Here is a 54,151-nt window from a genome sequence, read left to right on the forward strand (position 1 = left end):
GGGTGGAGGGGCGTGGGGGAGGACATGGATGGGACCTTGTTGCTTGGGGCCCATCATACGGCGGTGCGATCCGTCGGGCCATCGTGTGTTTCGCAGGTCGCGCCGTGGCGTTGAGCAAATCTCTGATATGCGGTCGAGCGCTGTTCGGCCGCTCCGACGCTTCTCCCACCCTCCGCGGCATTCCGGGGCCGCGCAGCGGAGCCCGGAATTCAGAACCTTTGATCGGTCAGGATAGAGCGGAACGGTTCGGCTTTCTTCTGAACAACCTGTGCTTCTGGATTCCGGGCTCCGCTGCGCGGCCCCGGAATGACGCGGAGGGTGTAGGCACCGTGGATGAGAGCGACCGTGGTTAATGCGCCAGCGCCTCCGCCTTGGCACGCCCACCGAGATACGCCGCCCGGATGTCGTCGTTGGCCCACAGCGCCTGCGGCTCACCGCTGAGCACCAGCTGACCGGTCTCCAGCACGTAGCCGCGATCGGCGACCGAGAGGCCCATGCGGGCGTTCTGCTCGACGAGGAGCACGGTGGTGCCGCGCCGGCGCACCTCGGCGATGATCGCGAACACCGCCTGCACGATCACCGGGGCGAGGCCGAGGGACGGCTCGTCGAGGAGCAGGATGCGGGGCTTCGCCATCAGCCCGCGGGCGAGCGCGACCATCTGGAGCTGGCCGCCCGAGAGCGTCCAGCCGAGGGCGTCGCCGAAGCGGCGGATGTCGGGGAAGAGCTCGAACATGCCCTCCGCCTCGTCGCGGATCTGGCGGCTCGTGAGCCCCTTCCGGTTCGAGGCGCCGAGCATGATGTTCTCGCGCACCGTGAGGCCCGGGAAGACCCGGCGCCCCTCCGGCACGTGCGCCACCCCGCGGCGCACGATCTCCTCGGGCTTCAACCCCAGGAGCGACTGACCCTCGAACAGCACCTCGCCGCCGGCCGGCTTCACCAGCCCCGAGATGGTCTTGAGCGTGGTCGACTTGCCGGCGCCGTTGGAGCCGAGCAGGGTGACGACCTCGCCGGCCTCGACCGAGAACGAGATGCCGCGCACGGCCTCGATCTCGCCGTAGCGTACGGTCAGGTCGCGGATTTCCAGGAGTGCCATGCGTCTCTCCTGCTCACGCCGAGGCAAGGTCGGTCTTGAGGCCGACATTCGGCCCCTCGGTCGCTTCCTGGCCGAGATAGGCCTCGATCACGGCGGGCTCGCGCAAAACCGTGGCGGTGACCCCGTCGGCGATGCGCCGGCCGAAATTCAGCACCGTGATGTGGCTCGCCACGTCGCTCACCAGTGTCATGTCGTGGTCGATGATCAGGATGGTCAGGCCCTTGGCGGCCATCCGGCGCAGGAGCACGGTCAGCGCGTTCTTCTCGGACGAGTTGAGGCCCGCCGCCGGCTCGTCGAGGAGGAGCAGCACCGGGTTGCCGGCGAGCGCCCGGGCGATCTCGACCAGGCGCTGGTGGCCGTAGGAGAAGGACGAGATCGGCTCGTCGGCCCGGGATTCCAGCCCGACGAAGGCGAGGGCGGCCCGCGCCCGCGCTTCGAGCGAGGCGCGGTCGTGGGCGACGATGCCGTTGCCCGGCCGCTCGGCGCCGATCACCACGTTTTCCAGTGCGCTCATCGAGCGGAACAGGCGGATGTTCTGGAACGTCCGCCCGAGCCCGGCCGCCGCGCGCTGATGCGGCGCGAAGCGGGTGATGTCCTGGCCGTTGAGGCGCACCTTTCCGCCGGTCGGGGTGTAGAGGCCCGACAGCACGTTGAGGGTCGTGGTCTTGCCCGATCCGTTCGGGCCGATCAGGGCGTGGATGCCGCCGCGGGTGACCGTGAAGCTCACCTCGTCCACGGCCTTCAGGCCGCCGAAATGCTTCGACAGACCCTCGACCTCGAGCACCGGCGCGGCGGAGGCCGTACCTTGCGTCAGCGTCAGCTCCTGGGCCCGGGGCGGGACGGGTTTCCGCGGCCGCAGGCGCTTCACCTGGTCGCCGAGGAAGCCCCAGATGCCTTCCGGCATGAACACCACGATCAGGATGACGGCCAGCCCGTAGATCGCGAGGTAGAGGCCCGGGATCTCCTTCAGGAAGCGCAGCCATTCGGGGATCAGGATCAGCAGCCCGGTGCCGATCACCGCGCCGACCGGGGAGCCGACGCCGCCGAGGAGCGCCATGGTGAGGAACACCACGGACTCGGCGAAGGAGAACTGGTCCGGGCTGATATAGGTGAAGCTGCCGGCAAACAGCCCGCCGCCGAGGCCCGCCAGCAGGGCGCCGATGGCGAAGGCCGCTACCTTGGTGCGGTAGATGTCGATGCCGGTGACGCCTGCCGCCAGCTCGTTGTCGCGCACCGCCCGCATGGCGCGGCCGAGGCGGGTCTTGGGCATCCGCCAGACCGCGTAGGCGACCGCCGCCAGCACGAAGACGCAGAGCGCGAGGTAGCTCTGGCCGTCGGCGAACAGCCCGGGGCGCTTGATGTTCGGCACGCCGTCCGGCCCGTGGGTGACCGGGATCCAGTTGATCATGATCAGCGTCAGGATCTGCTGGAACGAGATCGTCACCATGGCGAGGTAGTGGCCGCCCAGCCGCAAGGTCGAGGCGCCGAGGACCGCGCCGAGGATCAGCGCGAGCACGAGGCCGATCGGCAGGCAGAGCCAGAAGCTGATGCCGAGATCGACGGTGCCGAGGCCGACCGCGTAGGCGCCGATGCCGAAGAACGCGGCCTGGGCGAGGTTGATCTGCCCGCACAGGCCCAGCACGACAGTGAGCCCGATGACCGCGATGGCGTAGGTCGCGGCCTGCATCAGGATGTTGAGCACGTAGCCGCTGAACGGCGTCGTGGCGGCGAGGAACACCGCGACCGCGACGAGGGCGACGTAGGCGAGGGTGCCGAGGGGGAAGCGGCGGGCGGGAGCGTCGGACACCGGGTCCGCCGCGACGGGGCGAGGGGAGCCGGTCATGCTTTCTCCGCGATGCGTTCGCCGAAGATGCCCTGCGGGCGGAAGGCCAGGAAGGCGACGAGGACGATGAAGGCGAAGGCGTCCTTGTAGGGCACCGAGACGTAGGCTGCCCCGAAGGTCTCGATGATGCCGAGCGCGAGACCACCGATGATCGCGCCCGTCACGTCGCCGAAGCCGCCGATGATGGTGGCGGCGAAGGCCTTGAGCGCGATGGTGGCGCCCATCTGGATCGACACGAACAGCACGGGCGCCACCAGGATGCCGGCGATGCCGCCGAGCACCGCGCTGTAGACGAAGGTCAGCATGATCATCCCGGCGACCGGGATGCCGAGCAGCGCCGCCATCTCCTTGTCCTGCGAGGTCGCCTGCAGCTTCTTGCCGATCAGCGTGTGCTCGAAGAACCAGTACTGGAACGCCACCAGCACCGCGGTCACGGCGATGATCAGCAGGTACTGGGTGTCGAGGAAGACCGGGCCGATCAGGAACCCTTGGGTCTCGAAGACCGGCGGCAGCACCTGCGGCTGCGGCCCGTAGAGCGCGAGCGTGGTGTTGGCGAGGAAGATCGAGGCACCGATGGTCGAGATGATCACCGGCAGATAGGTGCGATGACGCAGGGGATAATAGACGCCGAGGTTGAACAAAGCCCCGAGCAGCGCCATGCCGCCGATGGCGAGCAGGAACGACAGCCAGTACGGCCATTCGAGATCGACGGCGAAGACCACCATCAGGAAGGCGGCCACCATCGAGAACTCGCCCTGGGCGAAGTTCACCACGTTGGTGGCGCGGAAGATCAGCACGAAGCCGAGCGCGACGAGCGCGTAGACGGCGCCGATGCCGATCCCGGTGAACAGAAGCTGGAGGATGAGGTCCATGCGGGCCCGCCCCGGAACGGATGAGAAAGGTCGTGCTGCCGGTCGAACGGCGGCCGAGACGGCGGCGGGACGGCGCATTGCCGTCCCGCGTAAAACTGTCCGAAGATCAGGCCTTGTAGAAGTCGATGCGCTTGTCGAAGACGATGTTGCCCTTGTCGTTGCGCACCACGTTGTAGCCGTGCAGGCCGTCGCCGTTCTGGTCGAAGTTGTAGGTGCCCTCCGCCCCCTCATGGCCGCGGATGGCGAGCAGGGCCTCGCGAATCGCCTTCGGGTCGGTCTTGCCGGCGGCGTTGATGGCCTTCGCCAGCACCGTCACGGCGTCGAAGGTCCAGGACGACTGGTTGTCGGGGGCGAGCTTCATCACCGCCCGGTAGGCCTTGCCGAAGTTGCGCGCCGCGTCGCTCGACTCTTCGGCGTAATCCGCCACCCCGTAGGTGTTGTAGAGCGAGGGACCGGCGAGCTTGAGCGCCGTGACGTTGACGATCGAGGCCGAGCCGACCCACGGCGCCTGCACGCCGAGCTGGCGCAGCTGGCGGGCGAAGATGCCGAGGTCGTTCTCGAAGGTGAAGTACGAGCCGATCACGTCGGCACCCGACTGGCGGATCGCCAGCACCACCGGCGTGAAGTCCTGGCTCTGGTTGGTGTAGCCCTGGTCGAGCGCCACCGTGGCGCCGGCCTTGCCCAGGGCCTCGGTCAGCGCCTTGGCGCCGCTGGTGCCGAAGGCGTCGGTCGAGTGGATGATCGCCCACTTCTTCTTGGCCAGCGTGCTCACGCCGTACTCGGCGATGACCCGGGCCGAGAAGCTGTCGTTTGGGCGGAAGCGGAACAGCCAGGGGTTGCCGAGCTGGGTCAGCACCGGATCGGTGCCGCCGAAGGCGACGGGCTTGGCCGTCTTGAGGATGTCCGGCGCCATGGCGTGGTTCTGGGTCGAGCGGATCGAGCCGAGGAACGCCACGAGGTCGGGCTGCGAGGCGAGCTTGGAGAAGGCCAGCACCGCGCCCGGATTGGTGGTCTGGTCGTCCTCGGTGACGAGCTCCATCGGCTTGCCGAGGACGCCGCCGGCCTTGTTGACGGCCTCGAGGGCGATCTTGGCGCCGTTGAGGGCGAAGCGGCCGGCGTCCGCCCCGGGCCCGGTCACCGGCAGCACCATGCCGATGCGGATCGTGCCGCCCGCTTGAGCGCTCGCTGGTCGGATGATCGACGGGGCGACGAGGCCCGTAGCCGCGACCGTGGCCGCACTCTTCAGGAAAACGCGGCGCGTCGTCCTCATCGGCATGTTCCTCCCGTGGGAAAATGGCCGGTGCTGCGAGGCCCGGCCTTGGGGCGGATGAGACACCGGCAGCGCTGCCATGTCCACCCCTTGTCCAGCCCCCTCGGATTAAAAATGCCCGGGCAGATCTGCGCCGGACGCCCTCGACCGCGGGCGCCGCCGCGGCCATTCTCCGCCCGCCAGAACGCGGCCGCCCGGCGGTCGCCAGAACCAAGAAACCGGGAGGATTGTTGATGCAGATCTCAGCCAGCGGCCTGACCACCTACGTGCGGGACATCTTCTTGCGCGAGGGCTGCTCCGAGGCCGAGGCCGAGCGGATCGGCCGCTACCTCGTCGCCGCCAACCTGACCGGGCACGACAGCCATGGGGTGATCCGGGTGCCGCGCTACGTCGCCTGGCTGCAGGAGGGCGAGGTCGAGGCCGACCGCACGCCGGAGGTGGTGAGCGACGGCCCGGCCTTCGCCCTCGTCGACGCCCATTACGGCTTCGGCCAGACTGCCGGACCCTTCGCCACCGAGCTCGGCATCCGGAAAGCCAGAGAGAACGGCGTCGCCATCGTCGCCCTGCGGCATGCCGGCCATCTCGGCCGCATCGGCGAGTGGGCCGAGCAGGCCGCCGCCGCCGGCCTCGTCTCGGTGCATTTCGTCAACGTGGCGGGGAGCCTCCTCGTCGCGCCCTTCGGCTCGGTCGACCGACGCTTCTCGACCGCGCCCTTCGCGGCGGGTTTCCCGGTCCAGGGCGCCGAGCCGGTGATCCTCGACTTCGCCACCTCCGCGGTCGCCGAGGGCAAGGTGCTGGTCGCCTCGCAGGGCGGCAAGGCGCTGCCCGAGGGCGTGCTGATCGAGCCCGACGGGCGGCTCTCCGCCGATCCCGCGACCCTCTACGGCCCCCTCGACGGGCCGGAGCGCGACAATCTCAAGGGCGCTGGCGCGATCCGCGCCTTCGGCGAGCACAAGGGTTCGGGGCTCGCGCTGATGTGCGAGCTGCTCGCCGGGGCGCTCACGGGATCCGGCACCGCGGGGCCGGGCGCGCGGCGGTTCTGCAACGGCATGCTGTCGCTCTACATGACGCCGGAGGCCTTCGGCTCCGAGGACGCGATGGTGCGCGAGACCCGCGCCTATCTCGACTTCTTCAAGAGCGCCCGGCCGGTGCCCGGCGGCGAGGTGCTGCTGCCGGGTGAGCCGGAGCGGCGGACGCGGGCGAAGCGCCTGGCCGAGGGCGTGCCGCTGTCCGATCCGGTGTGGGAGACGCTGCTCGCGGCCGGACGGCCGCATGGGCTGGATGGGGAGGCGTATCGGAGCTGACAAGTGGAGTTCAACGCGACTCGACTTGGTCGACACGTCCTATTCTGACATCCTTTGCGTCATCCCGGGGCTCGCCGAAGGCGAGAACCCGGGATCCATAACCGCTGACGGTCCAGGAGAAGCAGATCAGCGTCCCGCTTCGTTCTTCAGCATCGGCGGTTATGGATCCCGGGTTCCGCTGCGCGGCCCCGGGATGACTCGGAGGATGAGGGCAGCGTCGCTGATCCCTCGTGCAGCGGTAACGATCCGATGGCGAAATTCAGTCTGAGTCGAGCACTCCTGCATCGTCCGTGGATCGACGAAGCCAAACTGGACGCGACCACGGAGGAGGAGATCCGGGGCTATCAGATGGAGGACGGCTTCGATCCGGACGCGGAGCCGACCGCCGTGCAGACCACACCGGGCCCGCAGAACGAATCGCAGGCTGGCCTCAGCTCGTATCGCCTCAATGCCCAGAAAACCACGAGACACGGCGCTCCGCTTCCGTACAATCCCCCCGTCCGGCGCGAAGACCGGACGGGAGGAGACGAGTGATGAACCGACGTGACGTCCTCGCGGGCGCCGCCGCCCTCACGGCGACCACGGTCGCGGCGCGGGCCGACAGGCTGCCCCTCGGCGACCTGCCGGGCACCCGCTATCCCGACCCGCGGGTCGAGGCGCTGGACAAGCGCTTCCGCTACAAGGTCGGCAACGCCGCCATCGAGCGCATCGCCACCGGCTTCCGCTGGGCCGAAGGCCCGGTCTACTTCCGCGACGGCGGCTACCTCCTGTGGAGCGACATCCCCAACAACCGGATCATGCGCTGGCTCGAGAACGGCCATGTCAGCGTATTCCGGGCGAACTCGAACTACTCGAACGGCAACACCCGCGACCGCCAGGGCCGGCTCATCACCTGCGAGCACGACACCCGCCGGGTGACGCGCACCGAACCGGACGGCAAGATCACGGTGCTGATCGACAAGTTCGACGGCAAGCCGCTCAACGCGCCGAACGACGCGGTGGTGGCCTCCGACAACGCGGTCTGGTTCACCGATCCGGGCTACGGCATCGACGGGTTCTACGAGGGTCACAAGGACAAGGCCGAGCTGCCGACCCGAGTCTACCGGCTCGATCCGTCGACCGGCCAGGCCAAGGTAGTGGCCGAAGGCATCGACCGGCCGAACGGGCTGGCCTTCTCGCCCGACGAGAAGATCCTCTACGTGGTCGATTCCGGCGCGACCCATGGCGGGCGGGCGAACATCCGCGCCTTCAATGTCGAGGGCGACAAGCTCACCGGCGACCGGGTCTTCGCGGAAGGGTTCTCGCCGGGCTTCACCGACGGGGTGCGCACCGACGTCGACGGCAACGTCTGGTGCTCGATGGGCTGGGCCGATCCGAAGGAGGACGGCGTGCGCTGCTACACGCCGTCGGGCGACCTGATCGGCAAGATCCACCTGCCGGAGACCTGCGCCAATCTCTGCTTCGGCGGACCGAAGAAGAACCGGCTGTTCATGGCCGCGAGTACGTCGATCTACGCCGTGTATGTCGAGACGCAGGGGGCGATGGTGCCGTAAGACGGCTTCCTATACGCACAGGAGGGTCGTTCGCATGAACCCTCCCCCTCTGCGGGGGAGGGTGGTCCCTGCGTCAGCAGGGGCCGGGAGAGGGGACGCCGCATCCGGAGAGATCGCAACCATGATGACGGGCGCTACCTGGATCAGCGTCGCGCTGCCCCTCTCCCGGCCTACTCCGTAGGCCACCCTCCCCCGCAGAGGGGGAGGGTTGAGCGTCGAGTATCGGTTGAGTGAAACCTAAAACTCCACCCGGTCCCCGCCCTTCAGCGCCAGGATCTCGCGCGCGTCGTCCGGGGTCGCGACGTCGAGCCCCAGCCCCTCGATGATCTGGCGCACCTTCAGGACCTGCTGCGCATTGGACTCGGCCATCTGGCCCGCTCCGATCCACAGCGAATCCTCCAGCCCGACCCGGACGTTGCCGCCGAGCGCGATCGCCTGGGCGGCGATGGTCATCTGGTTGCGGCCCGCGCCCAGCACCGACCAGCGGTAATCGTCGCCGAACAGCCGGTCGGCGGTGCGCTTCATGTGCTGCACGTCCTCCGGATGCTGGCCGATGCCGCCGAGGATACCAAACACGCTCTGGACGAAGAACGGCGGCTTGATCACGCCGCGATCGGCGAAGTGGGCGAGCGTGTAGAGGTGGCCGATATCGTAGCACTCGACCTCGAACCGGGTGCCGTTCTCGGCGCAGGTCGTGAGAATGTGCTCGATGTCGGCAAAGGTGTTCTTGAAGATCCGGTCACGGGAGCCTTCGAGATACGGCTGCTCCCAGTCGTGCTGGAAGGTCTTGAACCGCGACAGCATCGGGTAGAGGCCGAAATTCATCGACCCCATGTTGAGCGAGGCGACCTCCGGCTTGAAGTGGGCTGCCGGGCCGAGGCGCTCGTCGATACCCATGGTCGGGGCGCCGCCGGTGGTGAGGTTCACCACGCAGTTCGAGCGCTGCTTGATCACCTTCAGGAACGGCTCGAAGGCTTGCGGCGACTGGTCGGGCTTGCCGGTCTTCGGGTCGCGGGCGTGCAAGTGGACGATCGCCGCGCCGGCTTCCGCCGCGCCGATCGCGGCCTCGGCGATCTCGTCGGGGGTCACCGGCAGGTGCGGCGACATCGAGGGGGTGTGGATCGCGCCGGTGACGGCGCAGGTGATGACGACTTTTCTCTTGGCCATGAGGGCTCCTCCTATAAGCATCATTCGCCGAAGTGGCTTCCAGTTCGGCGGCGAAAATGATGCGAAAACAAAGATTTAATCTGAATTGCGCTGCAATTCGGATTAAGATTGGGCGCGCTTGTGCGCCATGAGGGCGGCGAGGCGCGCGTCGCGGCGGCGGCTGCGCTCCGCCGGCAGGGCGGGATCGGGGCCGCCATCCCAGGCGGCGACGATGCGGGCGGTGCTCTCCGGCGACCACACCGAGGCGGGAGCCGGATCGGCGGCGAGCCGGCCGTAGAAGCCGCCGTAGCGGGCGGCGTAATCGGCAACGCCGCCCGGCGCGTTGAGATCGATCGTGGCGAAGGGCCCGAGGAAGGACCAGCGCAGGCCCAATCCCTCGGCCACGGTCTTGTCGAGGTCGGCCGGGCTCACCACCCCCTCGGCGACGAGGCGGAAGGCCTCCGAGAGCAGGGCGCCCTGGAGCCGGTTGAGCACGAAGCCCTCGACCTCGCGGTGAACCGTCACCGGCGCCTGGCCGGCGGCCTCGTAGAGGGCGCGGGCGCGCTCCACCACCGCTGGGTCGGTCCAGGGCGCGCCGCAGAGTTCGACCACCGGCACGAGGTGGGGCGGGTTGACCGGGTGGCCGACGAGGCAGCGGGCCCGGCCCGCGAGGCCTTCGGTGAACAGCGAGGCGACGATGGCCGAGGTCGAGGAGGCGAGGATCGTCTCCGGTCCGCACAAGGCATCGAGCTCGGAAAAGAGCGCGCGCTTCGCCTCCACCGTCTCGGGGCCGTTCTCCTGCACGAGGTCGGCGCCGGCCACCGCCTCGGCGAGGGTCGGGCAGGTGCGGATCCGGGCGAGGATCGCCGGCACGTCGGTGACGAGGCCGTGGGTCTCGAGCTGGCGCAAGGCCTCTTCGATGTGCCCCGGCGCGGCGTCGAGCGCCGCCGGGTGGAGGTCGGTGAGGCGGACGTCGAACCCGGACCGGGCGAAGACCACGGCCCAGGACCGGCCGATCAGCCCAGCCCCGACGACGGCAATTGTTGGCATCGGCGACGAATCTCCCTCGGGATGGATCATAGACAAGAACTCACAGCCACAGCACCTGCCGTCGGAGCGCGAGGTCGTCGCGCAGGGCCTGCGATGTGCCGACATGCATCACTCGCCCGCGCTCCAGGGCCACGGTCCGGTCGGAGAGGGCGAGCGCGAGGTCGAGGTTGTGGTCGACGATGACGATCGAGACCTCGCGGCGTAAGGAATCGAAGGTCTCGAACAGGCTCTCGACCACTGCCGGGGCCAGGCCCTCGAACGGCTCGTCGAGGAGCAGCACCCGCACGTCGCCGGAGAGCGCGCGGGCCACCGCCACCATCTGCTGCTCGCCGCCCGACAGGTAATCGGCTGGCGTCCGCCAGCGCTCGCGCAGGCGCGGGAAATAGGACAGCACCCGCTCCTCGTCCCAGTGCACGCCGTTGCCGGTGCGGCGCTTGAGCCGGCCGAGTTCCAGGTTCTCGGCGACGCTCATCCCGGCGAAGAGGCCGCGCCCCTGCGGCACGTAGCCGATGCCGGCCCGCGCGATCGCCGCCGCCGAGCGGCCATCCAGGATCTCGTCGCCGAGCTTGATGTGGCCGGCGGCGTGGGGGGCGAGGCCGGTGATGGTCTTGAGGCAGGTCGACTTGCCGGCGCCGTTGCGGCCGAGCAGGGCCACGATTTCGTGGGCGTGGACGTCGAAGGTGACGCCCGAGAGGATGTGGCTCTTGCCGTAATAGGTGTCGACGGAGTCGAGCGCGAGCAGTACCCGCGACTCGGCGGCGCTCGGCCTGGCCTTCGCGGCCATCGCCGCGGTGCCCGACCCGATATAGACCTCCTGCACCCGCGGCGAGGTGCGGGCATCCTCGACCGTGCCGTCGACCAGGACCGTGCCCTCGTTCATCACCGTCACGGCATCGGCGATCTGAAAGACCCGGTCGATGTCGTGCTCGACCATCAGCACCGGCACCTCGGTCGAGACCCGCTTGATGATGTCGCCGATGCGGGTGCGCTCGGCCGCCGCGAGACCGGCGAGCGGCTCGTCGAGGAGCAGCACCCGGGGCTTCGTCGCGAGCGCCACCCCCATGTCGAGGAGGCGCTGGCCGCCATAGGAGAGCGAGCCGGCCTCGGCCCGCTCCAGCCCCGCGAGCCCGAGCCATCGCAGGATCTCGGCGGTCTCGGCCGCGGCCTCGCGGTCGGCGCGGGCGTCGCGCCAGGGGTGGAAGCGACCGGGGCGGCGGCCCTGCACGGCAAGCCGGATGTTGTCCTCGACGGTGAGCGCCGGAAACAGGTTGGTGATCTGAAACGAGCGGCCGATGCCGGCCGCGCAGATCCGCTCGGGCGCGAAGCCGGCGATCGAGCGCTCCGTAAGGGTCACGGTGCCGGAATCCGGCCGGAACATGCCGGAGATCAGGTTGAAGGCCGTGGTCTTGCCGGCGCCGTTGGGGCCGATCAGGGCGTGCAGCGTCCGGTCGCGGACCGCGATCGTGACGTTGTCGACCGCCTTCAGGCCGCCGAAGCGCTTGGCGATGCCGCGGGCGGCCAGAATGACGCCCTCCACCACCCCGTCCGGCCGCAGGAAGGGCGGCAGGTTCTCAGGCGCGCCGGCCCGGCGGCCGGCCATGGCGGCGTCCTCGGTGGCGGGCGGGCGCACCATCCGAGTGAGCCGCCGGCCGATGCCGACGAGCCCGTCGGGCGAGAACAGGATGAAGCCGACGAACAGCAGGCCGAACCAAAAGAGCCAGTTCGCGGTCCAGATCGACAGCATCTCGCGGAACAGGATGAAGAACAGGGCTCCGATCGCCGGGCCGGCGAGGCCGCGCATCCCGCCGATCACCACCATGGCGAGCAACTCGCCCGAGAAGGCGGAGCCGAGGGGCTCGGCCGAGGCGAAGCGGTGGGTGAAGACGCTGAGCGTGCCGGCGAGCCCCGTCACGGTGGCCGAGACCGTGAAGGCGAGGAGCTTGTAGCGGTTGGTCGGGTAGCCGAGGAAGCGCGCCCGCTGCTCGTTCTCGCGGATCGCCTCCAGCACCGTGCCGACCGGGGAGCGGCGGAAACGCGCGAGCCCATAGGCGACGGCGAAGCCGGTGAGCGCCACGAGCCCGTACCAGGTCCAGGCCGCATCGAGGTCGAGTCCGAGGAACGTCGTCCGCTCGACGCCGCCATAGCCGCTCTCGCCGCCGGTTAGCGCCGTCCAGCGGAAGGCGATCGTGAAGGAGAGGGCCGACAAAGCCAGCGTCAGGAGCGAGAAATAGACCCCGCGCCGGCGCAGGATCAGGAGGCCGAGGAGCAGGGACGCCAGCGCCACGACGACGAGGGCGAACAGGACCGGCGGCAGCAGGGTGCCGGGGAAGAAGGTGCGCTGGCCGATCGCCGCCGCGTAGGCGCCGAGCCCGAAGAACGCGCCGTGGCCGAAGGAGACGAGCCCGGTCTGCCCGACCAGGATGTTGAGGCCGAGGCAGGCCACCGCGAACACCACCACGTCGGTGGCCGAGGTGAGGGTGAGGCCGAGGGCCTGCAGGCAGAAGGGCAGGGCCACGAGGGCGGCGGCGAGGAGCGGCAGGGTGAGACGGTCGCTGCGGTCGGTCATCGTCGTCACTCGAACCGCAGGATGCGCTCGCCGAGCAGACCGCGGGGCCGCACGAGCAGGATGAAAGCCATCAGGGCGTAGATCGCGGCCTCGGCGAAGCCCGGATAGACCAGCACCATCAGGCCGCGCACGACACCGACGATGAGGGCCGCGAGCACCACGCCCCAGAACGAGCCGAGCCCGCCGATCACCACCACCACGAAGGCGCCGGTGAGCACCTCCGCGCCCATCGCCGGGTGGACGCCGGAGATTGGCGCCAGCATCACCCCGGCGAGCGCCGCGAGGCCGACGCTGAGCCCCACCACGGTCGCCATGTAGGGCTTGAGCGAGATGCCGAGCGCCGCCACCATGTCGGGATTCTGGACGCCGGCCCGGACCACCCGCCCGAAGGTGGTGCGCTGGAGCAGGAACCAGACGCCCGCCACCGCGACGACCACCGCCGCCAGGATGGTGAGCCGGTAGCGCGACAGCACGAAATCGCCGACGAAGATCTGGCCGCGCAGGGCCTGCGGGATCGAATAGGGCAGGGGCGGCGCGCCGAAGATCATCCGCAGGGCCTGCTCCGCCACCATGGCGAGGCCGAAGGTGAGGAGCAGCGAGAGGATCGGGTCGGCGCGGTAGAACCGCCGGAAGAGGAACCGCTCGACCAGGAGACCGATCACCGCGACGAGCACCGGCGCCGCGACGATGGAGCCGCCGAAGCCGAGGTGAGGGGAGAGCACGATCGTCAGGTAGGCGCCGATCGCGTAGAACGCGCCGTGGGCCAGGTTGACGATGCCGCCCAAGCTGAAGATCAGCGACAGGCCGAGCGCGATCAGAAGGTAGATCGCGCCGAGGAAGAGGCCGTTGACGACCTGCTCGACGGCGAGGGTGAGGAGGAGCACGGGGTTAGTTCCTGTCGGACATCTTCGAGATCATGGGCGTGCCACTGCGTGCTTCAGGATGATGCGCGGATTCCTCCTCTCCCCGCGGGCGGGGAGAGGGCTGCGTCCCCGTTCAGGGGTCGCAGCGAGCCCGAAGGGCGAGGGTGAGGGGGTGTTTCCGGACGAGCGTCACGCGTCGAGACCCCTTCACCCTCGCTCCGGCTTCGCCTCCGCTTGTCGCGTCCCCTGAACGAGGACTCGACCCTCTCCCCGCCCGCGGGGAGAGGAGGATGCGCGCGAATCGTTGCTCTCACCGGAGATGGAGAAGCTGCGTCACGCCGGAAGCCGTCCCCCTACCCCTCCAGCTTGCACGCCGCCTCTTCCGCCGTCGGCGCCAGCACCTCCATGTCCTCGTTCGGACCGGGAATCGCCGGGGTCGAGGTGAACAGGTCCCACTTATCCTTCACCTTGTCGGCGGGGAGCGCCGTGATCGCGTACATCTCGCTGATCAGCTGGTGGTCGCGGGCGCGGAAATAGCCGGGCCGCGGCTTCTGCACGTCGAACTTCGCGCCGCTCTCGAGATACGAGACGAGCTTCGGCCCCTCGGTGGACTTGGTATCGGCCATCGCCTTGGCGACGATCTTGACCGCGTTGTAGTCGCCCCAGGCCTGGTTCTCCGGCGGCTTGCCGTATTTCTTGGTGAAGGCGGCGACGAAGGCCTTGGCCGACGGCGTGTCGACCTTGTGGTGCCACAGGCACGGCCAGGTGCCGGCGAAGTTGCCAGGGCCGGCGCCCCAGGCGAGGGCGGTGTCGAAGCCGAACCCGGCGACCGGAAAGGGCAGGCCGTACTCGGCGTATTGCTTGAGGAAGTTGGTGATCTGGTTGCCGGCGAGGTTCGAGATCACGAGGTCCGGCTTCGCCTGCCGGATCTTGATCAGGTAGGCGGAGAAGTCGGTGGCGTCGGTCGGCACCAGCTCGTCGGCCGCGAAGGTGCCGCCCTGGCCCTGCATGAACCCCTTGGCGACGCGCAAGAGGTCGTGGCCGAAGGCGTAGTCGGCGGTGAGCGAGTACCAGCGTTTGCCCTTGACGAGCCCGCCCTCGGTCAGGGAGCGGCCGACCGCCTTGACGTACATCGAGTTGGCGCCCTCGACGTGGAACATGTAGCGCTTGCAATCCTGCCCGCGCAGGGCGTCCGAATTGGCGCCGGTATTGAGGAAGATGGTCTTGCCGCGCTGCGCCACCTGGCCGATGGCGAGCGCGGAAGCCGACGAGATCTCGCCGACGATCGCCGCCACCTTGTCGCGCTCGACGTAGCGCTCGGCCTTGCTCGACGCGGTCTGCGGGTTGACCGAATCCTCGGTCAGGAGTTCGACCTTGCGGCCGTCGATGCCGCCGGCGGCGTTGATTTCCTCCGCGGCGAGCTGGGCCGCCATCACGGCGTACTCGCCGAGCGGCCCGAGGAAGCCGGTGCGCGGCGTGAGGTGGCCGATGCGGATCGGCTGCCCGCCTTGAGCCCGCACGAGGCCCGGCATGGCGAGCGCGGCGCCGGCCGCGAGGCCGCCCTGCAAAAGGTGACGGCGCGTCTGGGGGTGGCGCGTGGGAGTGGAGCCCTGCGTCATGGTGCGTGTCCTGCCCGGGATCGCATCACGGTCGTTCGGGTTGCCGTGATCTGTGATCACACTTAGGCTGGCATCAAACGGCGCGCCTGTCGAGACGGGGAAACCGTCCGCGCGACGCCGCGAGGGGAACGCGTAAGGGGAGGTCCGCTTGGAAAGGCGGGACTTGCATGGAGGGGAGGCGCGCGAGCGCCCCGACCCGGACGGCGTCGCGCCGCCGGCGCGGATCACCCTCGGCACGCAGGTCTACGATGCGCTCCGCGACCTGCTGATCGCCGGCGAGCTGGCGCCCGGGGAGCGATTGTCCCTGCGCACGGTCGCGGAGCGCCTCGGCACCTCGATGATGCCGGCCCGCGAGGCGGTGTCGCGGCTCGTCGCCGATGAGGCGCTGGAGGTGCTGCCGAACCGCGCCGTGCGGGTGCCGGTGATCACGCTGCAAAAATTCCGGGAGCTGACCCGGGTGCGCATCGCCGTCGAGGGCTTCGCGGCAGCGGAGGCCGCGCGGGCGGTGAGTGCCCGCGACCTCGCGGCGATCGCCCAGCACGACGCGGCGTTCCGGCACGAGGTGCTGTCGCCGACGCCCGACCTGGAGCGGGCGATGCGGGCTAACCGCGACCTGCATTTCGCGGTCTACGAGGCCGCCGGCCTGCCTTCGCTCGTCGCCATCATCGAGGGGTTGTGGCTGCGCATCGGCCCGGTGCTCAACCTCGACATGCGCTCCTCGCCCCGCCGCCTCGCCGAGGGCGGGGCGCAGGCGCACCACGCGGCCCTCGTGGCGGCGCTCGCCGCCGGCGATGCCGGGGGCGCCCGCGCGGCGCTCAGTGCCGACATCGCCGGCAGCGCCGGCTTCATCGAGACCACCGGGCGCCTCGCGCCCTGAGGCATTGAAACAACTTGGCGCCTCGCGCCCTGAACAGGGAGGACACCATGGATATGGGTTTGAGCGGACTGAAGGTGCTTGTCACCGCGGGCGCCGCCGGCATCGGGCTCGAAGTGGCGCAGGCCTTCGTGGAGGAGGGCGCGCGGGTCCATGTCTGCGACGTCGACCGCGAGGCGCTGGCGGCCTTGCCCGCCGGCCTCACCGGCACCTACGCCGACGTCGCCTCGCGCGACGACGTCGCCCGGTTGTTCACGGAGGCCGACACGGCGCTCGGTGGGCTCGACTGCCTCGTGAACAATGCCGGCATCGCCGGGCCGACGGGCCGCGTCGAGGAGATCAACCCGGAGGATTGGGACCGCACCCTCGACATCTGCATCACCGGGCAGTTCAACTGCGTGCGCCTGGCGGTGCCGTCCCTCCGCAAGAGCGCCAACCCGTCGATCGTCAACCTGTCCTCGGTGGCGGGCCGCTTCGGCTTCCCGCTGCGCACGCCCTACGCGGCAGCGAAATGGGCGGTGATCGGCTTCACCAAGTCGCTGTCGCGGGAGCTCGGGCCGGACGGCGTCCGGGTCAACGCGGTGCTGCCGGGCATCGTCGCCGGCGACCGCCAGCGCCGGGTGCTGGAGGCCAAGGCGCAGCAGCGTGGGATCAGTTTCTCCGAGATGGAGCAGGCGGCCTTCGCGGCGGCCTCGATCAAGGACTACGTCACCGCGCGCCAGATCGCCGACCAGATCCTGTTCCTGGCCTCGGAGCGGGGCAAGACCATCTCGGGCCAGGCCTTGGCGGTGGATGGCGATTTGCAGATGCTGACGTAAGAGATCGGCTCGACTCGCTCGACGGTACTTCCGCCCTCGACGTCATCCCGGGGCCGCGAAGCGGAACCCGGGATCCATAACCGCTGGCGGTCCAGGATGAAGCGGAATGCGATCCGCTTGCTTCGGCATCCTCGGCGGTTATGGATACCGGGTTCTCGCCTTTCGGCGAGCCCCGGGATGACACGGAGGGTGTATTTAAGTGTGTCTCGACCTGCGAGCCGGGATCACGAGACCGTTACGGCAGCCACCGCGCCAGGAACCCGCCCACCGCCACCGCGAACACCGCCCACGGCCCGACCACCAGCCAGATCGGGTGCGGCCCGGCCTCTTCCCTCGTCTTCACGTCGTTCAGGATCATCGCCGCCCCCGCCGATTCGTCGCGTGAGGCGAGAGAGCCCGGCGATTGTGGTTGGACGGGGGAAGCTTGACCGGTGGAGCTTGCGTCAGGCTGGCTTGTCCCCGGGCCGGTGCGCCGCGACGGGACGCGGGCGCGCCGCGTCGACGGCATAGAGCGCGAGTCCCGCCCAGATCAGGCCGAAGACCAGCGCCTGGGAAGGCGGCAGCGATTCGCCGTAGATGAGCACGCTGAGCAACAGCAGGCCCGTCGGCGAGAGGTATTGCAGCAGGCCGAGCGTCGAGAGCTTGAGGCGCGAGGCCGCGGCGGCGAACCACATCAACGGCAGGGCGGTGGTGACGCCGGTGAGCATCAGGAGCAGCACCTGCCCGGTGTCCTGGCCGGGCGGCGTCGGGGCAAGGCTGAGATAGGCGAGCGCGATCGGCAGGAGCGCGAAGGTCTCGGCGCCCAATCCCAGGATCGGGTCGATCGGCACCAGCTTGCGAATCAGGCCGTAGACCGCGAACGTCACGGCGAGCGCCAGGGCGATCCACGGCAGGGTGCCGGCCGCCACCACGGCCGCGACGACGCCGATGCCGGCCAGAGCCACCGCGGCGAGCTGAAGCGGGCGCAGGGACTCGCGCAGCACCAGGGCGCCGAGGGTCACGTTGACGAGCGGGTTGATGAAGTAGCCGAGGCTCGCATCCAGCATCCGCCCGTTCTGTACGGCCCAGAGGTAGAGCGACCAATTGCCCGCGATGAGGAAGGCGGAGAGCACCAGGAAGCCGTGGCGGCGCTGGAGCGTGAAGCCGGGACCCCGGCGCATCAGGCGCAGACCGACCAGCAGCAGCGTGATGAACAGGCTCGACCAGACGATGCGGTGGGCGAGGATGCCCCAGGCCGGCACCCCGTCGAGCAGGCGGAAATGGACCGGGACGACGAGGCCCCAGCTCAGGAAGGCGCCGAGCGCGTAGATCAGACCCACGGATGTTTCCCCCGGGCGTCTGCCGCGCCCGTCCGGGTTGTGCCGCAGGCGGCCCGCCCCGGCTACGGTCCGGGGCGGGGAGCGGTCACCCGCTCTACGCGGGTCTGCCAGAGGGGCTGCCGAAGGGTCAGGAGGCGAGGAACCGTTCGAGGAGCCGCAGCGTCGCGCTCGGGTTCTCCTCGGCCAGGAAATGGCCCGACGGGACGATCTCGAAGGTGGTGTCGTCCGGCGCGAAGGTGCCGGTCCAGGCCTGCCGTACCGGATCGAGCCCATCGCGGCCGACGAAGCGGTCAGCGACCAGGACCAGGACCGGGCCGGCGAGGCGGCGCGCTTGAGCGATGTCGGCCTCGTCGGCGGCCCGGTCGGGCCCGGCCCCGGCGCGGTAATCCTCGCAACTGGCGTGGATCCGCTCTGGCACGTTCCAGCTCTGGCGGTAGAGATCGAGGGCGCCGGGCGAGAAGGCGTCGAGGGTGCCGTCGCCGGTCCAGAGCCGCAGCAGGTCCTCGTAGTACGGGATCGGGGCTCGGCCGATTTCCTGCTCGGGCGACGGGGCCGGTTGCGCCAGGAAGCGCCAATGCGGGTAGGCGTCCGGCTCCCGGTCCATCTTCTGCCACTGCGAGACCGTGGGCAGAATGTCGAGAAGGGCGAGACGGTCGATCCGGCCCGGCTCGTCGAGGGCGAGGCGGTAGCCGACCCGGGCGCCGCGGTCGTGGCCGACGAGACCGAAGCGGACATGGCCCATCCGCTCCATCACGGCGACCACCTCGCGGCCCATCCGGCGCTTGGAATACGCTTCGTGCGCGGGATCGCCCTTCGGCGCTGCCGACCAGCCGTAGCCCTTGAGGTCGAGGCAGACCACCCGGTGGGTGCGGGCGAGCGCCGGGGCGATCCGGTGCCAGCAGGCGTGGGTCTGGGGAAAGCCGTGCAGCAGCACCAGCGGCGGCGCATCCTCCCGCCCGCCGGCCCGGGCGAAGAAGCGCCCGTCGGGCAGGTCGATCCAGTGCGAGGTGAAGCCGGGAAACAGGTCGGCGGGCATCGTCGCTCCCAAGGTCCTTGGCCCGCGCCGGGGCGCGAGCTAACCTGGGTTAACGCGAGAATCCGCCTCAGGTCTCGCGGGCCACCGCGCGCCAGCCGATGTCGCGGCGGCAGAAGCCCTCCGGCCAGTCGATCCGGTCGAGGGCGGCGTAGGCGCGGCCTTGCGCCTCGCGCACGTCGCGGCCGAGGGCGGTGACCGCGAGCACCCGGCCGCCATCGGCGACCAGCCGCTCGCCGTCGCGCTTCGTGCCGGCCTGGAACACCAGGGCGCCGGCTCCTTCCGCCTCCGACAGGCCGCGGATCTCCGAGCCCCTGGCGACCGTGCCGGGATAGCCGGGGGCGGCCATGATGACGGTCAGCGCCACCTCGTCGCGCCAGTCCGGCGCGACGCCCGAGAGGTCGCCCTCGCTGGCGGCGAGCAGCAGCGGCACCAAGTCCGAGGCGAGGCGCGGCATCAGCACCTCGCATTCGGGATCGCCGAAGCGGGTGTTGTACTCGATCAGCATCGGGCCGTCGGCCGTCAGCATCAGCCCGGCATAGAGGATGCCGGAGAAGGGCGTACCGCGCGCGCGCATCCCGTCGAGGGTCGGGCGGATGATCCGCTCCATCACCTCGGCCTCGAGCTCGGGCGTGAGCACCGGGGCGGGGGAATAGGCGCCCATGCCGCCGGTATTCGGCCCCGTGTCGCCGTCATGGACGCGCTTGTGGTCCTGGGCGGTGCCGAGGAGCACGGCGCGGCTGCCGTCGCACAAGGCAAACAGGCTCGCCTCCTCGCCGACCATGCACTCCTCGATCACCACCTCGGCCCCGGCGGCGCCGAGCCCGCCGCCGAGCATGCTCTCCACCGCGGCCTCGGCTTGGTGCAGCGTCTCGGCCACGACGACGCCCTTGCCGGCGGCGAGACCGTCCGCCTTGACGACGACCGGGATGCGGCCGGCGCGCAGGTAGGCGAGTGCCGGTTCCACGTCGCGGAAGCGCGCGAAGGCGGCGGTTGGGATCGCGAAATCCCGGCACAGTTCCTTGGTGAAGGCCTTCGAGCCTTCGAGCTGGGCTGCCGCGGCACTCGGCCCGAAGGCGCGGATGCCGGCCTCGGCCAGCGCGTCGACCAGCCCCGCCACCAGCGGCGCCTCGGGGCCGACCACCACGAAATCCACGCCCTCGCGCCGGCAGGCGGCGATCACTGCCGCGTGATCGGTGACGTCGAGGGGAAGGTTGGTGCCGTGGGCGGCGGTGCCCGGGTTGCCGGGGGCGATCAAGAGACGCCGGCAGAGCGGGCTCTGCGCCAGCTTCCAGGCGAGCGCGTGCTCGCGCCCGCCGGAGCCGATCAGCAGGAGGGTGAGGGAGTGCTGGTCGCGCATCGCCGGTTCCAAAGAGGATCGCACAAGAAGGATCGAGAAGGTCTCGCGCGACGGTTTAGGGAAGGCGCGTCCGGGCGGCAACCGGGACTGATGCGCGGGGGACACTCGCCGGATCATGCGGCGGGACGGCCTTCCGCGGCCCGGCCCGAGCCGGTAGCTTCACGCCCGATGTCGGCTCCCGCTCACTCCGCTTCCCTTGCCGCCCCGATCGCCAACGTGCCCGAATGGTCGGTCACCGAACTGGCGACCGCCCTCAAGCGCACCCTGGAGGATGCGTTCGGCCATGTGCGCCTGAAGGGCGAGATCTCGGGCTATCGCGGCCCGCACGGCTCCGGCCACGCCTATTTCAGCCTCAAGGATGGCGGCGCCAAGATCGACGCCGTGATCTGGAAGGGCACGATGCTGCGGCTGCGCCACAAGCCCAAGGAGGGCCTGGAGGTCGTGGTCACCGGGCGGATCACGACCTATCCGGGCAAGTCCGCCTACCAGATTGTCGTCGATTCGCTGGAACCCGCCGGGGCCGGCGCCTGGATGGCGCTCCTGGAGGAGCGCCGCCGCCTGCTCGCCGCGGAAGGGCTGTTCGACTCAAGCCGCAAGCGGCCGGTGCCCTACCTGCCGACGGTGATCGGCGTCGTCACCTCGCCGACCGGCGCGGTGATCCGCGACATCCTCCACCGGCTGGCCGACCGCTTCCCGCGCCCCGTCCTGGTCTGGCCGGTGCGGGTGCAGGGGGAGGGGGCGGCCGAGGAGATCGCCGCGGCGATCCACGGGTTCAACGCGCTCGAGCCCGGCGGCGCGATCCCGCGGCCCGACGTGCTGATCGTCGCCCGCGGCGGCGGCTCGATCGAGGACCTGTGGTGCTTCAACGAGGAGATCGTGGTGCGGGCCGCCGCCGCGAGCGCGATCCCGCTGATCTCCGCCGTCGGCCACGAGACCGACGTCACGCTGATCGACCACGCCTCCGACCGCCGCGCCCCGACCCCGACCGGCGCCGCCGAGATGGCGGTGCCGGTGCTGCACGAGCTGCTGACCGACCTCGACTCCCTGAGCCGGCGCCATGCCGGCGCGCTCCTGCGCCTCGTCGACCAGCGCCGGGGCGAGTTGCGCGGCCTGACCCGGGCCCTGCCCGGCCCGGAGGCGCTGCTGGCCCAGAAGCGCCAGCGCCTGGATCTGGCGGAGGCCCGCCTCGCCCCGGCGCTCGCTGCCAATGCGCGGGACGCGCAAGGGCGTCTCAACCGGGCGCTCCAGGGGCTCGCCCGCAACCCGCCCTCCTTGCGCCTCGCCCGGGCCCGCGAGCGCCTGGCGACGATCGACCACCGCCCGCGCCACGCCCTGGAGCGGGTGCTGGCGGTGCAGGGCGAGCGGTTGAACGGCCTGTCGCGCCGGCTGGAGCAGGCGCCGGGCCACGGGCTGGAGCGCCTCGCCGGGCGCCTGTCGCGGGCGACCGCCCTGTTCTCGAGCCTCAACTACCGGGCGGTGCTGGCGCGGGGCTACGCGCTGGTGCTCGACGAGGCCGGCACGCCGGTCGGATCGGCGGACGCTGCGCGGGCGGCTGGGCGCGTGACGGTGGAATTCGCCGACGGGCGGGTGGCGGCGGCGGTGGAGGGCGCGAACCCGCCCAAGACCGCGTCGAAGCCGGCGCCGCGCCGGGCGGCGAAGCGCCGGGAGAGCGCGGCGGAGACGAAGAAGGCGCCCGTGGAGGGCGCCTTGCAGGGGTCGTTGTTCGAAAGCTGAAGCTCACGGCCTGAACCCTCCCCCCTTTGCGGAGGAGGGTGCCCCGCGGATGCGGGGCGGGAGAGGGGAACTACGCTTTCGGAGAGGTCGCGACCTTGATGAAGGGCGAACCCTGGATCAGCGTCGTGCTGCCCCTCTCCCGGCCTACTCCGCAGGCCACCCTCCCCCCCAGAGGGGGGGAGGGTTACGCGTCGGCTACGGAAGTGTCTGCTTGAGGCGATTGAGTTTAGAAAACTCAATACTCGTCGTCGTCGTCCTGCTCGCCCTTCCGCATCGGCTTGAGGCGTGCGAAGACCGAGTCGGCATCGAGACGCTCGTCGCCGCGGCCGGGGCGGCGGTCCTCGTCGCGGTCCTCGGGCTCGGGCAGGACCGAGAGCTCGGGCGGCATCAGGGTGGCGCCGCCCTCGGCGGATTCCACCAGCGGACGGTCCTTGGCGGCGCGCTGGACCTCGAAATCGAGGTCGATCTGCGAGCACAGGCCGAGGGTTACCGGGTCCATCGGCTGCAGCGAGCCGGAATTCCAGTGGGTGCGCTCGCGGATCTGCTGGATCGTCGACTTGGTAGTGCCGACGAGGCGCATCACCTGGGCATCCTTCAGCTCCGGGTGGTTGCGCAGCAGCCACAGGATGGCGTTCGGACGGTCCTGGCGGCGCGACAGCGGGGTGTAGCGCGGGCCCTTGGTGCGCTTCACCTCGGGCAGCTTCACCTTCGACACCGCCACCTTCATGCGGTGGTTCGGGTTCTTCTGCGCCCGCTCGATCTCCTCGCGGGTGAGCTGGCCGGTCGAGACCGGGTCGAGGCCCTTGATGCCGGCCGCCACCTCGCCGTCGGCGATGCCCTTCACCTCGAGGGGGTGGAGCTTGCAGAAATCGGCGATCTGATCGAAGGACAGCGACGTGTTCTCGACGAGCCAGACGGCCGTCGCCTTCGGCATCAACGGTCCCTGGGACATACCATACCTCCTCGGGGCGCTCCGACGCGGGAGCGCGACGGCCGCCCGGGAAGCGGCCCAATCCAAACACGGGCCCCTCGACGGCGACAGGGCGCCCGGGGCGGAACCGGGAGGCCCCGCCGGCGTCCCGGGTTACCAGGACGGCCTGTCTCACGCTGTGAGGGAATCGCCCGATATATAGGCGCGTCTCAGGCTCGGCGCAAACCGCTTTCGCGGGCGAAGAGATTTCGCGGGACGCCGCGTGTCGTCCCTTCTCGCGCAGACGAAGCGGCCCGCCGCCGGACGGGCGGCGGGCGATCGATCGTCAGACGAACAGGCTCGACACGCTCGATTCTTCGGCGGTGCGCCCGATCGCCTCGCCGAGCAGCGGCGCGATGGTGACGACGCGGATGTTGCGGGCGAGCTTGACCGCGGCGGTCGGCTGGATCGAGTCGGTGATCACCAGCTCCTTGAGCTTCGAGGAGGCGATGCGCGACACCGCGCCGCCCGAGAGCACGCCGTGGGTGATGTAGGCCGAGACGTCCTTGGCGCCCTTGGCGAGCAGGGCCTCGGCGGCGTTGACGAGGGTGCCGCCGGAATCGACGATGTCGTCGACGAGGATGCAGGAGCGGCCCTCGACCTCGCCGATGATGTTCATCACCTCCGACTCGCCGGGCCGGTCGCGGCGCTTGTCGACGATGGCCAGCGGCGCGTCGATGCGCTTGGCGAGCGCGCGGGCGCGCACCACGCCGCCGACGTCGGGCGACACCACCATCATGTCGGCGGGGTCCATCCGCTCCTTGATGTCGCGCACCATGACGGGTGCGGCGAACAGGTTGTCGGTCGGGATGTCGAAGAAGCCCTGGATCTGGCCGGCATGCAGGTCGAGGGTCATCACCCGGTCGGCGCCGGCCTCGGTGATGAGGTTCGCCACGAGCTTGGCCGAGATCGGGGTGCGGCCCGACGTGCGTCGGTCCTGGCGGGCATAGCCGAAATAGGGCAGTACGGCGGTGATCCGCCGCGCCGAGGAGCGCCGCGCGGCGTCGATCATGATGAGCAATTCCATCAGGTGATCGTTGGCCGGGAACGAGGTCGACTGGACGATGTACACGTCCTCGCCGCGCACGTTCTCCTGGAGCTCGACGAAGATCTCCATGTCGGCGAAGCGGCGGACCGAGCAGACCGCCAGCGGCTTTTCGAGATAGGCCGCGATCGCCTCGGCCAGCGGGCGGCTCGCATTGCCGGCGACGATCTTGATCGAGGATTTCATCGTGCTTCCATCGTGGCCCGCGCGAAGAGCCCCGGCGCTGCCGCGCGGTGCCCTTGAGTCAGGCCCGCGCGCACCGGGGTGAGGGGAGGATCGCATCGAGCTTCGCGCGAACACGGGCCCCTCGCGCGACGATGCTCTCATGTGACGGGCGAGGCTCTTACCAGTGCCGGGATACCGTCACAATGCTTTCATGCGTGCGCGGCCGGCTTTCATGCGCGCGCGACTGCGCAGCACCCCTGCATTCCTGTGCAGGAATGCTGTGCCGTGCGCCCTGGTCGCCTCAGGGCTGCAGCAGCCGGTGGAGATGCACGATGAAGTAGCGGGTCTGGGCGCTGTCGACGGTCTGCTGCGCCTTCGCCTTCCAGGCCATCGCGGCGCTGGCATAGTCGGGGAAGATGCCGACCACGTCGAGCTTCGAGAGGTCGCGGAAGGTGACGCTGTCGAGGTCGGTCAGCTCGCCCCCGAACACCAGGTGGAGGAGCTGCTTGGGTTCCTGGGAGGAAGCCGGCTTGGTGTCGCCCGGATTGCTCATGCGCATCGTCTCCGCGTGCCGCGACGAAGGCCGTCCGGCGGGACGGCGCCTGCCCGTCGGGGCAGGCGCCGGGGCGTCGCAAACGCCGGCCCGCGCGTCAAGCCGGATCGTGCTGCACTGCACGCGCGGGCCGGTCCCGTGGTCGCGTCAGGCGGCGTCGAGGGTCGGGTAGTCGGTGTAGCCCTCCGGCCCCTGACTGTACCAGGTCTTGTAATTGTCCTTCGTGAGGGGCGCGCCCTTGGCGATCCGCTCCGGCAGGTCGGGGTTGGCGAGGTAGGGGCGGCCGAACGCGACCGCGTCGGCGCGGCCCTCGTCGAGGGCGGCTTGCGCCCGCGGCCCGTCATAGTCGGAGTTCAGCACCAGGGGCCCGCGGAAGGCGGCCTTGATCGCGGGCGCCACCGGCGGGTGGGCGGGCTTTCCGAAGGTGCCGTCGGGGGCGGGCTCGCGCAGTTCGAGGAAGGCGAGGCCGATCTCCGACAGAGCCGCGGCGGCGGCCGGGAACAGGGTCGCGGGGTCGGCATCATCGACGCCCTGGATCGGCTCGTTCGGCGACAGGCGCACCCCGGTGCGGTCGGCGCCGACCGTGTCGGCGACGGTGCGGGCGACCTCGGCAAGCAGGCGGATGCGGTTCTCCACCGAGCCGCCGTAGCGGTCCTGGCGCAGGTTGGAGTTGGAGCGCAGGAACTGGTCGATCAGGTAGCCGTTCGCGGCGTGGATCTGCACCCCGTCGAAGCCGGCCTCGATCGCGTTGCGGGCGGCCTTGGCGTAATCCTCGAGGATCCGCGGGATCTCGTCCTCGCGCAACGCCCGCGCCTCGGCATAGGGCTTCTTGCCCTCGTAGGTGTGGGCGTGGTCGGGCCCCGTGGTGGCCGAGGCCGAGACCGGCTGAGCGCCGCCCAGAAAGTCGGGATGGACCAGCCGGCCCATGTGCCAGAGCTGGGCGACGATGCGCCCGCCGGCCTCGTGCACCGCCGCGACCACCGGCTTCCAGGCCTCGACCTGCTCAGGGCTCCACAGGCCCGGGGCGAAGGGCCAGCCGGTGCCCTCCTGCGAGATGCCGGTGGCCTCGCTGATGATCAGGCCGGCGCCGGCGCGCTGGCGGTAATACTCGGCCATGATCGGCGTCGGCACGTGCGAGCGCGAGGCGCGGCCGCGGGTGAGCGGCGCCATCAGGATGCGGTTCGGCGCCGCGATGGCGCCGAGCTGGATCGGATCGAACAGGGAGGGCACTGAGGTCAGCTCCGGATCGAGCCCGGCTTCAAGGGCCGGGCGACGGGGGAGGAGATGGGAGCCCGGGCCGGAGATGCCAGATGGTGCGTTGCAGCGCGTGCCCCCGGCATGTGCTCCCGCGCACCCGATCCGGCGGGTGCGTCCGGATGGGGCTCCGGTACGCCGCCGCCAGGGAGGCGGACAGCGATGAGCGTTGACGCAGCGCCGGTGCTTTGCATAATCTTCACAACACCAAAATTTTTCATCCGAGATTTTTCGGCGCAATCCTGCGATAGGCGCGATGACGCAACCGACCAGTCGTTGGTATACACATATGAATCGAGAGACTTCGAAAGAATTATATTCAGAAGAACAGATTGTCGATTTGATTCGTTCACAACAGTTGAAAAAGGGAGATTTCGTCTGGGAACTCGGCACACCGAAGATGTGGACACGTGTCGACGAGGTTCCTCTGTTCTCGGGCCACCTGCGTCCGGCGCCCCCGGACATGCCGGCCGCGGACACGCTCCCGGCTGCCGATCGCGAGGACCCCGGCGCCGGCATGCCGGCGCCGGCCCAGGCGGAGGAGCCCGATGCCGACCCGGCCGATGCGTCTCCGGAGGAGGCCAGCCCGAACGACGACGCCCCGCTCCCCGGGGAGGCGATCTTCGGCCCGGTCGAGACCGGGATCGTGAAGCCGACCTACACCGAGGGCTCCGGCTGGGGATTCGTCCGCATCGAGGGCAAGCCGGACCTCTACTTCAAGATCAAGGGCGGGCCCTGCGTGGTGAAGCCGGGGCCGCACCCGCTCGCGGCCGGCTGCACGGTGACGGCGACGGTCGAGCGGAGCGGGGACGGGCGTTCCTTCGCCTCCTCGCTCCACGTCGATGCGCCGGCTCCCACCCTGACGCCCGAGGAAATGCAGGAGCGCCAGGAGCAGGGCACGCGGGTGATCCAGGCGTTGATGGAGCAGGTGCCGCCGGGTGCCTGGTTCACGCGCTGGTCCAACGTCAAGCTCAACCGGACCGACAAGCGCAACATCAACGACGCGACGGTGCGCACGCTCGCCAAGACCGCGCTCGACGAGGACCGGACCTTCACCCACTCCGACGACGAACACCTGATCCTGAGGCAGTACCTCAAATACACGTTCGCGCGGCTCGCCCGGGAGAACAAGATCGCGTATGCGGGACCCTATGCGGCGTTCGACACCGGCCTGCTCGACAAGCTGTACGAGCCGATCCTCTGCCTGTCGGAGTACAACGAGGATGCGCGGCGCTACAGCCACGTCAGTTTCTGCGTCGCCGGCCAGGGACCGGCGGGCAAGCGGCTGATCTCGGTCTTCGCGGACCGCCCGGCCCCCGCGCGCTACCTGACGCGGCTCGACGAGGTGATGTTCGATCCCGCCTGCCCCGTCACCCCGCAATGGAGCCACATCATCAAGGACGCGATCGAGCGCGGCCGCTTCCCGCTCGCCTTCCTCCAGCACTACGCCCCGGCCGCGTTCCACGAGCGGCTGAACGACCGGGCCGACGAGGCCTGGATGCGGGACTACGTCCGGGCGCTCGCGAGCGACATCCAGGCCCGCCGCGCCATCGCCGGCCACGTCGCCGGCGCGATCGAGACCGCGCGGAAGCGGGTGCGCTGGGACTACAAGACCGCGGTGCCGATCTACTACCCGGCCGAGGACGCGATGAGCTTCATCCTGCCGCTCGCGCTGCGGCCCGGCGGACCGCCGGACCTCGCCCTGGTGGCCCGGCGGGTGAACCCGAACGAGTATTACGGCGTCACGGTCTACACCCTCGAAATGGCCTACCTGGCGGCCCGGCTGATCGGCCCGCTCACCGGGGCCGGCTGGCTCACGCCGCGGATCGGGGAGGCGACGAACCTCCTCAGCTATACCGGCGACCTGTCGCTGTAAGAGCATGTTCGACAAGCTCGACGATCCTGACACTCTCCGCGTCATTCCGGGGCCGCGCAGCGGAGCCCGGCGTGCCAAAGGCACGCCCAGAACCGCGGATGGTCCAGGATGAAGCGGAGATCATTCCGCCTGCTTTGGAACCGCCTGAGTTTCTGGATTCCGGGCTCCGCTGCGCGGCCCCGGAATGACGCGGAGGATGATAAGTCTCTGGAAGCCAGATCAAACAGGCACTGAGCTGTCCGTAAGGACGCCCGGGCGTCCGCTCACGACTTGTCCATCTGCTCCTTGGCGTCCGACACCGCCTTCATGCAGCCGGTCTCGTCGCCCTTCTTGTCGAGCTCGCGGGCGCGGTTGAGGCTGGCGCGCGCCTCCATCACGCCGGTGCCGCCGCCGCTCGCCTTGGCGACGTCGGCGGTGGCCTGGGTCTCGGCGGAGCCGGGAGCGGGGCCCTTGGGGAGCGAGGACGGGCTGGTGCCCTTCTCGGTCGCCGCCTCGGCCTGGGCCTCGCGGCGGGACGCCACTTCCTTGCCGCCGCTGGACGCGGAGATGGTCTCGCGGCCCTTCGCGTCGAGGCGCGGCTCCAGCGACGAGATCTCGGTGCCGCAGGCGCCGGCGAGGGCGGGACCGGCGAGGCCGGCGAGAAGGCCGGCGGCGAGGATGAGCTTCATGGCGTGTCTCTCCCGTTCCGGGCACGCGGCGCGCACTGGCTGGCGAACCTTGGCCCGATGAACCCTGGTCGCGAACACCCGCCCGGGGGCGGGGGTTCCGCCTCGCGGGAATCATTGCAGAAAAAAGGGGCCGCCCCCCGTGCGGGAAGCGGCCCCTCGTCGTCTCCGCCGTCTCCCGCGGGGGCACGAGGCCCCGCGGGATCACGCTCACGCGCTGAGCTTGTCGCGCATCGGCAGCTGGCGGATGCGCCGGCCGGTCGCCGCGAAGATCGCGTTGGCGATGGCCGGCGCGATCGGCGGCACGCCGGGCTCGCCGACGCCGCCGAGCGGCTTGTCCCAGGATCCACCCTGCACGAGGTGCACGTTGATGATCTTGGGCGCCGCGTCGATGCGGGTGAGCTCGTAGGTGTCGTAGTTGTCCTGGACGGCGCGACCGTTCTTGAAGCTGATCTGGGCGGTGAGCGCGAGGCCCATGCCCATCACCACCGCGCCTTCGAGCTGCGAGCGCACCCGCTCCGGGTTGACCTGCTGGCCGCTGTCGATGGCGATGTCGACCCGCTGGACGCTGACCTCGCCCTTCGGCGACACCTCGACCTCGGCGACGGCCGCCGTGTAGGTGACGAAGCTGTAATGCGCCGCGATGCCGAGGCCGCGGCCCTTCTCCACCTTGCGGCCCCAGCCCGCGCCTTGCGCCACCGCCTCGATCACGTTGCGCAGGCGGCCCGTGTCGTAGGGGTAGCGCGCGGGGTCCTCGCCGTAGTTCCAGGCATCGCCCATCTTGACCGGGTCGATGATCCGGGCCGGGCCGATCACGTCGAGGAGGTAGTCCTTCGGGTCGCGGCCGGCCATGTGGGCGAGCTCGTCCAGGAACGACTGCACCGCGAAGGCCCGCGGGATGTTCGAGACCGAGCGGAACCAGCCGATGCGGACATGGGCGTCGGCGGGCGGGTTCTCCATCCGCATGTTGGGGATGGCGAACGGCACGTTGACGAGGCCCATCCCGAGCTCGATCGGGATCTGCTCGTTTGCGCCGGCGACGAAGGTCGAACCGATGGTCGGGGCCGCGCTACGGTGCAGCCAGGCGACCGGCATGCCCTTGTCGTCGAGGCCGGCCTCCAGCCGCTCCATCGAGACGGTGTGATAGTAGCCGTTATGGAGGTCGTCCTCGCGGGTCCAGGTCATCTTGACCGGGGCGCCGTCGACCGCCTTGGAGCAGAGCGCCGCCTCGACGAAGTAGTCGGGCTTCGACTTGCGGCCGAAGCCGCCGCCGAGCAGCGTGACGTTGACCGTGACGGTCTTGGGATCGATTCCGAGGCGCTTGGCGATGCGGTCGCGGGCGGCCTGCGGCGACTGCACGCAGCCCCAGGCCTCGATCGTGCCGTCCTTGGCGATCCGCACGGTCGCGGCCGGCGGCTCCATCGGGGCCTGGGCGAGGTGGGGGATGTAGTACTCGGCCTCGTGGCGCTTCACCGCCTTCTTCATCGCCGCGTCGACGTCGCCCTCCTGGCGCACCACCTTGCCGGGCTTGCGCACGGCCTGCTCCAGGGTGGCCCGGTAGGCGTCGGAATCGTAAGACGCGTTCGGGCCGTCGTCGAAGGTGGCGTTCAAGGCCTCACGGCCCTTGATTGCCGCCCAGGTGTTGCGGGCGATGACCGCGACGCCGCCGGTCGGCATGAACTCGTAGGGCGGGGCCGGCGGATCGATGGTGACGACCTTGACGACGCCCGGCACCTTCATGGCGGCGGCCTCGTCGAAGCTCTTGATCTTGCCGCCGAAGACCGGAGGCCGCGCGACCACGGCGTAGAGCATGCCCTCGACGCGGGTATCGAGGCCGTACTGCGCCTTGCCGGTGGTGATGCCGACATTGTCGATGAGGCCGACCCGGCCCTTGCCGATGTAGCGGAAGGCCGACGGGTCCTTGAGCTTGACCGAGCCGCGATCCGGCACCGGCACGCTGGCCGCCGCCTGCGCCACGTCGCCGAAGCCGATGCGGCGCCCGGACTTGGCGTGGACGAGGGCGTGGTTCTCGGCCGTCACCTCGGCGGCCGGCACGCCCCATTGCTTGGCGGCGGCCTCGATCAGCATGGTGCGGGCGGCGGCACCGGCGCGGCGCAGCGGCATGAAGAAGTGCCGGAGCGAGCGCGAGCCGTCGGTGTCCTGGTTGCCGAAGCGCTCCTCGTCGCCATGCGCCTGGGCGACCTTGACCTTGGCCCAGTCGGCCTCGAGCTCGTCGGCGACGACGAAGGCCACTGAGGTGCGCACGCCCTGACCCATCTCCGAGCGGGTGCAGGTCACCGTCACGGTGCCGTCGGGGGCGATCGCCACGAACAGCGTCGGGTCGTCGCGCCAGCCATGCGGCATGCCGTCGGCGCCGAACTTCGCCGGCTCGGCGGCGAGCGCGTCCTTCGGCTTCAGCGACAGGGCCAGCACCAGGGCGCCGGCGCCCGCGAGCAGGCCGCGGCGGCTGAGCTGGCCGGGGGACGCCTTGGCGACGATGGATTCCGGCTCCTCGGCCGGGGCGGATTTGAGGAAGGAGGAGAGGTCGTGAATCACAGGCGATCTCCCTGGCCGGCCTTCGGGGTCAGCCCCGCCGCCTGCTTGATGGCGGCGCGGATGCGCGGATAGGTGCCGCAGCGGCACAGGTTGCCGCTCATCGTCGAATCGATGTCGGCGTCGGTCGGCTTCGGGGTGTCCTTGAGGAGGGCCGCCGCCTGCATGATCTGCCCGGTCTGGCAGTAGCCGCACTGCGCCACGTTGAGGTCGCGCCAGGCGGCCTGGACCGGGTGGTTGCCGTCCGGGGACAGGCCCTCGATCGTCACCACCGGCTGGCCGTCGGCGGCCGAGACCGCGGTCTGGCAGGCCCGCACCGCGGCGCCGCCGACATGGATGGTGCAGGCGCCGCAGGCCGCGACGCCGCAGCCGAACTTGGTGCCCGTCAGGCCGAGCTCGTCCCGCAGGTACCACAGCAGCGGCATCTCGGGATCGCCGTCGAAGCGGCGTTCCTCACCGTTCACGTTGAGCTTGATCATCGTCGCCCTCCGGCTTCGGGAGGCCTTTTGGGAACGCCCCGCGGACATGGCTCCGGTCGCGGCGCCCAGCCTCCCCGTCGATTCTGCATCTCGCGGCGCGGCGGCCGTCGAAGGGCCCGCGCCCCGTTCCTCCCGGATCACGCCTGAGCCGGCGTGGTCTTGCTTGGGTGGATCGTTCCCCGGGGCTCGCCCATGGACCGGTCCGCCATTACCTGAAACTCAGAATAGTTTCAGGTTAGGGATGGGTACCCCGGAGTCGCGCGTGTCGGCAAGACGGTCGCGTCTCGCCGAAATGCCGCGTCCGCCCGTCGGCAACGCCTTGCCGGTGGATTGCTTTTCGTGTATCGGCCCAACTTCCGGTGGTCCGTTGCCGGGATACTGCCTGCGTGGAGCGACGAGCTTCCGCGGCGCACCGGCCTGGACCTCTGGAAAAACACGTTTTCGCCCGTCGATCACGCGCCGGCCCGCGCCCCTTCACATCTCGGGGAGCGGCGGTTCCGAGAGACCTCTCGGGACTCCGGCGGGCGGAAGCGGCCCGTTCATACGAGCCGCCGGCGCCGTCCCCCCGGATAGGGCGGGACGATAAGGAGCATCAATGTCCGCAGGTTTGCAAGGCGCCGCGTCGAGCCGCGAGGATTTCGCCGCCCTCCTGGAAGAGTCGTTCCGGGAGCACGAGATCACGGAAGGCTCCGTGGTCAAGGGCCGTGTGGTGGCGATCGAGAAGGACGTCGCCGTCATCGACATCGGGGCCAAGACCGAGGGCCGCGTCGCCCTCAAGGAGTTCACGGGCCCCGGCCGTGACCAGCCGATCGGCGTCGGCGACGAGGTCGAGGTCTACGTCGACCGCATCGAGAACGCGCTCGGCGAGGCCGTCATCTCGCGCGACAAGGCGCGCCGCGAGGAGAGCTGGGTCAAGCTCGAGAAGGCGTTCGAGAACAACGAGCGGGTCACCGGCACGATCTTCAACCAGGTCAAGGGCGGCTACACCGTCGACCTCGACGGCGCCGTGGCGTTCCTGCCGCGCTCGCAGGTCGACATCCGCCCGGTCCGCGATGTCACCCCGCTGATGGGCACGCCGCAGCCGTTCCAGATCCTCAAGATGGACCGCCGCCGCGGCAACATCGTGGTGTCGCGCCGCACCGTGCTCGAGGAGAGCCGGGCCGAGCAGCGCTCCGAGCTGGTGGCCAACCTCGAAGAGGGTCAGGTCATCGACGGCGTGGTCAAGAACATCACCGAGTACGGTGCGTTCGTCGACCTCGGCGGCATCGACGGCCTGCTGCACGTCACCGACATGGCGTGGCGCCGCGTCAACCACCCGTCCGAGGTGGTCAACATCGGCCAGACCGTCAAGGTCAAGATCATCAAGATCAACCACGAGACGCACCGCATCTCGCTCGGCATCAAGCAGCTCCTGGCCGATCCGTGGGAGGGCATCGCCGCCCGCTACCCGGTCAACGCCAAGCTCAAGGGCCGCGTGACCAACATCACCGATTACGGCGCCTTCGTGGAGCTGGAGCCGGGGATCGAGGGCCTGATCCACGTCTCGGAGATGAGCTGGACCAAGAAGAACGTCCATCCGGGCAAGATCGTCTCCACCTCCCAGGAGGTCGAGGTTCAGATCCTGGAGGTCGATCCGGTCAAGCGCCGCATCTCGCTCGGCCTGAAGCAGACCCTGCAGAACCCGTGGGAGGCCTTCTCCGAGAAGCACCCGGCCGGCACCGAGGTCGAGGGCGAGGTCAAGAACAAGACCGAGTTCGGTCTGTTCATCGGCCTCGAGGGCGACGTCGACGGCATGGTCCACCTCTCGGACCTCGACTGGAACCGTCCGGGCGAGCAGGTCATCGACGAGTTCAAGAAGGGCGACGTGGTGCGCGCGCAGGTTCTCGACGTCGACGTCGAGAAGGAGCGCATCTCGCTCGGCATCAAGCAGCTCGCCGGCGATCCCTTCGCCGATGCGGGTGAGGGCATCCGCAAGGGCCAGGTGGTCACCTGCGAGGTGCTCGAGGTCAAGGACTCGGGCATCGAGGTCAAGATCGTCGATTCCGACCTCCAGGCCTTCATCCGCCGGGCCGATCTCGCCCGCGAGCGCAACGACCAGCGCCCCGAGCGCTTCGCCGCCGGCGAGAAGCTCGATGCGCGCGTGACGCAGTTCGACCGCAAGGCCCGCCGCGTCCAGCTCTCCATCAAGGCCCTCGAGATGGCCGAGGAGAAGGAGGCGATCGCCCAGTACGGCTCCGCCGATTCGGGCGCCTCGCTCGGCGACATCCTCGGCGCGGCCCTCAAGGCTCGCCAGGGCGACAAGAAGTAAGCCGACAAGACGTAAGGGACCCGTCCGGGCGGCGACGCCCGGACACCCCGATGAGATCCGGACGCCCGCGCGGAAAGCCGCCGCGCGGGCGTTCTCACGTCCGAATTACCGCGATCGGGGAGGGGGATGCCCGCAAAACCGGTCTTGCCGCTGCGCGACGGCCGGGGGTAGAACAGCCCGGGAGCGAGGTGCGCCAATGACTTGCAGGGAACCACCCGGCAGGACGGCGCCTTCCGGAGTCTGATCAGGATACGGGCGCCGCATGGCCATCGATGCCGAACTTCTCCTCGACCGGCGGTCCTTGCGCCGGAAGCTGTCCGTCTGGCGCGCGATCGGGATCGGGGCGCTGATCGTCGCCGCCGGCGTCGTCGGCTGGCGGGCGGCCGGGGGCAGGGGCCTCTCCGCCGTCACGCCGCAGATCGCCCGCATCAGCATCGACGGCTTCATCGCCGGCAGCGAGAAGACCCGCGAGCTGATGAAGCGCGTCGGCGACTCGAGTGCCGTCTCGGGCGTCGTCGTGGCGATCAACTCGCCCGGCGGCACCACCACCGGCTCCGAAGAACTCTTCCGCAACCTGCGCCTTCTCGCCGAGAAGAAACCGATCGTCGCCTTCGTCGACGGCACGGCGGCCTCGGGCGCCTACATCACGGCGATCGCCGCCGACCACATCGTCGCCCGCGAGACCAGCCTCGTCGGCTCGATCGGCGTGCTGTTCCAGTATCCCGAGCTGTCCGGCCTCCTCGACAAGGTCGGGGTGAAGGTGGAGGAGGTGAAGTCCTCGCCGCTCAAGGCCGAGCCGAGCGGCTTCCACCCGACCCCGCCGGAGGCCCGCGCCGCCCTGCAGGCGATCGTCGGCGACACCTACGGCTGGTTCCGCGATCTCGTGGCCGAGCGCCGGAAGATGAACCCCGACCAGATCAAGGCGGTGGCCGACGGCCGGGTGTTCAGCGGCCGCCAGAGCGTGCCGCTCGGCCTGATCGACGAGACCGGCAACGAGCGCCAGGCCATCGCCTGGCTCGAGCGCGAGAAGGGCGTCGCCAAGGACCTGCCGGTGCGGGACTGGAAGCCGCGCTCCGACAACCGCTTCGGCCTGTTCTCGGCCGCGGCCTTCGGCGCCGGGCTCCTCGGCTACGACGACCTCGCCGCCCGGCTGCGGCAGGCCGGACCCGAGACGGAGAGCCTAACCCAGGGCGGCCTCCTCGCGGTCTGGCGCCCATAAAGAGCAAGACGCCCCCCGCGCATCTCCCCCGGCCGGCCCCGCCTCAGTCGAGACCCTACCGCCCATGATCAAGTCCGAGCTGGTGCTCAAGATCGCCGAGCAGAACCCGCACCTGTATCAGCGCGACGTCGAGAACATCGTCAACGCCATCCTGGACACGATCGCGGATGCGCTGGCGCGGGGCGACCGGGTCGAGCTGCGCGGCTTCGGCGCCTTCTCGGTCAAGCGCCGGGAGGCGCGGCGCGGCCGCAACCCGCGCACCGGCGCCGCCGTGGCGGTGGCCGAGAAGGCGATCCCGGTGTTCAAGACCGGCAAGGAGATGCGCCTGCGCCTGAACGCCGCCGGGATCGGCGCCGACGAGCCGAGCCGGGCCGAGGCCGCCGCGAGCTGAGGTGCAGACCCTGGCGCTCGGGCCCCCGCGCGTTACACTTGACCCACGGGACTCCGTCCGGCGGCCCCGCTCCCTTCCCGCATCACCGACGAAAGACCGGGTTTCCCGATGATCCGCTTCCTCAAGGGCCTGATCCTGCTGCCAATCGCGATCGTGGTCGTGCTGCTCGCGGTGGCCAACCGCCAGCCGGTGATGCTGTCCTTCGATCCGTTCTCGAACGGGACGCCGGCCTTCAGCCTGCCGATGCCGCTCTACGCGCTGATCTTCGCCGCCGTGGCGGTCGGCATCGTGGTCGGCGGCATCGGGTCCTGGCTCGGCCAGGGCGACACGCGCCGCGACCGCCGGGCCAAGGGCCGCGAGCTCGCCCGGCTGCGCAACGAGGCCGAGCGCCTGCGCCAGACCGCCTCGGCCCACACCCCGACGGTCGGCCGCACCGCCCTGCCGGCCCCGGTGAGCCGCGCCTGAGATGCGGCTGATCGGCGAGGCCGAGATCGACGCGGCGCTGACGCCCTTGCGCATGGTCGACGCCCTCGGCGTCGCCTTCCGGGCCGGCGCGACGGCGCCGACCCGCCATCACCACCCGATCGAGACCGCCCCGGACGGGGCCTCGCTGCTGCTGATGCCGGCCTGGACGGCCGATTACGTCGGGGTCAAGATCCTGACCCTGTTTCCGGGCAACCCGGCCAGGGGCCTCGACACGATTCAGGGCGGGGTCCTGCTCTGCGACGGCCGCGACGGCCGGCCGCTGGCGCTCCTCGACGGCGCCCGCCTGACCCTGTGGCGCACCGCCGCCGCCTCGGCGCTCGCCGCCCGCCACCTCGCCCGCGCGGACGCGTCCCGGATGGTGATGGTGGGGTCCGGCGCGCTCGCCCCCGCCCTCGTGCGGGCGCATGCAGCCGTGCGGCCGATCCGCGACGTCGCGGTCTGGAACCGCCGTCCCGAGGGTGCGCAGCGCCTCGCCGCGACGCTGGCCGCCGAGGGCATCCACGCGTATCCCGTCACCGACCTCGCGGCGGCTGTGGGGGAGGCGGATCTCGTCTCCTGCGCCACCCTCTCGACCGAGCCCCTGGTGCGCGGCGCCTGGCTGCGGCCCGGCGCCCATCTCGACCTCGTCGGCGCCTTCACGCCGGCGATGCGCGAGGCCGACGACGAGGCCCTGTCGCGCGGGCCGGTCTATGTCGACACGTCCGACGCCCTCAAGAAGGGTGGAGACGTCTCGATCGCGATCCAGTCCGGCGCGCTCGCGCCCGAGGCGATCGCCGGCGACCTCGCGGCCCTGTGCCGGGGCGAGGCGCCCGGGCGGCAGGACCCCGAGGCGATCACGGTGTTCAAGTCGGTCGGCGCCGCGATCGAGGATCTCGCCGCTGCGGCGGCGGTGTGGGAAGCCCTGACGCAGGATCCTTAAGCGTGCGCACCACGTGCGGGCGCGCTCGGATCGGCGTATAGGGAGCGGATGTCGCCCGCTTCCGCTCCCGACAAGACCTGCCTCGTCAAGATCTGCGGCCTCAGCACGCCGGACACCCTGGAGGCGTCGCTTACTGCCGGCGCCGACCTGATCGGCCTCGTGCATTTCCCGAAGAGCCCGCGCCACGTCGACCTCGACCTCGGCGCCGCCCTGTCGCGGCAGGCGCGGGGCCGGGCCGAGCGCGTCGCCCTGCTGGTCGATCCCGACGACGCCCTCGTCGCGGCGGTGGTCGCGGCCCTCGATCCGGACTGGCTGCAGCTGCACGGCCGGGAGAGCCCGGAGCGCGTGGCGGCCGTGAAGGTCCGCACCGGCCGCCCGGTGATGAAGGCGCTTGGCATCGCCACCGCCGACGACCTCGCCCGCGCCGCCCGCTACGCGGGCGTCGCCGACCGGCTGCTCTACGACGCCAAGCCCGCCCCCGGCGCGGTCCTGCCCGGCGGCAACGGCCACGCCTTCGACTGGGCGCTGCTCGCCGGGGCCGGTCGCGACCACCCGTTCATGCTCTCCGGCGGCCTCACGCCCGACACCGTCGCCGAGGCCCTGGCGATGACCGCCGCGCAGGCGGTGGACGTGTCGTCGGGCGTCGAATCGAGCCCCGGCCGCAAGGACCCGGACCGCATCGCCGCCTTCGTGGCGGCCGCCAAAAGGGTCGCGTGCGACAAGCGGGCTGCGTCCGAACCGCAAATTGCCCCAGAGGCGCGAAGGGCGTAAGGCCCGCCGCCGAGACCGACACTTACCGAAAACCTCCCAGACGCGAAGAGTCCCTGCCGTGACCGCTCCCCAGACCCCGAACTCGTTCCGCACCGGCCCCGACGAGCGCGGCCGCTTCGGCATCTTCGGCGGCCGCTTCGTGGCCGAGACCCTGATGCCGAACATCCTCGCCCTGGAGGAGGCCTACACGGCGGCCAAGGCCGATCCGGCCTTCCAGGCCGAGATGACCGCTTACCTCACCCATTACGTCGGCCGGCCGAGCCCGCTCTACTACGCCGAGCGGCTGACCCAGCACCTCGGCGGCGCGAAGATCTACTTCAAGCGCGAGGAGCTGAACCACACCGGTTCGCACAAGGTGAACAACGTGCTGGGCCAGATCCTGCTCGCCCGGCGCATGGGCAAGCCGCGGATCATCGCCGAGACCGGCGCCGGCCAGCACGGCGTCGCCACCGCGACGCTCTGCGCCCGCTTCGGCCTCAAATGCGTCGTCTACATGGGCGCGGTCGACGTCGAGCGGCAGAAGCCGAACGTCTTCCGGATGAAGATGCTCGGCGCCGAGGTGGTGCCGGTCGAATCCGGCACCCGCACCCTGAAGGACGCGATGAACGAGGCCCTGCGCGACTGGGTCACCAACGTCGCCGACACGTTCTACTGCATCGGCACGGTGGCGGGGCCGCATCCCTACCCGGCGATGGTGCGCGACTTCCAGTCGATCATCGGCATCGAGACCAAGGCGCAGATGCTGGAGCAGGAGGGCCGCCTGCCCGACTCGCTCGTCGCCTGCATCGGCGGCGGCTCGAACGCCATGGGGCTGTTCCACCCGTTCCTCGACGACCGCGAGGTCGCGATCTACGGCGTCGAGGCGGCGGGCCACGGCGTGTCGAGCGGCCTGCACGCCGCCTCGCTCACCGGCGGCAAGCCCGGCGTGCTGCACGGCAACCGCACCTACCTGCTCATGGACGGCGACGGCCAGATCGCCGACGCGCACTCGATCTCCGCTGGCCTCGACTATCCGGGCATCGGTCCCGAGCACGCCTGGCTGCACGAGATGGGCCGCGTCACCTACCTGTCGGCGACCGATACGGAGACCCTGGAGGCGTTCCGGCTGTGCTCGCTGATGGAGGGCATCATCCCGGCCCTCGAGCCCGCCCACGCGCTCGCCAAGGTCAAGGAACTCGCCCCCAGCCTGCCGCGCGACCACCTGATGGTCGTGAACCTGTCGGGCCGCGGCGACAAGGACATCCCCCAGGTGGCCGAGATCCTGGGCGACGCCCTCTGAGTCGCGTCGCGCCTCGCCATTCGCGGCGAGGCGCGAAAAGGGCTGCGACGGTTCCTTGACAGGCCCCGTCACCTCCCCCTATATCCGCGCCACCGCAGAGCCGGACACGAACCGGCCACCGCGCGGCGGAGTAGCTCAGTTGGTCAGAGCAGAGGAATCATAATCCTTGTGTCGGGGGTTCAAATCCCTCCTCCGCTACCATTCAACACCGAACCAGACCAGGGTTCGGCCCAATACAATCAGCGATTTAGGCCGAAGCCCCGAGCAAGGACGCCGGGGCTCTTTCATTTGGGCCCCGACCCACTGGGTCGGTTCTGGGTCGCCACCCCCCTCCCGCTAGGCTTGCCGGCGACCCAGGTCGCCCCGCCGCGGGGTTCCTGTGGATAACCTGGCCCGCCGTTCCCGACCCAACGCCCGCGCCAGGTCGGCCGGCGTCGAGGCCCTGACGAAACCGGGCCCGTCCCGGCGCGCCGCGGCGGCCGCCTCCATCTCCTCCGCCAGGGACCGCCACAGGGCGTCCCTCTCCTCGCCGGCGGCCGCGGCCGCGATGTCGTCGTACCCGAGCATTGACCCTCTCCCTCTTGAGAACAAATAGGGAACGTATCGACCCGGTCAACGGATGGGGTCGGCGGTGCGGAAGGGGAGGGACGGATGGAGGCGCCGCGGACCCTGGGGGCGTTCCCGTACCGGCGGGTCGTCATCGTCTGCCCCTAGTGCCGCGAGCGGCGGGGCTCCTACGACACCGAGCGGCTGATCGCGCGCCTCGGGCGCGGGGCGACGCTTGAGGACGTCCTGCTGGCGCTGGTGACGAACTGCCGGTGGCCCAAGGCCTGGGGCCGCCGGGGACCGAACCAGTACACGCCCTGGTGCCGGGCGCGGTTCGCGGATCTCGGCGGGCGACGGCCTCCGGACCGCGACGTGCCCGGGCCCTGAATTGTCCGAAACCTCTCCGAAAGCTGAGGCGGAGAGGTTTCGGACAAAACCCCCGCCCAGGGTTTCCTTAACCGTGCCCGACGACCCCGCTTGACCGGAGGAATCCGGAGCTGCGATCCCTGGTCCCACGAACCGCAACGAGGCCCGCCGTGAAACGCATACGCCGCCCCAAACCGACCGAGACCCATCCCCCGGGGGCGTGACGCCGCGCGCGCAGCCCCCTTCCGACAGGAGGCTGCCCTGATGAAGACTTCTCCCCTCACGCACCACCGCAATCTCACGCCCTCGAAGGGCACCCTCTGGCTCGTGGGCGATACCCACTTCGGCCACGCCGGAAGCATCGGCCATTCGGGCCGCCCCTTCCGCGACGTCGCCGAGATGGACCGCCTCCTGATCGAGGCCTGGAACGCCGTCGTCCGCCCTGCCGACACCGTCGTCCATCTGGGCGACTTCGAGTGGGGCCACACCCCGGAGCGGACGGCGCAGATCTTCGCGGCGCTCCCCGGGAAGAAGCACTTGGTCGTCGGAAACCACGACCGCCCCAGGGTGACGTCGCTCCCCTGGGAGAGCGTTCAGGAACGCCTCACCATTCACGCCGCGGGCCGGAAGGTCGTGGCCGATCATTACCCGCTGAGAGCCTGGCCGGGATCGTTCCACGGCGCCCTGCACGTCCACGGCCACACGCACGGGACGCTCCCCGGGACGAGCCAGTCCTGTGACGTCGGCGTCGACGTCTGGGGCTACGCGCCGGCCCGCCTGGAGGACGTCATCGGCCGGATGGAGGCGACGCCCGAGGAACCAGAGGAGCGGGCCCGGGCCGAGAAGCGGAAGGGCCAGCAGCCCGCCTGAAACGAGAAGGGCCCCCGGCGGCGAACCGGGGGCCCTTCGGCGTTTCAGGCTATATCTCGCGTGGCCCTCGTGGCCGGAGCTCGTCCTCGATGTCGTCCGCCGCCTCCCGCATCCTCTCGGCGTGGGCCTCCAGTTCGGCGGCGTGGTCCCGGAGAAGCTGCGGCAGCGCCTCCTCGACCCAGGGGAGGATTTCGAGGGAGCCGTTCCGCCACCGGGAGACCGAGCGCGGGTCTATCGTCTCCCTCGCGCCGTCGGGGTGGTAGGCCCCGAGGGCCCGGGCCAGCGCCCGGGACCACTCCTCCGTGTCGCCCGTCAGGGCCTCGCCGGCCTTGGCGAGCAGTTCGGGCGTCATCGTCACTTCCGTTCCCTCCAGACGACGGTGCCGCGCTCGGCGTCGACCCAGTAAAAAAGCTCCCACGGCTCGCCTGGGAAAACCCGGCCCCAGGCCAGGACGGCGCCCGAGACGAGCGTGGCGCCGTGGGCGTCGTCGGGGCGCTCCTCGCGGTACCACGCGGGCCGGCGGCGGCCCGTGGAGAGGTCGAAAAACGCGACGCGGGCGCGGGCGTCCTCGACGGTGACGGCGTCGCGAAGGGCGTGCTGGACCGCCTCGACGGCGGGGATGCGGTAGCGGGCGGGGATCTCGCGGACGATCATGGGTGCGGCTCCTCAGAAAGCGCCGGGGATGGCAGTGCCGAGGGCGACGTCCTCGTCGTACATGTCGCCGAGCTCGTCGAGCAGCGCGAGCATGTCGAGGTCGATGTCCTTGAGGGACTGCATCTCGACCGCGGGCCGCTCCTCCGTGGCGGGCTGCATGTAGGTGAGCATCACGCTGAACTTGCCGCCGGCGCCGACGTCCTCGGCGTGGCGCGTCCAGGCGTCGTAAGCGTCGTCCGACGTCGCGGCGCGGATGACGAGTTCGAGGCCGGTTCCCGGGATCGGCTTCCATTCGCCGCCGACGACCTCGATGGGCTCGGCATGGAACAGGATGGCCTTGCCGCCGGCGAGGGAGAGCGCGAAGGCGGCGTAGACCTCCTCGCGCTCGCGGCGGGCCAGGGCCCGCTTCAGGACGTGGATCTTGGTGGTCATCGCGGAGTTCCTGCGGTTGCGGGCGGCGGCGCCTGCCCGATGGGGGATGGACGATCCGGCCCCCGGCGGGTCCCCTCGCGAGGAGACCTGCGGGAGGCCGGGGCTCGCGCCCCGGCGGTTGCGTCAGATGTCGGCCAGCGCGGCCATGTCGAGGCGGTACTCCTCGACGCGCTGCAGGAAGGCGATCCGCTGGGCCTCGTCCTGGATGCGCTCCTGCTCGACGCGCTGGCGCTCCGCCTCGGCCTCGATGTGGGCGTAGGCGCCGCCGGCGGCCGCGGCCTCCTCGCGGGTCACGATGGCGACGGTCCGGCGGCGGGCGAGACGCTCCTCGACGGCGAGCTCGGGATGGGCTTCGAGGCGGGCGAGGAGCTCCTCGCGGCTCGTCCGGTACTTGCTGCCGTAGCGGGCGGCGCGACCGGTGAGCGTCGAGCCGGACCAGCTATGGCCCCCGACGAGGAGGTCGCGCTGATACGAGCCGCGGGCGCACTCCAGGGCGGCGTTGCGGGCGGCGGGGCTGATCTGGGTGTAGGCGGTCATCGCGGATGTTCCTTGCAGTAGGGCGGCTTTGCCTGCCCATGACCGACATATACGCGCGGCCATGGGCGGTGTCAAGCATTCTTCAGCATAAATCTCGCATTCGTCGAGTGTAACGCGAGATCAATACTATGTAACGGATTATCAGCGGTGAGTTCCCCGGGATCGAGCCCGGGAGAATGCGGCCTCGAAAGCGGTCGGCGTCCGGGGCGGGGCGCGCCGTTTTGCCGGCCGGGTCGCGTCGATGACGCGGAAGGCGACCTCGGGCATGGCGCCGCCGTCGTATCGGGCGGCTACCCAGACGGCGCCGAGCTCGTCCGAGATCGTCGGCTGGTCGGTCGCGTCAGCCATGGGCGGCCTCCCCGGAACCGGCGCAGGCGGTGCACGTCATGGCGTCGTGCCAGCCGCAGCCCTCCTCGCAGGGGTCCTCCTGGCTGCAGCCACAGGTCAGGCAGACGCGGCCGACCAGGGAAGGGATGCGGATACGCGGCTTTCCGCCCACAACGTCGACCCATTTCCGGTCGATGCCGTCAGCGTTCAGCGCAGCGCTTTCCAGGGCTTTGAGCGCTAGACGCTGGGCCTCGGCGCCAGCCCGCTCGGCCGGTCCCGGGAGATACTCGGCGATGGCGCCTGCGACGGCGAGCTCCAGGGCCACCGCCCCGATGCGTGCCTGCTCCTCGGGAGAAAGCGTTGCCCAGACCGTCGCGCCGTCGAAGGGGGTGGGCGAGATGTTGCTGGCGTCAGCCATGGTCGGCCTCCTTGGGCGCCGGGGCGGCCGCCTCGCCGTCGGCGACGCCGGCGGCGTTCCCGACGATGCCGAGGACGGCCCAGACGAAGACGAAGCCGGAGGCAAACAGGCTGGCGTGCCACGCTGCGGCGAGGAGGTCCCAGCCATGCCCGGCCAGGACGAAGATGATGGCCACGATGGCGGCGGCCGAGACGGAGACCCTCCCGGGGCCTCCGGCGATGAGGGCGAGGACGGCGCGCATCAGGCGGCCGCCTTCGCCGGCTTGGCCGGCAGGTCGAGCGGAGTGTACTCGCAGCCGATGGTCGTGATGTAGTGGTTGAAGCGGACCTCTACCTCATAGGTCACCACGCCGTCCTCGGAATGAAGCCCCCGCACCCCCGGTGACACGCCGACGACGCCCCTCAAGGCGCGGATCATGTCGAGCCTACGTCCGAGGTCCTCTTCCTGCTCGCGGCTCGGCCTGCCCCGCACGGAAGCCGCCAGCACCATCCGCTTCGGAAGCAGGCGGACCTCGCACCACTCGACCGCATCCCCCAGGCTGCGGACCCACGTCGCGATCAGGAAGTCGGTATGGCTTGCGGCGGCAGGCGGGTTCCTGTCGAGGTCCTCGAACGCCATCCGGCCGCGGTCGCGCTTAAGCCGCGCCAGGGCATCCTTCGCGGCCGCGTCTACGCCCGCCTCGGCCTGGCGGGCGGAGCCGTCCTCCAGGACCTGCGCGATCAGCACCGACGCCCAGCGGGCGGCCTTCTCCGTCTCGGTGGGCTCCAGTCGGCCGGGTTCGAGGCGAACCGGATGACCGCGGTAAAGCCCCTCGACGGAAGCGGACCAGGCCTCCTTGTTCTCGGTCGTCAGCTCCTCGACGGTCCGGATGACGAATGCGCCCGGCACGAGCGACCGCGCCCAGGCCATGTAGTCCTTGTCGCTGACGCCGTCCCAGCAGCCGGTGCGGCGCGCGAACTCCACGCGATCATGGGCGGTCGAGCCCGGCAGGGGCTTCGGCACAATCTCGAAGCCACGTCCTGCGAGGCATTCGATGACCTCGACAGCGCGCTCAACGGGTGCCTTGTCCGAATGCAGTTCAGCGTCCCGGTCGAGGGCAATCGTGACGGCCGGGATTGTCTGGGGGTGCTGGCGCACGTTGGCGCTCCTGGGGAAACCGGGGTGGAGGGGGAGGAATCGGGTGCGCCACTGCCGCCTGGCGCGCGACGAAGCCGTCAGGCCGCGGCGGCGAGGGGCTGCTCCGCGGGTCGCGCCGATCCCGGGCCGTCGTAGCCGGGGTGCCGGAGCTCGACCGGGAGCCAGCCCGTCGGCAGGACCGAGGCGACCGCGTAGGCCACCAGGTCGCCCTTCTTCATGCCGGCGGCGCGCCGCCCCTCGGCCTCGCCGAGGACCTCGCCCACGATGGCGACCGCCACCGCCTTGGGCGCGCTCTTGAAGAAGGCCTCCCCGTCGAACCGCTCGCGAAGCTCGGCCTGGAGAACGGACGGGTCAGGCAGTCCCATCAGCGCCTGGACGGACGGACGCTCCGAGGGCGCGCGGGGCTTGGAGCCGTGCTCGCGGTAGAGCGTCTGGACGCCCCGGGCGGCGACGCCGGCCGCGACGACCAGAAGCTCGTCGACCGACATGGCCGCCAGGCGGGCGACCAGGGACGCGAAGGCCTCCTTGTCCCGCAGCGCGGCCTGCGCGCCGCCGACGCCTTCGAGGCGGAGCTTCATGGGCGCCGCGTAGGCGTCCGCCGTCAGGGCCCCGGCCAGAAGCGCGACGAGGCCGGCGGTCGGTGACGAGCCCAGCGTGGCCTGGACGGCCGCGGTCGCGGTATCGCACAGCCTTTCGACCAGGGCGTTGGGAAGGCCGCTGCCCTCGGGCTCGGCCGGCGCGGTCGGGGCGGCCGGCTCGGGCTTCGCCGGGGCGTCCTCGGGGCGGACGACGTACGGCTCGACGGCGACCTTGCCGTCGTAGCCCAGCGTCACGACGAACCCGGACCGGGCACGATCCTCCGCGCCGAGGGGGATGCGGGCGGCGGCCTCGATGGCGGCGACCTCGGCGTGCGCGGCCGCGATGGCCTCGTCCGTCGCGTCGTCGTCGTCGGCATCGAGATAGGCCTGGAGCTCGTCGTATCGGGCCTGCTCCTCAACCGAGAACGCGCGCTGGCCGTCCTTCAGGCGCGGCCAGCTCCAGCGCCATCCAGGATCGAGGTCGCTGCCCTTGGCGACCCAGCCCCAGCCCTCCTTGGCGCGGCGCTCGCACTCGGCGTCCAGACGCTCGTCGACGAGGCGCTGCAGCAGCGCGCGGTCGCTGACGACGTCGCTGCCGCCGAACAGATCCTCGACGACCGTCCCGCCCGCGGCCCTGTAGGCCTTGGCGCCGACGTACGAGAGCATGTGCGCGACGTGGCCGTCGAGGCCGAGGCGCTCCTTGATCTTCCACGCCGAGCCGTCCTTCAGGACCGATCCGAGAACGCGATCCTGGTCGGCGTGGGACGGGGCCAGCGTGAACGTACGGACGCTCTCGACGCTGATCTTGCCGGCGCGCCAGGCGTCGAGCACCGCAGGGCTGACGCCGCCCAGGGCCAGCAGCTTCCGGACCTGCGCAACCGGCTGGCCGAACCTCGCCGAGATCTCCTTCTCCTTCAGGCCGGCGCGCCGGAGCTCGGCGTAGGCCTCGACCTGGTCGGCCTCGTGCATCGGCGACTGGTTGACGTTGGCGGCGAGCCCGGCCTCCCGGGCGGTTTCGACGTCACGCGCGGTCACCGGCACCTCGCTATTCGGGGCGAGCTTCCCGGCGACCACGAGGCTCTCCAGGGCGGCGTGGCGGCGATTGCCGTCCACGACGTAATGGAACCCGTCGCCGCCCGGGACGACGACGAGGGGCTGGATCAGCCCCAAGGCGTCGATGGACGCCGCAAGGGCTTCGAGCCCGGCGTCGCGTCCGGTCTTGCGGACGTTGACGACGCCGGCCGGGGCGTCGGGATGATGGCCGGGACGGAGGGAGGACAGGGCGATCTGCACGGCGGGCACCTGCTGCATTGGAGGGATGGGACCGGGAGGGCTGCGCCACCGTCGCCTGGCGCGTCGACGGAGGCCCTCAGAACGGCATCTCGTCGGGGTCGTCCGAGGTGAAACGGGCCCTGACTTCGGGCACGGGCGTCTCGGCCGGCGGGCGACCGAGGAACTGCGCGAGCTCGGCATGCCACCGCTCCTCGCCGAGCCACCGCTGCAGGTCGGCGGCCTCGACGTAGGCGAAGTGGGGGCCGTCGACGGGGCTTCCGCCGCAGTCGTAAGTCCCGCGCTCGTAGCCGAGGCGGTAAGCCTCGCGGATGGCGTCGATGTCGCTCACGAATCCCTCCCAAGGGCGGCGGCGGCGAGGGCGACCGCCGCGGCCACGCCGGCCTCGCCGGAGGCCTGGACGGCGAGGAACTGGAAGCTGGAAGTCGGCGTGGCGTCGTCGCGGATGACGCCCGTGTGCGGGTCCCGGCGCAGGCCGAGGTAGGCCAGGACGGTGTGGTGGACGGGCCCCCGCCCGAGGAGGCTCCTGCTGACGGCGGTCTGGGCCGCCGATGCCTTGAGCGGCAGCGTGCTCGCGATGGCCTTCTGCGAGCCTGCCGCCTCGATGGCCTTGGCAAGCCGGGCGCGGGCTTGGCGTTCGGTGAGCGTCACGAGGGCCTCCCGGGCAGGACGCGGGGAAGGCGAGCGCCGCGGACCGGCAAGGTCGGGCGGGTCGACGCAGCCGGGGCGGGCTCCGGTTCCGCCGCGGGCAAGTCCTCGGCGGCCTTGGCGGCGGCGCGCTCCCTCGCCGCGGCGTAGGGGTCGTACGGCGGGGGCGCCGGCGGCGGGCCCGAGCGGAACTCGGCCAGCATCCCCGCGAGGCGCTCGATCTCCGACTTCACGACCTTGAGGATCGCGCGCTCGGTCTGCGAGGCCTGATCGCGCAGGCCCTGCCCCTGGTAGAACTCCAGGCCCTGGGACACGAACCGGCATTCGGCGAGGAGGTCGGCGAGGCGCTTGCGCGTCTGCACCGCGTCGAGGTCCTTAAGACCCGCGGTCCACTTATCCATGTGCCGCCTCCTTGAACCGGTAGGTCGCGTCCGCCTTCTCGACGCCGAGCGCCTCCAGGATCGCCGGACCCGGCCCGCGGCGCCCCGCCAGGGCATCCAGGACGTATGCCGTGCTGACGCCGTGGCGGCGCGACCACGCCAGCGCGCTCCCCTCCGTATCCACGCGCTGCCGTAGCAGCGCCCGCACTTCCTCGGCCGTCACCGGCGCCTCCGTTGGCTATTGACGCTTTATAGCGTTCCAGCTTCTATTTGAGTCGTCAAGGCCAATTCGGCATTGGGAACAATCTGCACGCACGATGCCCTTCTGCGTGCAAATCGTTCCCGGGGTAGATGCTTCGAGTTTCGAAAGATTACACCATGAATTATTGGTGGCGATCGAAGGACGGAATGGCCAGTCCTTCAAGGACAGCGACGCCAGTCCTTGCCATCCCGGCCTGGGAGCAGGCCTACGAGGCCGTCCTGACCAAGGATTGCCTCGCGCTGGGTGCGCGCTTTTGTCCTGTGGAGAAGGCCGCCGGCGACGACCGGGCCCGCTACGAGCTGGCGCCCGGGACGGTCGTCGCCGTCGCGTCGGCGCGGTCCAGCAGCCCGAGCCGGGCCTACGTCGCGAGGGCGGACGGCAACGTCGAGGAGATCAGCGCCGCGGCGGCCGAGGACCGAATCGATCCCGCGGGGGCGGCCCGGCGCGCATGGCGGAGACGCTGCTCCCGCTGCGGGCTGACGGAGACGCCCTGCCGTTTCCCCGTCCCCGCCGGCCACGGCTACGAGGCCGACGTCGTCTACGACTGGGCCGGGGAGGAGCATGTGGCCGCCTGCGTGAGGGCGACCGCCAAGTGCGTCTGGCTCCGTGCCGTGACGTACGAGGAGGCCGTCGAGCTCGGTCTAGCGTGACGTACCGAGGGCGGCGCGTGTCGTATGCGTCGCCCCGCTGCAGGATGTTTGGGTCAGTCCACGGAGGGGATGATGAGGGGAATAGTTCTAGCCATCGCCAGGGCGCTCGCCGCTGCCGGGCGCCTCAGTTGGGTCACGGTCTGGGAGGGCGGCAAGCTCGTCTCCCGCCTCGTCCGCACGGCCCTGACGCCGCCCGATCCCGTCGGCGAGGCCGAGGCCGAGCTCGCTCACGAGCTGACGGCGCCGGTCGAACAGGAGCCGTCCCCGGCCGAGGCCTGGGGCCGCGCCGCGATGCATTATATGGCCGGCGAACCCGCCTCCGCCGGTGACCTCGACGACGCGGCGCGGGCCTATCTCGACGGCCTGACAGTCGATCAGCAAGTGGCGCTGTCGCAGAACGACCCCGCCGTGATCGGCAAGCACCTCCTCGGCGAGCGTCTGCTGCCCTCCCTGCCGCGGCCCCCGACGCCTGCGGAGTTCCGCGCCATCGAGGCTGCCCGCGCCGCCGCCGCGGCCGCCGAGGCGCACCAGCGTCTCGTGGGCGACGAGTTCAAGCTGTCTCACTTCCGCGAGGTTCTCGACGACTTGATCGACGAGTCGCTCCCCATGGCCGCCTGACCGCGCCATCGCCGGAACAACGAAGCCCGCCCCGGGCGACCAGGGCGGGCTTTTTCGTGCCTGAAATAAACCCGCGAGACTGTCGTCTTTCTTGCTTGAAGGCCTTGCTTCTTGCTGCGTGCGCACAAAAAAGCATGCCGTGCGCCCGCGATGGCATTTCGTGCGCCCTTCTCAGCCCCGCGTGCGCTTCGCCAGGATGGCCTTCCTGAGGATCGCGTCCCGGAGGCGGTCGTCACCAGCGCGGACCTCGGCGATGGCGACGGCGGCCGCGACCCGCCGGGCCCGAACGACCGCAGCCTGCCGACGGATGCTGGCGGCCTCGCGGTAGGCCGCGTCGCGGTCGAGCTTCTGCGAGATCAGGACCGACCCGAGGCCCAGGGCGCCCGTCGTCAGGACGTTGTCGAAGCTCTCGGCCACGTCGCGGGCGGAGGTATGGTAAGACGGCATCGGGGCGACCTCCTCGTTTCGGGCGCGTCCAGGAGATCGGGATCCCGGAATCGATGTCCAGAGCCCGCGTTCGGTCGTGGTTACCGAACCGCCTGGGCCCTGTGGATGGCTCCGTTTCCCCGCCGTGTTCGTACGCCCCCGAAGACAGCGCCTTTGGAGCCTAGCGTTCGTTCGCGTGGTCTAGGCCCCCGTTACCTCCGCACCGCGTAACGCCGAAGCGTCAGACTGTAACGGAAGATCAAACCGATTTTGGCCGTCCCGGCGAGATTTCCGGGACGGCGCGACCGCCCTCACTGGAGGGCGATGTAGCCGATCTGATCGGCCAGGGCGGCGTCCTACGTCGAGGGGGCCACGAGGGTGACGACGTCGCCCTGATTGACGAGGAAGGACTGCCCGCCGGTCGTCGTGAACGTGGTCACCGGCTTGCCGGCGCCGTAGACGACCGTGCCGACCGTCGACGGCCAGCGTCAGGACGGTCTGCGCGGCGACCTCGGTGCTCGCCTTGCCGGCCGAACCCAGGCGCGCCGAGAGACCGCCGGACTGGTTCAGGCCGAGGTAGCCAGCTGGGCTCCCTCTGCAATCGATGTACGAGCTTTTGACCCAAAGCGGCTCCTCGCAAGCTCTGTCGGGAATGTCCGGTCGCGAGTATTTACCAGACATTTGATTTCATGACACGGCTTCCTGACATTCGCTGCGTCGCCGGGCTCTCACGCCAACTGCGTCACCGCCGAAGGATTTTCTGGCTGTCAGGAACGGGTCGTTTTTCTTACATGCCAGTTCATGTGGTGGAATGATCGCTGGGGGGAATGAGCCGTACGAAGGCCCGCCATTCCCTTAGCTGTTCACGCGCTCACTATGCTCCTACCAAAGCCATCAAGCAGTTGACGGAGCGGGCATGCAGCGCATCACGATCACCATCGACGACGAACTGCTGGCGGCGGTGGATCGTCTCTGTACCGAACGCGGCTATGGTAGCCGCTCGGAGGCCGTGCGTGACCTCGTCCGCGATGCGGTCGCCCCATCCCAGGGCGATCAGGCGGGCGCTGCGTCCTACTACGGGACGCTGAGCTACGTCTACAATCATGGCACCCGCGACCTGGCGCGCCGTCTCACCGATGAAGGTCACCACCACGGGGTGTCCATCGCCAGCATGCATGTGCATCTGACCAGAGACGATTGCCTGGAAGTTGCAGTGCTGCATGGATCTGTGCCGGCCATGCAGGCTTACGCCGATCGCATCATCACTCAGCGGGGTGTGCGCTACGGCCACCTGCACCTCATTCCCGAGAACAGCGCCGAGCCGGCCAACCACCCGCACCCGCACGATGACAACGCTGGCTCCTGAGGACCGCCGGCCACAGCCTTCGGTGTGAACTTTGCGTAGATTTCTCATACGCGGGACGTGCGAGGGGCACGCCTCGATGCCGCTTCTGGAACGCCGTTGGTCCGCTCTACCTTGTCATCTGCCCTCGGGGTACGTCGATACAGCCTGTTCAGCTCCGCCAGCGTCCTGCTGGTCGCCTCCCACGCCTGGGCCGCGCCGGCGGTGACCGAGACCGCAGATACCATCGCGCTCTCCGAGATCACGGTCGCACCGGAAGCACCGGCCGCCACGTCATCGGGCACACCTAACGCCAGCGCCGGCTATGTCGGCGGCGTCACCGGCATCGGCGGCGCGCTTCGACCGTTTGATGCTGCAAGTGCCGGTATCATCACGGGGGCGCAGATCAACAGCCGCCCGGTGACCCGACCCGGCGAGGTGCTGGAGGAAGTGCCGGGCCTCATCATCACGCAGCACTCGGGTGAGGGCAAAGCCAACCAGTACTTCCTGCGTGGCTTCAACCTCGACCACGGCACCGACATCGCCATCAACGTCGACGGCATGCCGGTGAACATGCGCACCCATGCCCACGGCCAGGGCTACGCCGATCTCAACTTCCTGATCCCCGAGCTCGTCGGCGCGGTCGAGTTCCACAAGGGCCCGTACTTCGTGCGCGACGGTGACTTCGCCTCGGCCGGCTCGGTGCGGATCGACTATCTCGACAAGCTCAACCGCAACATCGCGCTGACGACGTTGGGCAGCTTCGGTCTTAAGCGAGCCCTCTCGGCCGCGTCGGCACCGCTCGGCGCGGGCAACCTGCTCGTGGCGGGCGAGGCGCAGACCTATGACGGCCCGTGGGTGGTGCCTGATACCCTCCGCAAGTTCAACGGCGTGGTGCGCTACAGCCAGGGTACGCCGCTCGACGGCTTTGCGGTCACCGGCATGGCCTACTGGGCCAAGTGGAATGCCACCAATCAGATTCCCGAGCGGGCGGTGGCGGAGGGGATCATCGGTCGCTACGGCACCCTCGACCCGAGCGATGGCGGCGATACCGGGCGCTTCTCGCTGTCGGGGCGCTGGAGCCAGTCGGATGACAGCGGCATCACGCGGGCCTCGGCCTACGTGATCCGATACCAGATGAACCTCTGGAACAACTTCACGTATTTCCTAAACGATCCGGTCAACGGCGACCAATTCCGCCAGCGCGACAGCCGCGTGCTCGGCGGCGGCGAAATCTCGCGCGTGTTCCAGGGCGACCTGTTCGGGCTCGCCATAGAGAACGAGTTCGGCGTGCAGACCCGCACCGACGACATCCGGGTCGGCCTGTTCAACACGACGGCGCGGCAGTATCGCTCGACGGTACTGGACGACCGGGTGCTGGAGGCCAGCGCCGCGTTCTACTATGAGAACCGGGTGCGCTGGACCGACTGGCTGCGCACCAGCGTCGGCTTCCGGGCCGACGGCTACTATGCCGATGTCCGCTCCGACACACCGGCGAATTCGGGTCGCGCCCGCGACGGCATCGTCAATCCGAAGCTCGGGGCGGTGTTCGGGCCGTGGCGCGACACCGAGCTGTACGTGAACTATGGCGGCGGCTTCCATTCGAACGATGCCCGCGGCGTCACGGCCACCGTCGATCCGGTCAGTCCGCTGTTCAACGTGTCCCGCTCGCCGTTCCTGGTCCCCTCGACCGGCTACGAAGTCGGGATCCGCAACCGCTCGATCACAGGGCTGGAAACCTCCCTGGCGCTGTTCCGGCTCGATTTCGCGTCCGAGAACCTGTTCCAGGGCGACACCGGCACCACCGAGCCGAGCCGGCCGACACGGCGGTTCGGTATCGAGTGGAGCAACCATTACGCCGTCACGCCCTGGCTGGCCCTGGAGGGCGACCTGACGATCACCAACGCCCGCTTCGCCGACCGCGACCCGGTCGGCCGGCGGGTGCCCGAGGCGCCGACCACGATCGCGTCGGCGGGCATCACCTTCGGCGAAGGCCAGGGCTGGTTCGGCTCCCTCCGCTTCCGCTATTTCGGGCCGCGCCCTCTGATCGAGGACAACTCGGTGCGCTCGAAGCCGACCGCGCTTCTCAACGGCCGGGTCGGGTACAACTTCGACAACGGGGTCAGCCTCTCCCTCGACGTGCTGAACTTGACCAATGCCAAGGCGGATCAGATCACCTACTACTACGTGTCACGCCTGCCGGGCGAAGACGCGGCCGGCGTCGCCGATCGCCACTTCCACCCGGTCGAGCCGACAGCCGTGCGGCTGACCCTCGCCGGCCGGTTCTGAGACCCGATTTCCCTACCTGATAAGGATTTTCGCATGCGCACCCTCGCTGTCTCGATCGGATTGCTGACGGCTCTTTGGATCGGCCCTGCCGCGGCGCATGGCTGCCATCATGGCTGGCAGCAGGCCCCCGCGGAGGGTTGGCACAGCCACGGCCTCAAGTGCGATGCCCGCAAGGGCCTCGGCGTGTCGCGCCGCGGCAAGGGGCACGCCCGCCGGGCGGCGTAGCATCGAGGTTCGAGGCGCGTGACCGTGCGGGCATCGGGTTCTCCGATGCCCGTCGGTCGTTTCTAGAGCCGAGCAGCTTCGCCGCTTCGAGAGCCGCTCGACGCGTCGAGCAAACAGTGCAACGGGCCCGGACCGGCACGGTCCCGGGGGTGCTTGGGCCTTGGACTCAAAGCAGATCTCTGCCCCGTCCGAACCCGGGCAGACTGGATGCCGCCTGATGTGCGACGTCGGCCGGCCGCGGCGCTCATGCGTGCATCGCCAGCATCCAGACCGCCATGGCGACCATCATCAGGTTCTCGGTCAGCGACACGAAGCCGAGCGGCACCTTGCTTGACCCGCCGACGCAGGCGCACTTGATCTCGCGCTTGTCGACATAGACCGCCTTGAACACCGAGACGGCCCCGATCGTCCCGATGAACAGGGCAACTGGGATCGACAGCCAGTTCAGGGCTCCCGCGACCATGAGGATGCCGGCGAGGCCTTCCAGGAACGGATAGGCGTAGGCGTAGCGGACCCAGCGTTGGCCGAGCAGGTCGTAGCCCAGAAACATCGACGAGAAGCTCTCGACGTCCTGCAGCTTGAGGAGGGCGAGCACACACATGCTGAAGGCGATGAACCACTCGGCCGCGCGCATCGTGAACGGCGTGCCGGTGACGGCGTAGCTGGCCGCCAGCGCCATTAGCGCCGTCATGGAGAACACCGCAACGACCGGCGTGTAGGTCGTCGCGTTCGGGTCGTTCGCCGTTGTGCCGAAGCGACGGCGCAGGTCGTCGTACCCCCCGACGCGCGCGCCGTCGATGAAGGTCTGGGGCGTCGACTTGACGTCGTGCTCGGCCTTGAAGCGGTCGGTCTCCTCGCGCGTGGTGAGCCAGTGATCCTCAACCGCGAAACCCTGGCGTTCGAGCA

General features: G+C 70.2%; 56 protein-coding genes and 1 tRNA gene (1 of these 57 cut by a window edge). 21 read left to right on the forward strand and 36 right to left on the reverse strand.

The genetic code is table 11. The annotated features are described in order from the left end of the window. Nucleotides 1-349: 349 nt before the first annotated feature. The 4 genes from ABZT49_RS18635 to ABZT49_RS18650 all read right to left on the reverse strand — a co-directional run bounded on the left by ABZT49_RS18635 (nucleotide 350) and on the right by ABZT49_RS18650 (nucleotide 5,078). On the reverse strand, nucleotides 350-1,093 hold the full coding sequence (locus ABZT49_RS18635) for an ABC transporter ATP-binding protein (protein WP_093568303.1): 744 nt from the start codon (nucleotides 1,091-1,093) through the stop codon (nucleotides 350-352). A 13-nt stretch (nucleotides 1,094-1,106) separates the two neighbouring features. Then, nucleotides 1,107-2,936 (reverse strand): branched-chain amino acid ABC transporter ATP-binding protein/permease, encoded by a 1,830-nt coding sequence (locus ABZT49_RS18640; protein ID WP_355287916.1) that lies wholly within the window; start codon nucleotides 2,934-2,936, stop codon nucleotides 1,107-1,109. Next, nucleotides 2,933-3,808, reverse strand: a complete 876-nt coding sequence (locus ABZT49_RS18645) for a branched-chain amino acid ABC transporter permease (RefSeq protein WP_093568301.1) — start codon at nucleotides 3,806-3,808, stop codon at nucleotides 2,933-2,935. The genes ABZT49_RS18640 and ABZT49_RS18645 overlap by 4 nt, the downstream gene beginning before the upstream one ends. 106 nt (nucleotides 3,809-3,914) lie before the next feature. Continuing rightward, a complete protein-coding gene (locus ABZT49_RS18650; RefSeq protein ID WP_355287918.1) occupies nucleotides 3,915-5,078 on the reverse strand; it encodes an ABC transporter substrate-binding protein in 1,164 nt (387 codons plus the stop codon). A gap of 233 nt (nucleotides 5,079-5,311) precedes the next feature. Between ABZT49_RS18650 and ABZT49_RS18655 the strand changes: the two genes are divergently transcribed. From ABZT49_RS18655 to ABZT49_RS18665, 3 genes are all read left to right on the forward strand, one after another. Beyond that, nucleotides 5,312-6,382, forward strand: a complete 1,071-nt coding sequence (locus ABZT49_RS18655; RefSeq protein ID WP_355287920.1) for a malate/lactate/ureidoglycolate dehydrogenase — start codon at nucleotides 5,312-5,314, stop codon at nucleotides 6,380-6,382. Nucleotides 6,383-6,631: 249 nt separating this feature from the next. Further along, nucleotides 6,632-6,916, forward strand: coding sequence for a hypothetical protein (locus tag ABZT49_RS18660; protein WP_355287922.1), 285 nt, complete (start codon nucleotides 6,632-6,634; stop codon nucleotides 6,914-6,916). Further along, nucleotides 6,916-7,935, forward strand: coding sequence for an SMP-30/gluconolactonase/LRE family protein (locus ABZT49_RS18665; RefSeq protein ID WP_093568295.1), 1,020 nt, complete (start codon nucleotides 6,916-6,918; stop codon nucleotides 7,933-7,935). The genes ABZT49_RS18660 and ABZT49_RS18665 overlap by 1 nt, the downstream gene beginning before the upstream one ends. A 237-nt stretch (nucleotides 7,936-8,172) precedes the next feature. On the opposite strand, the gene ABZT49_RS18670 is transcribed toward ABZT49_RS18665, so the two are convergent. The 5 genes from ABZT49_RS18670 to ABZT49_RS18690 all read right to left on the reverse strand — a co-directional run bounded on the left by ABZT49_RS18670 (nucleotide 8,173) and on the right by ABZT49_RS18690 (nucleotide 15,179). Beyond that, nucleotides 8,173-9,102 carry a 3-keto-5-aminohexanoate cleavage protein gene (locus ABZT49_RS18670; protein WP_093568294.1) on the reverse strand — a complete coding sequence of 310 codons (930 nt, stop codon included), beginning with the start codon at nucleotides 9,100-9,102 and terminating at the stop codon, nucleotides 8,173-8,175. 102 nt (nucleotides 9,103-9,204) lie between these two features. Continuing rightward, nucleotides 9,205-10,131, reverse strand: a complete 927-nt coding sequence (locus ABZT49_RS18675; RefSeq protein WP_355287925.1) for a 3-hydroxyacyl-CoA dehydrogenase — start codon at nucleotides 10,129-10,131, stop codon at nucleotides 9,205-9,207. A gap of 40 nt (nucleotides 10,132-10,171) precedes the next feature. After that, on the reverse strand, nucleotides 10,172-12,697 hold the full coding sequence (locus ABZT49_RS18680; protein WP_355287927.1) for a branched-chain amino acid ABC transporter ATP-binding protein/permease: 2,526 nt from the start codon (nucleotides 12,695-12,697) through the stop codon (nucleotides 10,172-10,174). Between the two features lie 5 nt (nucleotides 12,698-12,702). Next, nucleotides 12,703-13,581, reverse strand: a complete 879-nt coding sequence (locus tag ABZT49_RS18685; RefSeq protein WP_355287929.1) for a branched-chain amino acid ABC transporter permease — start codon at nucleotides 13,579-13,581, stop codon at nucleotides 12,703-12,705. Between the two features lie 332 nt (nucleotides 13,582-13,913). Next, nucleotides 13,914-15,179: an ABC transporter substrate-binding protein gene (locus ABZT49_RS18690; RefSeq protein WP_355287931.1), complete on the reverse strand. Its 1,266-nt coding sequence runs from the start codon at nucleotides 15,177-15,179 to the stop codon at nucleotides 13,914-13,916. A gap of 148 nt (nucleotides 15,180-15,327) precedes the next feature. On the opposite strand from ABZT49_RS18690, the gene ABZT49_RS18695 reads away from it, so the two are divergent. Next, nucleotides 15,328-16,056: a GntR family transcriptional regulator gene (locus ABZT49_RS18695; RefSeq protein ID WP_355287933.1), complete on the forward strand. Its 729-nt coding sequence runs from the start codon at nucleotides 15,328-15,330 to the stop codon at nucleotides 16,054-16,056. 47 nt (nucleotides 16,057-16,103) lie between these two features. Further along, nucleotides 16,104-16,871: an SDR family oxidoreductase gene (locus ABZT49_RS18700; RefSeq protein WP_355287935.1), complete on the forward strand. Its 768-nt coding sequence runs from the start codon at nucleotides 16,104-16,106 to the stop codon at nucleotides 16,869-16,871. 235 nt (nucleotides 16,872-17,106) lie between these two features. Here the strand turns inward: ABZT49_RS18700 and ABZT49_RS18705 are convergent, their stop codons facing one another. The 4 genes from ABZT49_RS18705 to purD form a co-directional block, all read right to left on the reverse strand. Next, nucleotides 17,107-17,229 carry a hypothetical protein gene (locus ABZT49_RS18705; protein WP_355287937.1) on the reverse strand — a complete coding sequence of 41 codons (123 nt, stop codon included), beginning with the start codon at nucleotides 17,227-17,229 and terminating at the stop codon, nucleotides 17,107-17,109. A gap of 85 nt (nucleotides 17,230-17,314) precedes the next feature. Then, nucleotides 17,315-18,190, reverse strand: a complete 876-nt coding sequence (rarD, locus tag ABZT49_RS18710) for an EamA family transporter RarD (RefSeq protein ID WP_355287939.1) — start codon at nucleotides 18,188-18,190, stop codon at nucleotides 17,315-17,317. Between the two features lie 127 nt (nucleotides 18,191-18,317). Further along, nucleotides 18,318-19,226, reverse strand: a complete 909-nt coding sequence (locus ABZT49_RS18715; RefSeq protein ID WP_355287941.1) for an alpha/beta hydrolase — start codon at nucleotides 19,224-19,226, stop codon at nucleotides 18,318-18,320. A 67-nt stretch (nucleotides 19,227-19,293) separates the two neighbouring features. Further along, nucleotides 19,294-20,583, reverse strand: a complete 1,290-nt coding sequence (gene purD / locus ABZT49_RS18720) for a phosphoribosylamine--glycine ligase (protein WP_355287943.1) — start codon at nucleotides 20,581-20,583, stop codon at nucleotides 19,294-19,296. Between the two features lie 168 nt (nucleotides 20,584-20,751). Here purD and xseA point away from each other — a divergent pair, with 168 nt between their 5' ends. Then, nucleotides 20,752-22,317, forward strand: coding sequence for an exodeoxyribonuclease VII large subunit (xseA, locus tag ABZT49_RS18725; RefSeq protein WP_355287945.1), 1,566 nt, complete (start codon nucleotides 20,752-20,754; stop codon nucleotides 22,315-22,317). Nucleotides 22,318-22,552: 235 nt separating this feature from the next. Here xseA and ABZT49_RS18730 read toward each other — a convergent pair whose 3' ends face one another. The 4 genes from ABZT49_RS18730 to ABZT49_RS18745 all read right to left on the reverse strand — a co-directional run bounded on the left by ABZT49_RS18730 (nucleotide 22,553) and on the right by ABZT49_RS18745 (nucleotide 26,280). Continuing rightward, nucleotides 22,553-23,269: a DUF1013 domain-containing protein gene (locus tag ABZT49_RS18730; protein WP_355287947.1), complete on the reverse strand. Its 717-nt coding sequence runs from the start codon at nucleotides 23,267-23,269 to the stop codon at nucleotides 22,553-22,555. Nucleotides 23,270-23,573: 304 nt separating this feature from the next. Then, complete coding sequence (locus tag ABZT49_RS18735) at nucleotides 23,574-24,518, reverse strand: ribose-phosphate pyrophosphokinase (RefSeq protein ID WP_093568282.1); 945 nt, start codon at nucleotides 24,516-24,518, stop codon at nucleotides 23,574-23,576. Nucleotides 24,519-24,798: 280 nt separating this feature from the next. Continuing rightward, nucleotides 24,799-25,050 (reverse strand): DUF4170 domain-containing protein, encoded by a 252-nt coding sequence (locus ABZT49_RS18740; RefSeq protein ID WP_355287949.1) that lies wholly within the window; start codon nucleotides 25,048-25,050, stop codon nucleotides 24,799-24,801. A 147-nt stretch (nucleotides 25,051-25,197) separates the two neighbouring features. Further along, nucleotides 25,198-26,280 carry an alkene reductase gene (locus tag ABZT49_RS18745; protein WP_355287951.1) on the reverse strand — a complete coding sequence of 361 codons (1,083 nt, stop codon included), beginning with the start codon at nucleotides 26,278-26,280 and terminating at the stop codon, nucleotides 25,198-25,200. 487 nt (nucleotides 26,281-26,767) lie between these two features. On the opposite strand from ABZT49_RS18745, the gene ABZT49_RS18750 reads away from it, so the two are divergent. Further along, nucleotides 26,768-28,180: a DUF3825 domain-containing protein gene (locus ABZT49_RS18750; protein ID WP_355287953.1), complete on the forward strand. Its 1,413-nt coding sequence runs from the start codon at nucleotides 26,768-26,770 to the stop codon at nucleotides 28,178-28,180. Between the two features lie 263 nt (nucleotides 28,181-28,443). Here the strand turns inward: ABZT49_RS18750 and ABZT49_RS18755 are convergent, their stop codons facing one another. The 3 genes from ABZT49_RS18755 to ABZT49_RS18765 form a co-directional block, all read right to left on the reverse strand. Continuing rightward, entirely contained in the window at nucleotides 28,444-28,848 is a 405-nt protein-coding gene (locus tag ABZT49_RS18755; RefSeq protein WP_355287955.1) for a hypothetical protein, read from the reverse strand. A gap of 207 nt (nucleotides 28,849-29,055) precedes the next feature. Further along, complete coding sequence (locus ABZT49_RS18760; RefSeq protein WP_355287993.1) at nucleotides 29,056-31,344, reverse strand: xanthine dehydrogenase family protein molybdopterin-binding subunit; 2,289 nt, start codon at nucleotides 31,342-31,344, stop codon at nucleotides 29,056-29,058. Nucleotides 31,345-31,397: 53 nt separating this feature from the next. Further along, a complete protein-coding gene (locus ABZT49_RS18765) occupies nucleotides 31,398-31,877 on the reverse strand; it encodes a (2Fe-2S)-binding protein (RefSeq protein WP_093568276.1) in 480 nt (159 codons plus the stop codon). A gap of 595 nt (nucleotides 31,878-32,472) precedes the next feature. Between ABZT49_RS18765 and rpsA the strand changes: the two genes are divergently transcribed. From rpsA to ABZT49_RS18805, 8 genes are all read left to right on the forward strand, one after another. Beyond that, on the forward strand, nucleotides 32,473-34,185 hold the full coding sequence (gene rpsA / locus ABZT49_RS18770) for a 30S ribosomal protein S1 (RefSeq protein ID WP_093568275.1): 1,713 nt from the start codon (nucleotides 32,473-32,475) through the stop codon (nucleotides 34,183-34,185). Nucleotides 34,186-34,447: 262 nt separating this feature from the next. Beyond that, nucleotides 34,448-35,404 (forward strand): signal peptide peptidase SppA, encoded by a 957-nt coding sequence (sppA, locus tag ABZT49_RS18775; protein ID WP_355287957.1) that lies wholly within the window; start codon nucleotides 34,448-34,450, stop codon nucleotides 35,402-35,404. A 64-nt stretch (nucleotides 35,405-35,468) separates the two neighbouring features. Then, the gene (gene ihfB, locus ABZT49_RS18780; RefSeq protein ID WP_048433052.1) at nucleotides 35,469-35,795 is read left to right on the forward strand and encodes an integration host factor subunit beta; all 327 of its coding nucleotides are present in this window, start codon (nucleotides 35,469-35,471) and stop codon (nucleotides 35,793-35,795) included. A 108-nt stretch (nucleotides 35,796-35,903) separates the two neighbouring features. Further along, the gene (locus ABZT49_RS18785) at nucleotides 35,904-36,260 is read left to right on the forward strand and encodes a LapA family protein (protein ID WP_355287960.1); all 357 of its coding nucleotides are present in this window, start codon (nucleotides 35,904-35,906) and stop codon (nucleotides 36,258-36,260) included. Nucleotide 36,261: 1 nt separating this feature from the next. Continuing rightward, nucleotides 36,262-37,200 (forward strand): ornithine cyclodeaminase family protein, encoded by a 939-nt coding sequence (locus tag ABZT49_RS18790; RefSeq protein ID WP_355287962.1) that lies wholly within the window; start codon nucleotides 36,262-36,264, stop codon nucleotides 37,198-37,200. A 48-nt stretch (nucleotides 37,201-37,248) separates the two neighbouring features. Continuing rightward, nucleotides 37,249-37,971 carry a phosphoribosylanthranilate isomerase gene (locus ABZT49_RS18795; protein ID WP_355287964.1) on the forward strand — a complete coding sequence of 241 codons (723 nt, stop codon included), beginning with the start codon at nucleotides 37,249-37,251 and terminating at the stop codon, nucleotides 37,969-37,971. A gap of 58 nt (nucleotides 37,972-38,029) precedes the next feature. Continuing rightward, nucleotides 38,030-39,250, forward strand: a complete 1,221-nt coding sequence (gene trpB / locus ABZT49_RS18800) for a tryptophan synthase subunit beta (RefSeq protein ID WP_355287966.1) — start codon at nucleotides 38,030-38,032, stop codon at nucleotides 39,248-39,250. Between the two features lie 124 nt (nucleotides 39,251-39,374). After that, nucleotides 39,375-39,451, forward strand: a tRNA-Met gene (locus ABZT49_RS18805). A 135-nt stretch (nucleotides 39,452-39,586) separates the two neighbouring features. Here the strand turns inward: ABZT49_RS18805 and ABZT49_RS18810 are convergent. After that, entirely contained in the window at nucleotides 39,587-39,817 is a 231-nt protein-coding gene (locus ABZT49_RS18810; RefSeq protein WP_355287968.1) for a hypothetical protein, read from the reverse strand. Between the two features lie 609 nt (nucleotides 39,818-40,426). Between ABZT49_RS18810 and ABZT49_RS18815 the strand changes: the two genes are divergently transcribed. Next, a complete protein-coding gene (locus ABZT49_RS18815) occupies nucleotides 40,427-41,032 on the forward strand; it encodes a metallophosphoesterase (protein ID WP_203155276.1) in 606 nt (201 codons plus the stop codon). 49 nt (nucleotides 41,033-41,081) lie between these two features. Here ABZT49_RS18815 and ABZT49_RS18820 read toward each other — a convergent pair whose 3' ends face one another. The 13 genes from ABZT49_RS18820 to ABZT49_RS18880 all read right to left on the reverse strand — a co-directional run bounded on the left by ABZT49_RS18820 (nucleotide 41,082) and on the right by ABZT49_RS18880 (nucleotide 47,656). After that, complete coding sequence (locus tag ABZT49_RS18820; RefSeq protein WP_305077781.1) at nucleotides 41,082-41,384, reverse strand: hypothetical protein; 303 nt, start codon at nucleotides 41,382-41,384, stop codon at nucleotides 41,082-41,084. Nucleotides 41,385-41,386: 2 nt separating this feature from the next. Continuing rightward, the gene (locus ABZT49_RS18825; RefSeq protein WP_203155275.1) at nucleotides 41,387-41,686 is read right to left on the reverse strand and encodes a hypothetical protein; all 300 of its coding nucleotides are present in this window, start codon (nucleotides 41,684-41,686) and stop codon (nucleotides 41,387-41,389) included. Nucleotides 41,687-41,698: 12 nt separating this feature from the next. Continuing rightward, the gene (locus tag ABZT49_RS18830; protein ID WP_305077782.1) at nucleotides 41,699-42,118 is read right to left on the reverse strand and encodes a hypothetical protein; all 420 of its coding nucleotides are present in this window, start codon (nucleotides 42,116-42,118) and stop codon (nucleotides 41,699-41,701) included. Between the two features lie 123 nt (nucleotides 42,119-42,241). Continuing rightward, nucleotides 42,242-42,655 carry a hypothetical protein gene (locus ABZT49_RS18835; RefSeq protein WP_203155273.1) on the reverse strand — a complete coding sequence of 138 codons (414 nt, stop codon included), beginning with the start codon at nucleotides 42,653-42,655 and terminating at the stop codon, nucleotides 42,242-42,244. A 141-nt stretch (nucleotides 42,656-42,796) separates the two neighbouring features. Further along, nucleotides 42,797-43,003 carry a hypothetical protein gene (locus ABZT49_RS18840; RefSeq protein ID WP_355287972.1) on the reverse strand — a complete coding sequence of 69 codons (207 nt, stop codon included), beginning with the start codon at nucleotides 43,001-43,003 and terminating at the stop codon, nucleotides 42,797-42,799. Further along, a complete protein-coding gene (locus ABZT49_RS18845; protein ID WP_305078807.1) occupies nucleotides 42,996-43,400 on the reverse strand; it encodes a hypothetical protein in 405 nt (134 codons plus the stop codon). The genes ABZT49_RS18840 and ABZT49_RS18845 overlap by 8 nt, the downstream gene beginning before the upstream one ends. After that, entirely contained in the window at nucleotides 43,393-43,641 is a 249-nt protein-coding gene (locus ABZT49_RS18850; RefSeq protein WP_305078806.1) for a hypothetical protein, read from the reverse strand. The genes ABZT49_RS18845 and ABZT49_RS18850 overlap by 8 nt, the downstream gene beginning before the upstream one ends. Next, nucleotides 43,641-44,537 (reverse strand): hypothetical protein, encoded by an 897-nt coding sequence (locus ABZT49_RS18855; protein WP_305078805.1) that lies wholly within the window; start codon nucleotides 44,535-44,537, stop codon nucleotides 43,641-43,643. The genes ABZT49_RS18850 and ABZT49_RS18855 overlap by 1 nt, the downstream gene beginning before the upstream one ends. 77 nt (nucleotides 44,538-44,614) lie before the next feature. Further along, the gene (locus ABZT49_RS18860; protein WP_305078804.1) at nucleotides 44,615-46,426 is read right to left on the reverse strand and encodes a ParB/RepB/Spo0J family partition protein; all 1,812 of its coding nucleotides are present in this window, start codon (nucleotides 46,424-46,426) and stop codon (nucleotides 44,615-44,617) included. 58 nt (nucleotides 46,427-46,484) lie between these two features. Further along, the gene (locus ABZT49_RS18865) at nucleotides 46,485-46,736 is read right to left on the reverse strand and encodes a hypothetical protein (protein ID WP_305078803.1); all 252 of its coding nucleotides are present in this window, start codon (nucleotides 46,734-46,736) and stop codon (nucleotides 46,485-46,487) included. Continuing rightward, on the reverse strand, nucleotides 46,733-47,056 hold the full coding sequence (locus ABZT49_RS18870) for a hypothetical protein (protein ID WP_305078802.1): 324 nt from the start codon (nucleotides 47,054-47,056) through the stop codon (nucleotides 46,733-46,735). The genes ABZT49_RS18865 and ABZT49_RS18870 overlap by 4 nt, the downstream gene beginning before the upstream one ends. Continuing rightward, the gene (locus ABZT49_RS18875; protein ID WP_305078801.1) at nucleotides 47,053-47,454 is read right to left on the reverse strand and encodes a hypothetical protein; all 402 of its coding nucleotides are present in this window, start codon (nucleotides 47,452-47,454) and stop codon (nucleotides 47,053-47,055) included. Before ABZT49_RS18875 ends, ABZT49_RS18870 begins: the two co-directional genes overlap by 4 nt. Beyond that, complete coding sequence (locus ABZT49_RS18880) at nucleotides 47,447-47,656, reverse strand: hypothetical protein (RefSeq protein WP_305078800.1); 210 nt, start codon at nucleotides 47,654-47,656, stop codon at nucleotides 47,447-47,449. The genes ABZT49_RS18875 and ABZT49_RS18880 overlap by 8 nt, the downstream gene beginning before the upstream one ends. Nucleotides 47,657-47,841: 185 nt before the next feature. Here ABZT49_RS18880 and ABZT49_RS18885 point away from each other — a divergent pair, with 185 nt between their 5' ends. Both ABZT49_RS18885 and ABZT49_RS18890 read left to right on the forward strand, forming a co-directional pair. Further along, nucleotides 47,842-48,345 carry a hypothetical protein gene (locus ABZT49_RS18885; RefSeq protein WP_305078799.1) on the forward strand — a complete coding sequence of 168 codons (504 nt, stop codon included), beginning with the start codon at nucleotides 47,842-47,844 and terminating at the stop codon, nucleotides 48,343-48,345. A gap of 72 nt (nucleotides 48,346-48,417) precedes the next feature. Beyond that, entirely contained in the window at nucleotides 48,418-48,963 is a 546-nt protein-coding gene (locus ABZT49_RS18890; RefSeq protein ID WP_355287977.1) for a hypothetical protein, read from the forward strand. 171 nt (nucleotides 48,964-49,134) lie between these two features. Here the strand turns inward: ABZT49_RS18890 and ABZT49_RS18895 are convergent, their stop codons facing one another. Then, nucleotides 49,135-49,410, reverse strand: coding sequence for a hypothetical protein (locus ABZT49_RS18895; protein ID WP_305078797.1), 276 nt, complete (start codon nucleotides 49,408-49,410; stop codon nucleotides 49,135-49,137). An 895-nt stretch (nucleotides 49,411-50,305) separates the two neighbouring features. Between ABZT49_RS18895 and nikR the strand changes: the two genes are divergently transcribed. The 3 genes from nikR to ABZT49_RS18910 all read left to right on the forward strand — a co-directional run bounded on the left by nikR (nucleotide 50,306) and on the right by ABZT49_RS18910 (nucleotide 53,245). Further along, a complete protein-coding gene (nikR, locus tag ABZT49_RS18900) occupies nucleotides 50,306-50,755 on the forward strand; it encodes a nickel-responsive transcriptional regulator NikR (protein ID WP_305078796.1) in 450 nt (149 codons plus the stop codon). 201 nt (nucleotides 50,756-50,956) lie between these two features. After that, a complete protein-coding gene (locus tag ABZT49_RS18905) occupies nucleotides 50,957-53,020 on the forward strand; it encodes a TonB-dependent receptor (RefSeq protein ID WP_407942662.1) in 2,064 nt (687 codons plus the stop codon). A gap of 33 nt (nucleotides 53,021-53,053) precedes the next feature. Continuing rightward, nucleotides 53,054-53,245, forward strand: a complete 192-nt coding sequence (locus ABZT49_RS18910) for a hypothetical protein (protein WP_048427058.1) — start codon at nucleotides 53,054-53,056, stop codon at nucleotides 53,243-53,245. A 244-nt stretch (nucleotides 53,246-53,489) separates the two neighbouring features. Here the strand turns inward: ABZT49_RS18910 and ABZT49_RS18915 are convergent, their stop codons facing one another. Then, on the reverse strand, nucleotides 53,490-54,151 hold the 3' portion of the coding sequence (locus tag ABZT49_RS18915) for a glutaredoxin (protein WP_305078795.1). It continues 85 nt past the right edge of the window; the window shows 662 of its 747 coding nt (coding positions 86-747); its start codon lies beyond the right edge, outside the window; it ends in the stop codon at nucleotides 53,490-53,492.

This window comes from Methylobacterium sp. EM32 (genome assembly GCF_040593685.1).
GTDB lineage: Bacteria > Pseudomonadota > Alphaproteobacteria > Rhizobiales > Beijerinckiaceae > Methylobacterium.

What these genes read in the sequence shown, in the direction of transcription:
- ABZT49_RS18635 (WP_093568303.1), bottom strand. Translation starts at nt 1,093, where the DNA reads ATGGCACTCCTGGAAATCCGCGACCTGACCGTACGCTACGGCGAGATC.
- ABZT49_RS18640 (WP_355287916.1), bottom strand. Translation starts at nt 2,936, where the DNA reads ATGACCGGCTCCCCTCGCCCCGTCGCGGCGGACCCGGTGTCCGACGCT.
- ABZT49_RS18645 (WP_093568301.1), bottom strand. Translation starts at nt 3,808, where the DNA reads ATGGACCTCATCCTCCAGCTTCTGTTCACCGGGATCGGCATCGGCGCC.
- ABZT49_RS18650 (WP_355287918.1), bottom strand. Translation starts at nt 5,078, where the DNA reads ATGAGGACGACGCGCCGCGTTTTCCTGAAGAGTGCGGCCACGGTCGCG.
- ABZT49_RS18655 (WP_355287920.1), top strand. Translation starts at nt 5,312, where the DNA reads ATGCAGATCTCAGCCAGCGGCCTGACCACCTACGTGCGGGACATCTTC.
- ABZT49_RS18660 (WP_355287922.1), top strand. Translation starts at nt 6,632, where the DNA reads ATGGCGAAATTCAGTCTGAGTCGAGCACTCCTGCATCGTCCGTGGATC.
- ABZT49_RS18665 (WP_093568295.1), top strand. Translation starts at nt 6,916, where the DNA reads ATGAACCGACGTGACGTCCTCGCGGGCGCCGCCGCCCTCACGGCGACC.
- ABZT49_RS18670 (WP_093568294.1), bottom strand. Translation starts at nt 9,102, where the DNA reads ATGGCCAAGAGAAAAGTCGTCATCACCTGCGCCGTCACCGGCGCGATC.
- ABZT49_RS18675 (WP_355287925.1), bottom strand. Translation starts at nt 10,131, where the DNA reads ATGCCAACAATTGCCGTCGTCGGGGCTGGGCTGATCGGCCGGTCCTGG.
- ABZT49_RS18680 (WP_355287927.1), bottom strand. Translation starts at nt 12,697, where the DNA reads ATGACCGACCGCAGCGACCGTCTCACCCTGCCGCTCCTCGCCGCCGCC.
- ABZT49_RS18690 (WP_355287931.1), bottom strand. Translation starts at nt 15,179, where the DNA reads ATGACGCAGGGCTCCACTCCCACGCGCCACCCCCAGACGCGCCGTCAC.
- ABZT49_RS18700 (WP_355287935.1), top strand. Translation starts at nt 16,104, where the DNA reads ATGGATATGGGTTTGAGCGGACTGAAGGTGCTTGTCACCGCGGGCGCC.
- ABZT49_RS18705 (WP_355287937.1), bottom strand. Translation starts at nt 17,229, where the DNA reads ATGATCCTGAACGACGTGAAGACGAGGGAAGAGGCCGGGCCGCACCCG.
- ABZT49_RS18715 (WP_355287941.1), bottom strand. Translation starts at nt 19,226, where the DNA reads ATGCCCGCCGACCTGTTTCCCGGCTTCACCTCGCACTGGATCGACCTG.
- purD (WP_355287943.1), bottom strand. Translation starts at nt 20,583, where the DNA reads ATGCGCGACCAGCACTCCCTCACCCTCCTGCTGATCGGCTCCGGCGGG.
- xseA (WP_355287945.1), top strand. Translation starts at nt 20,752, where the DNA reads ATGTCGGCTCCCGCTCACTCCGCTTCCCTTGCCGCCCCGATCGCCAAC.
- ABZT49_RS18730 (WP_355287947.1), bottom strand. Translation starts at nt 23,269, where the DNA reads ATGTCCCAGGGACCGTTGATGCCGAAGGCGACGGCCGTCTGGCTCGTC.
- ABZT49_RS18735 (WP_093568282.1), bottom strand. Translation starts at nt 24,518, where the DNA reads ATGAAATCCTCGATCAAGATCGTCGCCGGCAATGCGAGCCGCCCGCTG.
- ABZT49_RS18740 (WP_355287949.1), bottom strand. Translation starts at nt 25,050, where the DNA reads ATGAGCAATCCGGGCGACACCAAGCCGGCTTCCTCCCAGGAACCCAAG.
- ABZT49_RS18750 (WP_355287953.1), top strand. Translation starts at nt 26,768, where the DNA reads ATGCCGGCCGCGGACACGCTCCCGGCTGCCGATCGCGAGGACCCCGGC.
- ABZT49_RS18755 (WP_355287955.1), bottom strand. Translation starts at nt 28,848, where the DNA reads ATGAAGCTCATCCTCGCCGCCGGCCTTCTCGCCGGCCTCGCCGGTCCC.
- ABZT49_RS18765 (WP_093568276.1), bottom strand. Translation starts at nt 31,877, where the DNA reads ATGATCAAGCTCAACGTGAACGGTGAGGAACGCCGCTTCGACGGCGAT.
- rpsA (WP_093568275.1), top strand. Translation starts at nt 32,473, where the DNA reads ATGTCCGCAGGTTTGCAAGGCGCCGCGTCGAGCCGCGAGGATTTCGCC.
- sppA (WP_355287957.1), top strand. Translation starts at nt 34,448, where the DNA reads ATGGCCATCGATGCCGAACTTCTCCTCGACCGGCGGTCCTTGCGCCGG.
- ihfB (WP_048433052.1), top strand. Translation starts at nt 35,469, where the DNA reads ATGATCAAGTCCGAGCTGGTGCTCAAGATCGCCGAGCAGAACCCGCAC.
- ABZT49_RS18785 (WP_355287960.1), top strand. Translation starts at nt 35,904, where the DNA reads ATGATCCGCTTCCTCAAGGGCCTGATCCTGCTGCCAATCGCGATCGTG.
- ABZT49_RS18790 (WP_355287962.1), top strand. Translation starts at nt 36,262, where the DNA reads ATGCGGCTGATCGGCGAGGCCGAGATCGACGCGGCGCTGACGCCCTTG.
- ABZT49_RS18795 (WP_355287964.1), top strand. Translation starts at nt 37,249, where the DNA reads ATGTCGCCCGCTTCCGCTCCCGACAAGACCTGCCTCGTCAAGATCTGC.
- ABZT49_RS18810 (WP_355287968.1), bottom strand. Translation starts at nt 39,817, where the DNA reads ATGCTCGGGTACGACGACATCGCGGCCGCGGCCGCCGGCGAGGAGAGG.
- ABZT49_RS18815 (WP_203155276.1), top strand. Translation starts at nt 40,427, where the DNA reads ATGAAGACTTCTCCCCTCACGCACCACCGCAATCTCACGCCCTCGAAG.
- ABZT49_RS18820 (WP_305077781.1), bottom strand. Translation starts at nt 41,384, where the DNA reads ATGACGCCCGAACTGCTCGCCAAGGCCGGCGAGGCCCTGACGGGCGAC.
- ABZT49_RS18825 (WP_203155275.1), bottom strand. Translation starts at nt 41,686, where the DNA reads ATGATCGTCCGCGAGATCCCCGCCCGCTACCGCATCCCCGCCGTCGAG.
- ABZT49_RS18830 (WP_305077782.1), bottom strand. Translation starts at nt 42,118, where the DNA reads ATGACCACCAAGATCCACGTCCTGAAGCGGGCCCTGGCCCGCCGCGAG.
- ABZT49_RS18835 (WP_203155273.1), bottom strand. Translation starts at nt 42,655, where the DNA reads ATGACCGCCTACACCCAGATCAGCCCCGCCGCCCGCAACGCCGCCCTG.
- ABZT49_RS18840 (WP_355287972.1), bottom strand. Translation starts at nt 43,003, where the DNA reads ATGGCTGACGCGACCGACCAGCCGACGATCTCGGACGAGCTCGGCGCC.
- ABZT49_RS18845 (WP_305078807.1), bottom strand. Translation starts at nt 43,400, where the DNA reads ATGGCTGACGCCAGCAACATCTCGCCCACCCCCTTCGACGGCGCGACG.
- ABZT49_RS18850 (WP_305078806.1), bottom strand. Translation starts at nt 43,641, where the DNA reads ATGCGCGCCGTCCTCGCCCTCATCGCCGGAGGCCCCGGGAGGGTCTCC.
- ABZT49_RS18860 (WP_305078804.1), bottom strand. Translation starts at nt 46,426, where the DNA reads ATGCAGCAGGTGCCCGCCGTGCAGATCGCCCTGTCCTCCCTCCGTCCC.
- ABZT49_RS18875 (WP_305078801.1), bottom strand. Translation starts at nt 47,454, where the DNA reads ATGGATAAGTGGACCGCGGGTCTTAAGGACCTCGACGCGGTGCAGACG.
- ABZT49_RS18885 (WP_305078799.1), top strand. Translation starts at nt 47,842, where the DNA reads ATGGCCAGTCCTTCAAGGACAGCGACGCCAGTCCTTGCCATCCCGGCC.
- ABZT49_RS18890 (WP_355287977.1), top strand. Translation starts at nt 48,418, where the DNA reads ATGAGGGGAATAGTTCTAGCCATCGCCAGGGCGCTCGCCGCTGCCGGG.
- ABZT49_RS18895 (WP_305078797.1), bottom strand. Translation starts at nt 49,410, where the DNA reads ATGCCGTCTTACCATACCTCCGCCCGCGACGTGGCCGAGAGCTTCGAC.
- nikR (WP_305078796.1), top strand. Translation starts at nt 50,306, where the DNA reads ATGCAGCGCATCACGATCACCATCGACGACGAACTGCTGGCGGCGGTG.
- ABZT49_RS18910 (WP_048427058.1), top strand. Translation starts at nt 53,054, where the DNA reads ATGCGCACCCTCGCTGTCTCGATCGGATTGCTGACGGCTCTTTGGATC.